This is a genomic window from Nocardioides sp. QY071 (genome assembly GCF_029961765.1).
GTDB lineage: Bacteria > Actinomycetota > Actinomycetes > Propionibacteriales > Nocardioidaceae > Nocardioides.
In genome coordinates, this window is record NZ_CP124681.1 from 452,972 (window position 1) to 508,789 (window position 55,818).

Here is a 55,818-nt window from a genome sequence, read left to right on the forward strand (position 1 = left end):
CGCTCAGCTACGTGACGATGCCGCCCGAGTACGACGACAGCCCCACGGCGATCGCCGCGGGGCTGTCGGGGTTGCTCGCCCCTCGTTGAGTTGCCGGAAACTCACCGTTGAGTTGCCGGGTTCTCAGCGTCGAGGTGCCACCCATCGGTCACTCAACGGTGAGGAACCGGCGACTCAACCGCGAGGAACCGGCAAGTCAACGGTGAGGATGGGGCAAGTCAACGAAACTCAGTGGCCGGTGGTCTTGAACCGCTCGAACGACGCGGCGATCTCGGCCTCGGCCTCGGTGCGGCCGACCCAGTCGGCGCCCTCGACGGACTTGCCGGGCTCGAGGTCCTTGTAGACCTCGAAGAAGTGCTGGATCTCGAGCCGGTCGAAGTTCGGCACGTGGTTGATGTCGCGCAGGTGCTCCATGCGCGGGTCGCCGGCCGGGACACAGAGGACCTTGTCGTCGCCGCCGGCCTCGTCGGTCATCCGGAACATGCCGATCGCGCGGCACTTGATCAGGCAGCCCGGGAAGGTCGGCTCCTGGAGCAGCACCAGCGCGTCGAGCGGGTCGCCGTCCTGGCCGAGGGTGTCCTCGATGTAGCCGTAGTCGGCGGGGTACATCGTCGAGGTGAAGAGGAACCGGTCCAGGCGCATGCGCCCGGTCTCGTGGTCGACCTCGTACTTGTTGCGGCTCCCCTTGGGGATCTCCACGAGGACGTCGAACTCCAGCACAGTCTTCCTCCACACTCTCGGCCCGGATCGGGGCTGACGATCGGGTCTGGCGCGGACGTGCTCGCGGGAGCTGTGAACCTGCCCGGCGCCGTTGTTCGGAGCATTGTCCCGCACAATGTCCCGGAACGCGCAGTCGGGGAGCACTCCCGGAAGGAGAACCGTGGCCGAGAAGGACCGCGAGCCGGGCACCCGGCGAGGTCGTCGTGTGCTCTCCGGAGTCCTCGTCGTGGCGCTGCTCGCGGGAGCCGGGGTCGCCTGGCGGACCGGGGCCGCCGAGCGGTGGTGGGACGACCTGCGCGGGGACGGCGGTACGCCGGCCGACCCGGCCGCGGTCGCGCCCCCACCCGAGGTCGACGTGCCGCCGGTCGTCGTACCCGATGCGCTGGCGCCGGCTGCCGACGGCACGGCCGCACTCGACGCCCGCGCGGTGAAGCAGGCGCTCGCGCCGCTCGACTCGGCCGACCTGGGCCGCCACGTGATCGCCGCGGTCGGCCCGCTGGAGGGCACCGGCTACGCGTACGAGGCCGCCGAGGGCGCCGGCGTCGCGATCCCGGCCTCGACGACCAAGCTGGTCACCTCGACGGCCGCACTGTTCCTGCTCGGTCCCGAGCACACCTTCGCGACCACCACCGTCCTCGACACCAGCGGTACGACGCCCCGCCTGGTCCTCGTGGGCGGCGGTGACCCGCTGCTGGCCCGTGAGCCCAACCCGGCGCCGACGGGGGCGACCTACGACCCTCGGCGGGCCGACGTACGCACCCTCGCCAAGCGGACCGCCCGCAACCTGAAGGCGTCCGGCGTCACCAGCGTCGAGCTCGGCTTCGACGACTCGCTGTTCGCCGGCCCGGCGGTCCACCCGACCTGGAAGCCGGACTACATCCCCGAGGAGATCAACCCGGTCAGCGCACTGTGGGTCGACGAGGGCCGGGCGCTCCCGGGGCAGGGGCCGGTCGCCGACCCCGCGCTGGAGGCGACCACCGCGTTCGCGCAGGCGCTGGCCCGTCGCGGCATCACCGTCACCGGCAGTCCCATCCGGACCTCCGCGCCCGCCGGCGCGACCGAGGTCGGCCGGGTCACCAGCCCCACGGTCGCCCAGATCGTGCAGCGCCTGGTCGAGGTCAGCGACAACGCCGCCGCCGAGGTGCTGCTGCGCCAGGCGGGCATCGCCGACAGCGGCGACGGGTCCTTCACCGGCGGCCAGCAGGCCGTCGCGCGGGTGCTCACCGCCAACGGCATCGACCTGCGCGGCTCGGTCCTGTACGACGGCAGCGGGCTGTCCCGTGCCAACCGGCTCGCGCCCGGCGTCCTCGTCGACGTGCTCCGCCTCGCCGCGTCCGCCGATCACCCCCAGCTGCGCCCGCTGCTGGCCGCCCTCCCGGTCGCCGGCTATACCGGCTCGCTCACCGACCGCATGGACCTCGGCCCCGCCGCCGGTCGCGGCCGGGTCCGGGCCAAGACCGGGACCCTCACCGGCGTCACCTCGCTCGCCGGCATCGCCATCGACGCCCAGGGTCACCTCCTGGCCTTCGCGCTCATGGCCGACAAGGTCAAGAAGGACAAGGGCCTGCTCGCCCGCACCACCATGGACACCGCCGCCGCCGGACTCGGCGCCTGCCTGTGCTGATCCGGGCCGGCTTGGGGGACACGCCCTAGGCTTCCACGCATGACCGCACCCGCCGTACCACTGCCCCCGATGATCGACTGGGGCCTGGCCGTGGCGCTGGGGTCCAGGCTGGCCGGCGACGGTCCGGTGGTGAGCCGGGCGGAGGCCGACGAGGCGGTCGCCGAGCTGCGGGCGGGTGCGCACCGCTCGACCGGGCTGGTCCGGGAGTTCACCGGGTTGGACGCGCCGCAGGGCACGGCGCCGATCCTGGTCGTCGACCGGCCGGGCTGGGTGCAGGCCAACGCCGAGGGCTTCGAGGTCGCCACCCGGCCGATGATCGAGAAGATCGCGGCCAGCAAGCCGCCGAGCGGGATCGGGCTCAAGGTCGGTGCGAAGGTCACCGGCGCCGAGGTCGGCGGGCTGCTCGGGTTCCTGGCCGGAAAGGTGCTCGGCCAGTTCGACCCGTTCCACGAGCCCCACGGCCGGCTGCTGCTGGTGGCCCCCAACATCGTCCACGTCGAGCGCGAGCTCGACGTCGATCCCCAGGACTTCCGGCTCTGGGTCTGCCTCCACGAGGAGACCCACCGGGTGCAGTTCACCGCCGTGCCCTGGATGCGAGAGCACCTGTTCTCGGAGATCCGCGCCATCAGCGACACCGTCGAGCCCGCCAGCTTCCTCGAGGGCGGCCTCGAGCGGATCACCGAGGCGATCAAGGCCGGCCGCAACGGCGGCAGCATCGTCGAGATGTTCAGCACCCCCGAGCAGCTCGAGGTCATCGACCGGGTGACCGGCATGATGTCGCTGCTCGAGGGCCACGCCGACGTCGTCATGGACGACGTGGGCCCGACCGTCATCCCGAGCGTCGCCCAGATCCGCAAGAAGTTCACCAAGCGCCGGCAGGGCGTCGGCGCCCTCGACCGGGTGCTGCGCAGGCTGCTCGGCCTCGAGGCCAAGATGGCGCAGTACCGCGACGGTGCCCACTTCGTGCGCTCCGTGGTCGACCGGGTCGGCATGGAGGAGTTCAACGCCGTCTGGGCCGGCCCCGAGAACCTCCCCAGCAAGGCCGAGCTGAGTGACCCGGACGGCTGGGTCAAGCGCGTCCTGGCCTGAGCCCGTTCGCTGACATGGGCCTCCACCCGGCGATCGCCGCCGTGCGCCAAGGCGTACGACGCGCGCTGGCCGACCTCGACCCCGGCGCCACCGTCCTGGTGGCCTGCTCGGGCGGCGCCGACTCGCTCGCCCTGCTCGCGGCCACGGTCTTCGAGGGCCACAAGTGCGGACTCCGGGTCGTCGGTACGACGGTCGACCACGGCCTGCAGGACGGATCAGGGGAGCACGCGGCCCGCGTCGTCGCGCAGATGGCCGGCCTCGGCGCCGACGAGACCGCGACCGCGCGGGTCCAGGTCGACCCCGCCGGGCTCGGGGTCGAGGCTGCCGCCCGGCGGGCCAGGTACGCCGTCCTCGACCAGCTCCACGAGCACTTCGGCGCCGAGCTCGTCCTGCTCGGCCACACCCGCGACGACCAGGCCGAGACGGTCCTGCTCGGGCTCGCCCGGGGCTCGGGCGGGCGGAGCCTGGCCGGGATGCGTCGCGCGTTCGACCACTACCGCCGCCCGCTCCTCGACGTCGCCCGCGCCGACACCGTCGCCGCCTGCCTGGCCGACGGCATCGAGTTCTGGGACGACCCCCACAACAGCGACCCCGGCTTCGCACGGGTCCGGGTCCGGCAGCGGGTGCTGCCGGTGCTCGAGGACGAGCTCGGCCCCGGTGTCGCCGCCACGCTGGCCCGCACCGCCGACCAGGTCCGCGCCGACGTCGAGGCGCTCGACGCCCTCGCCGCGACGGCGTACGACGACCTGGCCGGTCCCGACGGCCTCTCCCTCGCCGGCGTCCGGGACCTGCTCCCCGCCCTCTCCGGCCGGGTGCTGCGCCTCGCCGCGCTCGCAGCCGGGGCGGTCGACGCCGAGCTGTTCCACGTCCACGTCACGGCACTCCAGCGCCTCGTCGCCGGGACGACGAACGGCGAGGTCCAGCTGCCCGGCCACGTGACGGCGTACCGCGATCGCTCCCACCTCCGCTTCGGGCCGACCCCTGTGGCAGGCTGACGCCATGCATGCGAGCGACGTCGCGGACGACCTGGTCGAGGTGCTCTTCACCGAGGAGCAGATCCAGGCCCGGGTGGCCGAGATGGCGGCCGAGATCGAGCGCGACTACGAGGGCAAGGACCTCGTCCTCGTCGGCGTGCTGCGTGGCGCGGTGATGATCATGGCCGACCTCGCCCGCGCCCTGAACAAGCACGTCGAGATGGACTGGATGGCCGTGTCGTCGTACGGCTCCGGCACCAAGTCCTCCGGTGTCGTGCGGATCCTCAAGGACCTCGACGCCGACGTCGCCGGGCGCCACGTGCTCATCGTCGACGAGATCATCGACACCGGCCTGACGCTGTCGTGGCTGACCTCCAACCTCGGCTCGCGAGGCCCGGCCAGCGTCGAGATCGCCACCCTGCTGCGCAAGCCCGAGGCGCTGCAGATGCCGGTGAAGCCCAGGTACGTCGGCTGGGACATCCCCAACGAGTTCGTCGTCGGCTACGGCCTCGACTACCGCGAGCGCTACCGCAACATGCGCGACATCGGCACCCTCGCGCCCTCCGTCTACTCCTGATTCGGCCGCTCACCGCGCTGCCCAACCAGGGACCAGACAGAATGGGACCCGTCGGCGGCGTGTACCGTCGTCTGATCCTTGTCGACGGAGTTGGGGAGCGAGTAAGTCTGTGAAGCGCGTTTTCAGGGGGCCCTGGCTCTGGATCGTGGTGGCGGTCCTCGCCGTCGTCCTCGCTCTCGAGTTCCTCGCACCCGGAGGCGGGTACGACGAGGTCCCCACCTCGCAGATGGCGACCTACATCGCCAAGGGCCAGGTGGAGGAGATCACCTTCGTCGACGGCGACCAGTCGATCGAGGCGACTCTCGACAAGGGCACCCGCAAGCAGGGGGACAAGGTCCTCTCCTACTACGTCGACGGCGCCCAGGAGGGCCTGATCGACGCGGTCAGGGAACAGAAGGCCGCGGGCGAGCTCGACAAGTACAACTTCAAGAACCCGCAGCCCAGCCTGCTCGGCTCGATCCTCGCGACGCTGCTGCCGTTCGCGCTGATCATCCTGCTGTTCATCTTCCTCATGAACAACGTCCAGGGCGGTGGCCGGGGCGTCATGCAGTTCGGCAAGTCCAAGGCCAAGATGATCAGCAAGGACATGCCGAAGACCACCTTCGCCGACGTCGCCGGCTGCGACGAGGCGATCGAGGAGCTCGGCGAGATCAAGGAGTTCCTCCAGGAGCCGGCGAAGTTCCAGGCCGTCGGCGCCAAGATCCCCAAGGGCGTGCTGCTCTACGGCCCGCCCGGAACCGGCAAGACCCTGCTCGCACGCGCCGTCGCCGGCGAGGCGGGCGTCCCGTTCTACTCGATCTCCGGCTCGGACTTCGTCGAGATGTTCGTCGGTGTCGGCGCCTCCCGCGTCCGCGACCTGTTCGAGCAGGCCAAGGAGAACGCGCCCGCGATCGTGTTCATCGACGAGATCGACGCCGTCGGTCGCCACCGCGGCGCCGGCATGGGCGGCGGTCACGACGAGCGCGAGCAGACCCTCAACCAGCTCCTCGTGGAGATGGACGGCTTCGACGTGCGCGGCGGCGTCATCCTGATCGCGGCCACCAACCGGCCCGACGTCCTTGACCCGGCGCTGCTGCGCCCGGGCCGCTTCGACCGCCAGATCCAGGTCGACGCACCCGACCTGGCCGGCCGCAAGCGGATCCTCGAGGTCCACTCGCGGGGCAAGCCGCTCGGTCCCGACGTCGACCTGATGTCGGTCGCGCGCCGGACCCCCGGCTTCTCGGGTGCCGACCTCGCCAACGTGCTCAACGAGGCCGCGCTGCTGACCGCTCGCAACAACCAGAAGGTCATCACCGCGCCCATCCTCGACGAGGCGATCGACCGCGTCATCGCGGGTCCCCAGCGCAACTCACGGCTGATGTCGGAGAAGGAGAAGCTGATCACCGCCTACCACGAGGGCGGTCACGCCCTCGTCGCGGCGGCGCTGCCGGGCACCGACCCGGTCCACAAGATCACGATCCTGCCCCGCGGCCGGGCGCTGGGCTACACCATGGTGCTGCCCGACGAGGACAAGTACTCCCAGACCCGCTCGGAGATGCTCGACAAGCTCGCCTACATGCTGGGCGGCCGGGCCGCGGAGGAGCTGATCTTCCACGACCCGACGACCGGCGCCGGCAACGACATCGAGAAGGCGACCGCCTTGGCTCGTGCGATGGTCACCCAGTACGGCATGACCGACCGCCTCGGTGCGATCAAGCTCGGCGACTCCAACTCCGAGCCCTTCCTGGGCCGTGACATGGGGCACCAGCGCAACTACTCCGAGGACGTCGCCGCGATCATCGACGAGGAGACCAAGAACTTCCTCGCCACGGCGCACCAGGAGGCCTTCGACATCCTGGTGGAGAACCGCGACGTGCTCGACGCGCTCGTGCTCGCGCTGCTCGACAAGGAGACCCTCGACAAGGAGCAGGTCGCGGAGGTCTTCACCGCACTGCGGCTGCGTCCGGCGCGTCCGGCCTGGACCGGTTCCCCGACCCGGATCCCGTCGACCATCCCGCCGGTGGAGATCCCCGAGGAGATCCGGCGCCGTGCCGAGCAGAACGGCTCGGTCCCCGAGCCGGCCAACGGTGACGGCGGCCAGATCCTGACCCCGCCCGGACCCGGCGGCGACGTCTACGGCGGTACGCCGACCGCACCTCCGACCGACCCGCAGCCGCCGGCGCCCTCCGCATGAGCGAGGGCACGGGCGCGTTCGACCACGAGCGCGCCGAGGCCGCCGTACGCGAGCTCCTCGCCGCCATCGGCGAGGACCCCGACCGCGAGGGGCTCAAGGACACCCCGGCCCGCGTGGCCCGGGCGTACGCCGAGCTCACCGCCGGCCTGCGGATGACGGCGGAGGAGGTGCTGACCACCACCTTCGACCTCGGGCACGACGAGATGGTGCTGGTCCGCGACATCGAGCTGTGGTCGATGTGCGAGCACCACCTGGTGCCGTTCACCGGCGTGGCCCATGTCGGCTACATCCCCGCCGAGACAGGCAAGATCACCGGCCTGTCCAAGCTGGCCCGCCTGGTCGACGTCTACGCCAAGCGCCCGCAGGTCCAGGAGCGGCTGACCACCCAGGTCGCCGACTCCCTGATGGAGCTCCTCGACGCCCGCGGCGTGATCGTGGTGATCGAGGCCGAGCACCTGTGCATGACGATGCGCGGCGTGCGCAAGGCCGGTGCGCGCACCATCACCTCCGCGGTCCGCGGCACCATGCTCAAGGACCCCGCCACGCGGGCCGAGGCGATGGCGCTCATCCACAGCCCGCGGGGCTGAGGGTTGACGCGCTGCATGAATCCCCGGCCGGCCGGGGATTCATGCAGCAGACATCAGGCCAGGTACGCCGCCAGCGCCTCGTCGGCGTCGGTGCTCACGAACCCCGTGCCGGCGAGCTTGTCCAGCGCCAGCGTGCTGTGCAGCGGCCGGGGCGAGAGGGCCTTGCCCGCGGCGTACTCCTCGGTCGTCACCGTGCTGACCCGGGCCGGGTCCTGGCCGGTGAGCTCGAAGACCTTGCGGGCGTAGTCGGCCCACGAGCGCGGCTCGCCGCCGTTGGTGACGTTGTAGGTGCCGTACGGCGCCCCGGTGGCCACCAGGTGCGCCGTGGCGCGGGCCAGCTCGGAGGTGAAGGTCAGTCGGCCGACCTGGTCGTCGACGACCGCCGGGTCGACGCCGTCGGCCGCCAGCTTCGCCATGGTGCGCACGAAGTTGTGGCCCTCGCCGATGACCCACGAGGTGCGCAGGATGTAGTGGCGCGGGGCGCCCGCGACGGCAAGGTCCCCGGCCGCCTTGGTCTGGCCGTAGACGCCGAGCGGCGCGAACGGCTCGTCCTCGCGGTGCCCGCCCTCGACAGGGGAGCCGTCGAAGACGTAGTCGGTCGAGTAGTGGACGAGAGTGATCCCGCGGGCGGCGGCGATCCGGGCCAGGGCGGCGGGCGCGGCGGCGTTGGCGGCCCAGGCGACGGGCCGGCCCTCGGGCGTCTCGGCCTTGTCGACCGCGGTGTAGGCGGCCGCGTTGAGGATCAGGTCGTACTCCTCCCACGGCCAGGCGGCCAGGGCCGCCTCGTCGGTGAGGTCCAGCTCGTCGAGGTCGACCAGAGTGGCGCCGGGGTGGAGCGGCGCGAGGGCCTGCCCGAGCTGGCCCCGGCAGCCGGTGATCAGCGTCTTCCGGGGAGCCATCGGCACCACGTCGCCGAGCACCGGGTTGGCCAGGTCCTTGGCCGAGATCTCGACCTCGTCGGCGTCGAGGGGGATCGGCCACGGGATGGCGACCGTGGCGTCGGCGAGGTTGAGCGCGGGGTAGGCGTGACCGGGCTTCCAGTGGTCGTTGACCAGGTAGGAGTAGACGGTGCCGTCCTCGAGCGCCTGGTAGGAGTTCCCGACGCCGCGCGGCACGAAGACCGCCGTCTTCTCGTCGACCTCGGTCCAGTACGTCGCCCCGAAGGTCTCGCCCTCGCGCATGTCGACCCATGCGGCGAACACCTTGCCGGTGGCGACGGAGACGTACTTGTCCCACGGCTCGGTGTGGATGCCGCGGGTCGCGCCGCGGGCGGCGTTGAGGCTCATGTTGTTCTGCACCGGACCGAAGTCGGGCAGGCCGAGCGCGACCATCTTCTCGCGCTGCCAGTTCTCCTTGAACCAGCCGCGGTCGTCGCCGTGCACCGGCAGGTGGACGACGAGCAGGCCGGGGATCGGCGTCGTCTCGATGCGAAGCTCCGCCATGGTCACTGGCCCTTCGCGGCGTAGGCCGCCTCGGTGGCGTCCTTCTTCGGGCGCCACCAGGCCTCGTTCTGCTGGTACCACTCGACGGTGGCCGCCAGGCCGGCCTCGAAGTCGGCGTACTGCGGCGACCAGCCGAGCTCGCTGCGCAGCTTGCCGGAGTCGATCGCGTAGCGCAGGTCGTGCCCAGCGCGGTCGGTGACGTGCTCGAAGTCGTCGGCGTCACGGCCCATCAGGGTCAGGATCAGCCGGACCACCTCGAGGTTCGACTTCTCGCCGTCGGCGCCGATCAGGTAGGTCTCGCCGATCCGGCCCTGCTCGAGGATCCGGAGCACGGCCGAGGAGTGGTCCTCGGTGTGGATCCAGTCGCGCACGTTCTCGCCCGAGCCGTAGAGCTTCGGGCGCCGGCCGTCGACCACCTCGGTGATCTGGCGCGGGATGAACTTCTCGATGTGCTGCCACGGGCCGTAGTTGTTGGAGCAGTTCGAGATCGTGGCCTGCACGCCGAAGCTGCGCACCCACGCACGCACCAGGTGGTCGGAGCCCGCCTTGGAGGCGGAGTAGGGCGACGACGGGGTGTACGGCGTGTCCTCGGTGAACCTCTTCGGGTCGTCGAGCTCCAGGTCGCCGTACACCTCGTCGGTGGAGACGTGGTGGAACCGGACGCCGGCCTTGCGGACCGCCTCGAGCAGCGTGAACGTGCCGATCAGGTTGGTCTGGATGAACGGCGACGGGTCGTTGAGCGAGTTGTCGTTGTGGGACTCCGCGGCGTAGTGGACGACCGCGTCGTGCTGGTTGACCAGCGGCTCGACGAGGCCGGCGTCGACGATGTCGCCGACGACCAGCTGGACCCGGTCCTCGGGCAGACCGGCCAGCGACTCGCGGCTCGCGGCGTAGGTCAGCTTGTCGAGCACCGTCACGGAGGCGTCGGTGTGGCGGACGAGGTGGTGGACGAAGTTCGACCCGATGAACCCGGCTCCGCCGGTGACGAGGATGCGCACGTCGGACAGTGTATGAAGGAGAATGCGCCGTCGAGACATCGAGACGGGGCCATCGAGGCGTCGAGGAGTGGGAGACGAGATGCGCGGGATCATCCTGGCGGGCGGCACGGGGAGTCGGTTGCACCCGATCACCCACGCCATCAGCAAGCAGCTGATGCCCATCTATGACAAGCCGATGATCTACTACCCGCTCTCCACGCTGATGCTGTCGGGCATCCACGAGGTGCTGGTGATCACCACGCCTCACGAGGCCGACCAGTTCCGCCGCCTGCTCGGCGACGGGTCGCAGTTCGGCATCGAGATCACCTACGCCGTGCAGCCCTCGCCCGACGGTCTCGCGCAGGCCTTCCTCATCGGCGAGGAGCACCTCGCCGGTGGCGGCGCCGGTCTCGTGCTCGGCGACAACATCTTCTACGGCGCCGGCCTCGGCTCGCGCCTGCGTCGCTTCCAGGACCTCGACGGCGCTGCCGTGTTCGGCTACCGCGTGGCCGACCCGAAGGCGTACGGCGTCGTCGAGTTCGATGCCGAGGGCAAGGCGCTCTCCCTCGAGGAGAAGCCCGAGAAGCCGCGCAGCCACTACGCCGTCCCCGGCCTGTACTTCTACGGCTCCGACGTCGTCGAGAAGGCCAAGTCGCTCAAGCCCTCCCCCCGCGGCGAGCTGGAGATCACCGACCTCAACCGGATGTACCTCGACGAGGGCCGCCTCCAGGTCGAGGTGCTCCCGCGCGGCTCCGCGTGGCTCGACACCGGCACCTTCGACGACCTCAACGACGCCAGCAACTTCGTGCGCGCCCTCGAGGCCCGGCAGGGCACCAAGGTCGGCGCCCCGGAGGAGATCGCCTGGCGGCTCGGGATCATCGACGACGCCCGGCTCGAGGAGCTGGCCAAGCCGCTGCTCAAGAGCGGCTACGGCCGCTACCTGCTCGACCTGCTCGCCGAGGCCGCCGACGCCGGCCCGAACCACCTGCTGTGAATCTGCCGGTCCCCCGAATCGTTCGATCGAACGGTTCGGGGGACTTCCGGCGCCCGAAATCCCCCGAACCGTTCGATCGAACGATTCGGGGGAGGACTCGGATTCAGCCCCGCCGCAGCCGGCCCAGCAACCCCTTGCGGGCGGGCGGCTCGGCGGCGGGGAGCCGGAGCAACAGCCCGTCCTGGGCGGAGTAGTCGAGCACGACCGAGCCGACCTGCGTGCCGGCGGGGAGGTCGCTGAAGGCCCGCTTGATGCCGGTACGGCCGTCGAGCTCGCACATCCCCAGCACCAGGTGGGCGCCGGTCGGCAGCGCGCCGCCCATCGCGGCGGTGGCCGGGTCGAAGCGGGCGGTGAACGTGCCGGCGGGCTCGAGGGTGCCGTCCTCCTGCTCGACCAGGGCGACTCGCGAGGTCGAGGGGAGCAGCCAGTTGACCCGGGTGGGGGCGTGCCGGATCGCCACGTCCACGAAGGCGTCCGACACGTCCGCGCTCGGCGTGAGGCCGTGCTCGGCGAGCAGGCCCGCCAACGGCTCGGGAAGGTCGCGGACCACCTCGCCGGCCGCCGTACGACGGGCGAAGGGCTGTCCGGGAACGCGGCTCCAGGCCACCGTGCCGGTGACCGTGACGGCTCCGTCGCCGGCGTCCTCGACCGCGGTGACGGTGAAGTCGGGCTTGCGGTCGATGCCGTCACGCAGGAAGTCGGCGGCCGCGTCGGCGTGGCCGGCCCGGAAGAGCGTGATCGCGACCCGGCTGCGCTCCGGCAGCAGCGCGTCGAGCTCGGCGGGCACGTAGGTCGCGAGCATCCGGGCGGCCTCGGCACGGGCCTCGGCGACGCTCTCGTCGTCGGCGTCGGTCGCGCGCTGGCCGAGCTGGGAGACCAGCCGGACGTGCACGTTCTGGGCCAGCAGCTCGTTGCGGATCGCGGGCTGCTCGACACCGGACACGAGCCGGAACAGCTTGTCGAGGTAGGGCCAGTACTCCGGGTCGCCGCTGTAGTCGAGCTTGGTGCCGTCGCTGGACGTCGAGTTGTTCTCGGCGGTCTTGCGCCAGTGGTAGAAGGGCGTCGAGCTCAGCAGGGCGACCGCCGGCTCGTGCCGGATCACGTCGACGTGGAAGAACAGGTCCTCCCACAGGTGTCGCGGCGCCTCCGGGAAGCGGACCTCGTGGTCGACCAGGAACGCGCGCCGGTACAGCTTGTGCGGCGTCATCGGCAGCAGCCCGCGCAGCGGCTCGGCGCTCGCGTCGGGCGCGTCGTGGGTGTAGTGCGTGAGCCCCCAGCGGGCGATCTGGGTGCGGACCTCCTTGCCGTTGACCACGTCCGCGCCGGCTCTGTCACCGAGCGCGACCGCGGCCCGGAGCGCGTCCGGGTACAGCTCGTCGTCGTGGTCGAGGAACAGGACGTAGCGGCCCCGCGCCTCGCGGACGCCGATGTTGCGCGGCCGGCTCGGCCAGCCCGAGGCCTCCAGCGCGAACGCCCGGTAGTTGGCGCGCCCCGCCGCGATCTGCTCGATCCGGGCTGCGGTGTCGTCGGGGGAGCCGTCGTCGAGCAGCAGCACCTCGAGCCGGTTCTGGGGCAGGGTCTGTGCGTCCAGGGACGCGATGGCCCGGTCCAGCCCTGGGCCGGAGCGGTAGGTCGGGATCACGACGGACACCGCAGGAGCCTCGGCCATGTTCGGAGTCTAGGGTTTCCGCCATGACCGGACCGTCGACGCCCCTGGTGATGGGGGTCGTCAACGTCACGCCCGACTCGTTCTCCGACGGCGGGCGGTACGACGACCCCGAGCGCGCCGTCGCGCACGGCAGGCAGCTGCTCGCCGAGGGCGCCGACATCCTCGACGTCGGTGGTGAGTCCACCCGACCGGGCGCGACCCGGCCGCTGCTCGAGGAGGAGCTGGACCGCGTCGTACCCGTCATCGAGGCGCTCGCCGCCGACGGCGCCGTCGTGTCGGTCGACACGATGCGCGCCGAGGTCGCGGAGCGGGCGCTCGAGGCCGGTGCGCGGATCGTCAACGACGTGTCGGGCGGCCTCGCCGACCCCACGATCCTCGAGGTCGTCGCGCGCACCGGCGCCACCTACGTCGCGATGCACTGGCGCGCCCACAGCGACCGGATGCAGCAGTTCACCGAGTACGACGGTGGGGTGGTCGCGGCCGTCCGCGCCGAGCTGGGGGAGCGGGTCGCCGCGATCCGGGCCGCCGGCGTGCGGGACGACCAGATCGTGCTCGACCCCGGGCTCGGGTTCGCCAAGCTGGCCGAGCACAACTGGGAGCTGGTGCGCCACCTGGACGCGCTGGCGGACCTCGGCTTCCCGCTGCTGGTCGGCGGCAGCCGCAAGACCTTCCTCGGGCGCCTGCTCGAGGACGCCGCCGGCCGGCCGCGCCCGGTCGGGGAGCGGGAGGCGGCCGGCGTGGCGCTGAGCGCCCTGCTCGCCGCGGGGCTGGGCGGTGCGCCGGTGTGGTGCCTGCGGGTCCACGATGTGCGTGCCCACCGCGACGCCTTGGCGGTTGCGGCACAGTGGACCCCAGCCGCGGATCGGGCCGTGGCGCCGGAGAGGGATCGAGATGACTGACGAGCTGAGCATCCTCGGCATCGAGTGCTTCGCCCACCACGGCGTCTTCGACCACGAACGACGCGACGGCCAGGTGTTCAGGATCGACCTGACCCTCGCGGTCGACACCGCCCCCGCGGCGGCCTCGGACGACTTGCGTGACACCGTGGACTACGGAAGCCTCGTCGACCAGGTCGTGGCCGCCGTGACGAGGGACCCGGTCGACCTGATCGAGACCCTCGCGCAGCGGATCGCGGACACCTGCCTGTTGGACCCTCGTGTTGAATGGGTGCGTGTGACCGTCCACAAGCCGGATGCGCCGATCAAGGCGACGTTCGCCGACGTACAGCTCACCATCACCCGCCGCCGTGAGGCAGCAGGGGTGGGAGACCGAACCGGGAAGGCAGAGGGCCAAGCATGACCGAGACCCCCAATCCGAACATCGTCGACGCGGACACGTTGACCGGCGAGATGCGACCGATCCGTCGGGTGGTGATCGCACTCGGATCCAACCTCGGCGAGCGGTTCGCGACGCTGCAGGGTGCGCTCGGTGTGCTCGCGGACACCCCGGAGGTCTGGATCACCGGCGTGTCGCCGGTCTACGAGACGGCCCCCGTGGACTGCCCGCCCGACACGAAGGACTTCCTCAACGCCGTCGTGCTCGCCGACACCACCCTGTCGGCCCACCGCCTGCTGGACCGCGCCCTCGCCATCGAGGACGCCTTCGACCGCGAGCGCAGCGATGTCCCCAACGCCCCGCGCACCCTCGACGTCGACCTGATCGTCGTCGGCGACCGCCGCAGCGACACCGACGCCCTTCGCCTCCCGCACCCCCGGGCCCACGAGCGCGCCTTCGTGCTCAAGCCGTGGCACGACCTCGAGCCCGACGCCCAGCTGCTCGACCACGGCCCGGTCGCCGAGCTGCTCGAGAAGGCCGGCACCGACGGCCTCAAGCTGCGCGACGACCTGGTGCTCGAGACGGAGTAGCACCCTGAGCCGAGACCCGGTCCAGGAGCCCGAGCAGGAGCCCTCGGGACCGTCCGGGCCGTCACCGGACGGCCTGCGACCCACCGGCCTGCCCACCGTCCTCGGCTGGGCGGTGGCCGGCGCGGTCGTCGGCTGGGCGGTCCACCCGGTGTGCGACCGGATCGGCGTCGTACCCCCGCTGGTCTCGGCGGCGCAGCCGCTCGCGCTGCTGCTGCTCGCCGTGATCCTCGGGTACGTCGCCTGGGTGACCCACCGCGCCGTCCACGTGCGCCGCGAGCGGCTGGAGCCCCACCAGGCCGTCAACCGGTTCGTCCTCGCCCGTGCCAGTGCCCTCGTCGCCGCCCTGGTCACCGGCGGGTACGTCGGCTACGCGCTCTCCTGGATCGGTGACCCGGCCGAGCTGGCCGACGAGCGGATGGTGCGCTCCTTCGTCGCCGCCGGGTGTGCCATCGCCGCGGTGGTCGCGGGCCTGTTGCTGGAAAGGGCCTGTCGGGTCCACGACGACGCTTAGCCCGGATCCGGGCTCGGGGACGACCGACTGTGACGGTTGGGACGGTTGTGACAAGCGTGTCTGCCGCGTCTCGAGCGCCCGGAGGCCTACCGTGCAAGACATGACTTCCCCTGTCATGTCCGGCAACCGCCGTCGTCAGCGCTCCACGCGGGTCCTGGTCGCTGTGCTCCTCCTCGTGCTCGCGACGCTCGCCGTCGCCGGCACGGCCGTGACCGGCTCCTGGCTCCTCGTCACGATCGCCGCCGCCGCCGCCCTCGTCCTGGGCGCCGCGGCCACCAAGATCACCCACAGCGAGCTCCTGGACTCCCGTCAGGAGGCCGCCCGCGACCGGGCCACCCAGGCGCGTGCGTACGCCGACCTGACCGAGGTCCGCACCGCGGAGAACGTCGAGTTCGCCGCCGACATGACGGGCAAGGTCGCCAAGCGCGACGCCACCATCGCCCGCCTCGAGAAGCGCCTCGGCGACGCCGCCGCCGAGCTGGCCGACGCCCGCCGCGACCTCGTCGAGGCCGGCGAGCGTGCCGAGGAGGCCCAGCGCACCGCCGACCGGCTCACCAAGAGCCTCGCCGACGCCGAGGAGCGCGCCGGCCAGGCCGTCGTCCGGGTCGCCGAGCTCGAGGCCGAGCTCGACGTCCTCACCTCGCAGATCCACGCCCTCGAGGCGCAGGCCCGCACCCGGGCCCGCCGCCCCGCCTGACCCCACACCCCTAGGTAGCATCGGGCGACCCACCCGTCGACCCGGAAGGACGCTGCTGCCGTGGCACTCGACCGCGCCCGCGCCCAGCAGGGCCTGATCCGGCTCGCCAAGGCAGGACCCGGGCGGCTGCGCGGTCCCGTCGGCCGCGCCACCCGCCGCTTCCGTGGCGAGTTCTCCGGCCCCCTGGTCACCGTCGTGCTGCCGGTCAGCGACGACGACACGACCCGGATCGGCACCTGCCTGGACTCGCTGAAGGTCCAGACCCACCGCAACCTCGAAGTCCTCGTCGTGCGCTTCGGGCGCCACGAGCGGGTCACCGCGACCGTGCGCGAGCACGCCGCCGCGGACTGGCGGATCAAGACCCGGATCAAGGTCGAGAGGTCCCTCGCCGCGGCCCGCAACGCCGGCGTCGCCGCCGCGGCCGGCGAGCTGGTCGTCGTCGTGACCAACGCCGGCGACGACTTCGTCCACACCGGCATCGAGCGGCTGGTCGAGGCCCACGCGCGCTCCGGCTCGCCGGTGGTGGTCGGCGCGATGCGCGAGCCCGACATCGCCGGCTGGATCCCCGACTCGGCGTACGACGCCGCCCACCACACCCCCGTCCGCGGTACGACGCTCGCGGCCACCCCGGTCGCCGTCACCGACCTCGGCCTCGGCAACAAGCTCTTCACGCGCGCGGCCTGGCGGCAGACCGGCCTGCGCTTCTCCGAGGACTTCCCCGACGGCGCCGACGTCGCGCTCGGGCTGCTGGAGCGGGCGTCCGCCTTCGACCTGCTGGCCGACTTCACCTACATCCCGACCGACCGCCGCGACGGCGTCCAGGTCGGCACCGTGCCCGACGTGCTCAGCGGCCTGGCCGGCTGGATCGACCGCAACGACCACACCTGGCACCGGGTCGAGGCGCTCGGGCTGCCCGAGGTCCGCGAGTGGTTCCTGTGGGGCGTGCTCGACACGGCCGTGCAACCGCTGATCGCCGACGTGGAGCGGGCCGACGAGCACCAGTGGCAGACGCTGCGCGACCACGTCGCGATGCTCCTCGACGCCGCCGACGAGCACGTCTGGGCCCGGCTCAACGCCGAGGCGCGGGTCAAGCTGTGGCTGCTGCGCAACAACCACCGCAAGGCTCTCGAGGACTTCCTCGGCGCCCGGCTGTTCACCCGCGGCAACCGGCCCACCGAGGTCCGCGACGGCAAGGTCTGGGCGCTGCTGCCGCACCACGACGACGCCGAGCTGGCCATCCCGCCCGAGCTGTTCGAGATGACCGCCGACGAGACCCGGTTCCGCGCGATGCTGCGCGAGGCGCGCTGGGTCGACGCCACCACGCTCGAGCTGACCGTGTTCGCGGCCGTCGACTTCGTGCACATGAGCACGACGCCTGCGATCACCTGTGCGCTCGTCGAGAGCGCCACCGGGCAACGGGTCCCGCTGCAGATCCGCCAGTTCCGCGACGCCCGCGCCAACCAGGCGCTGCGCCGCCACCAGGACTTCTCGTGGGGCGCCTTCGACGCCGTCGTCCCCGTCGCCGACGTGGTCGCCGCGACCACGGACGGCACCGGCACCTGGGTCCTCGAGGTCGACATCGACGTCGACGGCGTACGACGCACCGGTGCCGTCCCGCTCATCGACGAGCAGGCCTCGGCCGGATTCATCGGCCGCGACCACCTCGCACCCCGCCCGGTCGCCGGGTCGGTCGTCGCCTTCAACCCGCGCTCCGACGTGGTCGGCCTGCGCATCCGTCCCGACAGCGGCCCGCGGCTGCGCTCCCTCACCGTCCAGGGCCGCACGGTCGAGGGCACCCTCGTCCCCGCCGCCACCGAGATCACCGGCCTACGTGTCACCCAGGGCACCCAGCAGGTCCGCGCCGAGCTCACCACCACGCCGAGCGGCGAGAGGGCGTTCCGGCTCCAGCTCCCCGCCGCCTGGTCCGGCCAGCGGCGCTGGCAGGTCCAGGCGCTCACGGCCGAGGGCCGCGAGATCCCGCTCGGCTGGGCCGCCGGCGCGCCCCAGTGGCTCGGCGTCGGCGAGGGCGAGCTGGTCGGCTCCCGCACCCCGTCCGGCGACACCGAGCTCTACGAGACCGCCGGCACCCTCGTCGTCGACGACCTCCTCGTCGAGGGCCTCCGGCTCGACGTCACCGCCCGCTGGCTCGGCGCCGCACCCGGCCAGGACGCCCGGATCGTCCTCCTCACCCAGGTCGGTGGCACCGAGGTCCTCGCCACCGACCTGCCGCCGGCCGCCGCCGACGGCACGGTCCGCGTGAGCCTCACCCTCACCGCCGACCGCTGGGGCCTCGGCGAGCGCCCGCTCGCACCCGCTTGGTTCTGGCTCGCCGTCACCATCGGCGGCACCACCACGCGCAGCCTGCTCGGAGAGGCCGGCATCGACCGCCTCCACCACTTCATGGTCGGCACTGGTCACCGCAGCTACTCCGCCCGCGTCGTGCAGGAGGGCCGCGTCGCCGGCATCGAGCTGCTCCCGCCGGTGCCGGTCGACGAGCGCGTCCCCTACGGCCAGACCCAGCTGCAGGAGTGGTACGCCGACGGCGACATCCCGCTCGAGCCGGACGCCGTCTACTTCCAGTCCTACGTCGGCGCCACCGCCACCGACAGCCAGCTCGCGCTCCACCACGAGCTGCGGCGCACCCGCCCCGACCTCACGCTCTACTGGGGCGTCGCGTCCGCCGCCTCGTGGGTGCCGGAGGGCGCCGTGCCCGTCGTGATGACCACCCGCGAGTGGTACCGCGTGCTGGCCGCCGCCGGACAGCTGTGCATGAACATCGACCCGGAGCGCTGGTTCCGCAAGCGCCCCGGCCAGCGGCTGCTGCAGACCTTCCACGGCTACCCGTCGAAGTCGATGGGCATCCGGATGTGGGACGCCAAGCACTACCCGCCGCGGCGCATCGAGCTCGAGCTGGCCCGCACCTCGCAGCAGTGGGACCTGATCCTCACGCCCGACCCCGACATGGACCAGTTCTACCGCCGCGAGTACGCCTACGACGGGGCGATCCACAGCGAGGGCTATCCCCGTGACGACGTCCTCGTCGGCGACCGCGCGGCCGTCGTACGCGAGGACGTGCGGCGCCGCCTCGGCATCGAGCCCCACCAGAAGGCGATCCTCTACGCCCCCACGTGGCGCGACGACCAGGCCACCAACTGGCGCGCGGCCGACGCCGTCCACCACCTCGACGTCGCCTCCGCGGCCCGCGAGCTGGGCCCCGACTACGTCCTGCTGCTGCGCGGCCACCGGTTCCACAACCCCTCCGGCGACGGCGCCGGGGCCACGCGCTTCCTCGACGTCACCGAGTACCCCGAGATCAACGACCTGATCCTCGCCGCCGACGCCGCCGTGCTCGACTACTCGTCGCTGCGCTTCGACTTCGCCCTCACCGACCGGCCGATGGTCTTCCTGGTCCCCGACCTCGACACCTACGTCGGCGGTGTGCGCGGCTTCCTCTACGACTACGGCCCGACCGCCCCCGGCCCCCACGTCGACACCGCCGAGCAGGTCGTCGACCTGCTGCGCGACCTCGACGGACTACGGCGGCGGTACGCCGGCGAGGTGGCCGCCTTCCACGAGCGGTTCAGCCGTTTCATGGACGGGCACGCCGCCGAGCGGGTGGCGGCGGCCTTCTTCGGGACCGAGATCTAGGATCACCCGATGCGCTCTGTCGACCTGCCCGACGCCCTCCCGGACGGCTCGCGGTTCCTCCACATCGGGCTTCCGAAGACGGGGACGACCGCGCTGCAGGGCGCACTCGACCGAGCCCGTCCAGAGCTCGAGGCGCTCGGCGCCCACAACGTCAACCATGGCCGGCACGAGATGCGGGTCGGGCAGGTCGCCGCGGGCGGGCTCGCCGAGTTCTGGCAGGGCGCCTGGGAGAAGCGTTGGCAGGCACTGGCCACGGAGTTCCGCGAGTCCGACGCCCGCTGCACGTTCTGGTCGAGCGAGTCGTTGAGCCATGCCCGGGGCGAGCGGGTCGCCTATCTCGCCGACCAGCTCGGGTCCGACACCCATGTCGTCGTCACGTTGCGGCCGTTGGCGCCGCTGATGGTGTCCCAGTGGCAGCAGTGGCTGCGCCGGCGCGGAACCCAGTCGCTGGACGAATGGGCGGTCAACCAGTTCGACGCGGTCACCCCCGACGGCGAGGTGACCATCGACTACCTCAGGTTCATGCCGTCGCTGCACCGGTTCAGCCTGCGTCGCATCGTCGAGGAGTGGGGCCCGGTCTTCGGCGAGGAGCGGATCGTGCTCGTCGTACCCGACCCGACCGACAGGCTGCGCAACTTCCGCGTCTTCGAGCGCCTGATGGGGGTTCCGGACATCCTGCAGCCAGTGCCCGAGGGCAACGCCTCGTTGCCCTACCCGGAGGCCGAGATGTTGCGGCACTTCAACCGCGCCTGGACCGACCACGGCGGCGACCACCCCACGTGGATGGAGGTGATCGGCGTGCTCGCGCGGATCCCGCTGCGCGACTACACCAACACTCTCGAGGCGCACCCCATCCGCGCCCCGCGGTGGGTCGCCGAGCGCGCCAACGAGTACGCCGCGGCGTGGAACTCCGCCGTCGAGGACTCCGGAGTCACCGTGGTCGGCGATCTGGCCGACCTGCTCGTCGACCCGGCCGACTACCCGGAGCGGGTCGACGTGCCGACCACCGTCGACGTCGAGAGCGCGGGCCGGCTGATGGACGTCGCGTTCACTGCCGCCCTCCAGCACGCGGCGAGGACCCCGTCCGGCGCATCCCAGACGCCCGACCTGTCGTCGTACGGCGGCCGGGAGCTGGTCCGCGAGCTCGGCCGCCGCGCCCGGCGACGGGTGGGCAGGGGATGAGCCTGCTCCACGTGCCCGACGCCCACGCCGGGATGAACGCCTTCGCCGTGCCCACCTGGTGGGCCTCGCTGGAGGACGAGCGGGTCACCCGCGACGACGACGAGCGGCCCGACGTCACCGTGGTCGAGGTCGACCTCGACGCCGACCGCACCCTGCTGGTCGTCGGCGCCGTCGCCGAGCTGCTGTCCGAGCCGACCCCCGAGGGCCTGGCCGCCTGGGTGGCCGAGGTCCGGGCGGTCCACACCGCCGAGGCGCCGGTGCACCTCGCGGTGTCCCTCGACGAGGTCACCTCGCTCGACGAGCTGCTCACCCTCGCCGCCGGTCGCCGCTGGCCGCGCTTCGACGTCGCCGCAGCGGCCGCCCACACCGATGCCGACCCGATCCCGCCGCAGAGCGTGCCGGGCGGCCAGGACACCGCTCGCGCGTACGCCGACGCGATCGTCGCGCAGGTCGAGGTGCTGCTGCCGCCCGCTTGGCAGACCGCCGTCGACGGCACCGCCGACGCGACCGCCTGCATCAGCCGGGCGCTCGACACCGATCCCGACCTCGGTCCCGCCGAGGCCCGGGCGATGCGCGACGCCTGCCGGGCCGCTCTCGCGGCGCTGGAGGCCGACGGGGTCACTGTCAGCGGGCCCCGCGACGCGCTGCTGTGGCCGGTCCCCGCCGAGCGCGGCCTGGTCCCGCTCGACGTGGCCGCCGACGCCGCGCTCGAGGTGATGCTCGGCCAGGTCGAGCGGCCGGCCGACCTCGCGCCGGACCGGGCGGTCGTCGTACCCCTGGCGGAGCTGCCGGCCCGCGCCCTCCTCACCCGACTGCGGGGGACCCGATGACCGCGCCGATCACCCCGCTGCCCGACGGCACCACGCTGGTCCACATCGGGCCCTACAAGACCGGCACCACCGCGATGCAGGGCGCGCTGTGGGAGGCCCGCGAGGCCCTCGCGACCCATGGCGTCGCCTACCCGGGCGAGCTCGCCCACGAGATGAACGCCGCCATGGCGGTCGCCCTCGGCCGGGTCGACCCCGGCAAGGACATCGACGCGTTCCGCGAGCGGTGGTACGCCATGGTCGCCGCCCTCCAGGCCGACCGGCCGCGGATCGGCGTGCTCAGCAGCGAGGTCTACTGCGAGGCCACCGACGACGGCGCCCGCACCGTCCTCGACGTGCTCGGCCCGCAGACCCATGTCGTGATCACCGTGCGCCCGATCGTGCGCCTGCTCGGCTCGCAGTGGCAGCAGTACGGCCAGAACGTCCCCGTGCCGTCGTACGGCGAGTGGCTGCGCGCGATCCTCGACCAGGCCGAAGACCCCGACGGAGGCACCGTCACCCCGTCCTTCTGGCAGCGGCACCGCCACGACCGGCTGGTCGAGCGCTGGGTCGGGCTCGTCGGCGGCGACCGGGTGAGCGTGATCGTGGTCGACGACCGCGACCACCGCGGGCTCCCGGCGGCCTTCGAGAGCCTGCTCGGGCTCCCCGACGGACTGCTGCGCCCGCCGGCCGACAAGACCAACCGGTCGCTGACCTTCGCCGAGGCGACGCTGATGCAGGAGCTGGTCGACCGCACCGCCCGGGCGCCGTGGACCAGCGCCGACCACGGCCGGTTCATCCGCTTCGGCGCCGCCCGCGGCCTGCAGGCCGCACCGCCCGACCCCGCCGCCGAGAGGCTGCTGACCCCCGGCTGGGCGATCGACCGGGCGCTCGAGGTCGGCGCCGGCATGGCGGAGCGGATCGCGGCGTCCGGTGCGCGGGTCATCGGCGACCTCGGCCTGCTCTCCGACCGCGCGCTCGCGCCCGCCGAGGGCGAGAACGCCCCTGTCACCGCGATCGACCCCGGCGCCGCCGCGGCCCTCGCCGTCGGCATCATCAGCAAGCTGACCGGCGTCCACCCCCGCCCCGAGCACCGCGACCTCGCGGGCCCGGTCGAGCAGGCGGTGTGGTCGCGGCACCGGGCCGTCGCCGAGCACTGCGACACCGAGCGCGACCAGGACGGCGCCCGTCGTACGGCGGCCCGCGAGCTCGCCCGCCGCGCCCGCCGCCGGCTCGGTGAGCGCTGATGGACTCCCTTCCCGACGGTTCCAGGCTGCTCCACATCGGCATGCCGAAGACCGGCACCACCGCACTCCAGCACTCGCTGTGGGCCGCGCGTGCCGCGCTCGAGCAGCACGGCGCCCACAACGTCTCGCGCCGGGCCCACGAGCGGAAGGTGGCCATCACCGCGGCCGGCAACGTCCGGTCCTACTGGGGCGCCGAGCACGAGCGCTGGCAGCAGCTCGCCCACGAGTTCCGCACGTCCACGGCCCGGCGCACGTTCTGGTCGAGCGAGTCCCTGTCGCTGGCCCAGCCCGACCGCATCCGCGGGCTGCGCGAGGAGCTCGGGCCGTCGTACGTCGTCTGCACGATCCGCGCGCTCGCACCTCAGCTCGCTTCGCGCTGGCAGCAGGGCCTGCGCCGCGCCCACACCCAGCCGCTCGACGACTGGCTGCGCACCACCTTCGCCGAGGAGCCGCTCGGCGGCGTGGGTGCCGGCTTCGTCCCGGGCCAGCCGTTGCGGCGGCTCAATCCCCGCCGCGTGCTGCAGGACTGGGGTGCGGCGTTCGGCGAGGAGAACCTGGTCTTCGTCGTGCTCGACCCGACCGACCACGCGTGGCTGCTGCGCGCCTTCGAGAGCCTGCTCGGGGTCCCCCAGCTGCTCGAGCCGTCGCCGTCGCGCAACCTGTCCCTGCCGATGCCCGAGGCCGAGATGCTCCGGCACTTCGCCACCGCCTACCGCGAGCACGGCGGAGACCTCGACGCGTGGATGGCCACCGCAGGCGACACCCGCAGGATCAAGCTGCGTTCGGTCGTGGAGGCCGCGCCTCGGCACCAGACCGTGCGGGTGCCCCGGTGGGCGGCCGAGCGCGCCAACGAGTACGTCGCCGAGTGGGTCGAGGCGCTGGAGTCGTCCGGCGCCCGGGTGCTGGGCGACGTGCGCCACCTGTCCAGCGACCCCGCCTCCCACCCCGTCGAGGTCGAGGTCCCCGAGGTCGTGGACGTCGCGTCGGCCGGCCGGATGATGGAGGCGTACTTCCGCGTCGCCCTCACGCTCGCGCCCCAGTCTCCCGCCGCGACGCCTGCCCGCTCGCTCGACGCCGTCAGCGGCCGCGCCATCGTCGCCGAGCTCCGGCGCCGAATCCTCCGCCGCTCCTGACCCGTGGGAGACTGCCAGCCATGACGAGGAATGTCGCCGTCCTGCTCGCCGGTGGTGTCGGGAGCCGGGTCGGACTCGACATCCCCAAGCAGCTGATCAAGGTCGCGGGCAAGACCCTGCTCGAGCACACCCTGCTCGCACTGCACGACCACGCCGACGTCGACGAGGTCGTCGTGATGATGACGCCCGGCCACACCGACGCGGTGCGCGACATCACCCGCGGCGGCGCCTACCCCAAGGTCACCGCGATCCTCGAGGGCGGCGAGACCCGCAACGACACCACCCAGCGTGCGATCGACCACCTGGCCGGGACCGGCGACGTCGCCGAGACCCGGATCCTGCTCCACGACGCGGTCCGCCCGCTCGTCACGCCGCGGATCATCGGCGAGTGCTTCACCGCGCTGGAGCGCTACCCGGCCGTCGACGTCGCCATCCCGTCGGCCGACACGATCATCGAGGTCGCCACCGACGACACCATCCGCAGCATCCCGCCGCGCGCGTCGCTGCGCCGCGGCCAGACGCCCCAGGCCTTCCGGCTCGACGTCCTCGCCCGGGCCTACGAGATCGCCGCCGGCGACCCCGACTTCACCGCCACCGACGACTGCAGCGTCGTGCTGAAGTACCTGCCCGACGAGCCGATCATCGTGGTCCACGGCGACGACCGGAACATGAAGGTCACCGAGCCGATCGACGTCTACATCGCCGACAAGCTCTTCCAGCTCACCGGCATCGACCTGCCCCGCGCGAAGGACGACGCCGGCTACCGCGCCGCGCTCGAGGGCAGGACGATGGTCGTCTTCGGCGGCAGCTACGGCATCGGTGCCGACATCGCCGAGCTCGCGCAGTCCTACGGCGCCACCGTGCTCACCTTCAGCCGGTCGACCACCAACACCGACGTGGGCCGTCGTGCCGACGTCGCCGCCGCGGCGAAGGAGGCGATCGCCAAGGCCGGCACCATCGACTTCGTCGTCAACACCGCCGGCGTGCTGCCCCGCGGCGAGCTCCTCGAGACCACCGAGGAGACGGTCTACGCCGCCACCGAGATCAACTACCTCGGGCCGATCTTCATCGCTCAGGAGTTCTACCCCCACCTCGCCGCCTCCCAGGGCTCCCTGCTCCTGTTCACGTCGAGCTCCTACACCCGCGGTCGCAGCGGCTACAGCCTCTACTCCTCGGCGAAGGCCGCCACGGTCAACCTGACCCAGGCGCTCGCCGACGAGTGGGCCGACGCGGGCGTGCGGGTCAACTGCATCAACCCCGAGCGGACCGCCACCCCGATGCGCACCAAGGCCTTCGGCCAGGAGGCCCCCGGCACCCTGCTCGACTCCCAGACGGTCGCGCGCACCTCGGTCGACGTGCTCATCTCCGACCAGTCGGGGCACGTCTACGACGTCCGCAAGGACGACCCCTTCAGCCTCGGCGACTGAGCCTTCCCCGCAGCCCCCCGGTCGGTACGGCGGCGGTGGGCTCCGGCGCCGCCGGTGGCGGTGCAGCAGGCGAGTGTGCGACCAGCCGCTCGGCCGCCAGCGCCAGCCCCGCGCCGAACCATGCGGCCACGCCCGCGTCGATCGCCGCAGGCGGCTCGGGGGTGGCGTCGACGCCGCTGGGCCGGGTCGCGGAGATCGAGTCGAGGTCGCCGTACACCGGAACGCCGAGATCGCGGATGGCCGCGGCCATCGCGGCCCCGATCGCGTTGGCGCGCTCGACCGCCCAGTCCGGCGTGACGAGTGGCGCCTCCCCGGGCCCGGGCGCGCGCTCCTTGAGGTGATCCTTGAGGTGGCGGAACAGTCGGACGTAGTGATCGGGCTGCAGGCCGAGGTCGGCGTAGCTGCCGTTGAAGCGGCGCAGCACCTCGGCCTCGTCGGCGGTGAGCGACCGGTTCTCCCGTGCGTCCTGGCCGGCGAGGGTCTCGCGTGACAGGCCGAGGAGCTGCTCGAAGGTGTGGGGGAGGAAGGTGTGGTCGCGGGGGTCGAGGACGACGACGATCACCCGCTCGGCGCCGACGTGACCGGACCACCTGCGCGCGAGCGCATCATGGCGGTGCCGGTTCCAGAACTCCCGCGGCTCCGGATCGGAGACGTCGTCGGCGAGCACCATCCGCAGCCAGGCGTCGTACGTGTGGCGACTCTGTCGCTGCAGGCCCTGCTGGTACTGCGACGACAGGATCCGGGCGAGCGGACGCAGGGTGACCACTACCCACAGGTCCTCGGCGCCGACCTCGCCGACGATCCGCGCGACCTGCTCGTCTGTGGCGTCCGAGAGGAACTCGCTGCTGAACACCCGGCGCTCGGGGCCGGGAGCGGTGAGCCCCTCCACCACGGACCGCCACGCCTTCTCGGCCCGGGCCGGGTCGCGGCCGGCGACCATCCGGTCGGTGACGTAGCGGGCCGCCCGCGCGTCGTGCTGGCTGCGCGACAGGTAGCGGACCCCCTGCTCCGCCGCGGCCTTCCGGGCCAGGTGGAACGCGCTTTGCAGTGCCGTCGTGCCGGTCTTGTGAGGCCCGACGTGCAGCACGCGCGCGCCGGCGGGCAGCGGGGAGGGCGACGACATGCCCCGAGGATAGGAGACGCTCGACTTCTGTGACGCAAGCCACCGGACCGACCCGTTCCGGGGCAATCTGAGTAGGCGTACCGTTGAGGCGTCCCGGAACCCCGGGACGACACCATTGAGCACAACGTCCGGTACCCACACCGGCTCGCACCGCAGGGCGCGAGTGGTCGGAGGGACGGGAACGAAAGGTTCACGATGTCCCCCAAGCTCTCCGTGGGTGTGATCGGCGCGGGTCGCGTCGGCGCCGTCCTTGCCGCGGGTCTTCGCGCGGCCGGCCACCCCGTCGTCGCCGCCGCCGGTGAGTCCGATGCCTCGCGTCGTCGTGCCGCCGACCTGCTGCCCGGCGTCCCGATGCGCAAGCCGAGCGACGTCGCCCGCGAGGCCGACCTGCTGCTGCTCACCGTGCCCGACGACATGCTGCCCAACGTGGTGACGGTGCTCGCCGACAGCGGCGCCCTGCACGCCGGCCAGGTCGTCGCCCACACGTCGGGTCGCCACGGCCTCGCCGTGCTCGCGCCGGCCGCCGCGGTCGGGGCCCGCGTCATCGCGCTGCACCCGGCGATGACCTTCACCGGCACCGCCGTCGACCTCGAGCGTCTTCACGGCTGCGTCTTCGGCCTCACCGCCGGCCCGGCCGAGCGCGAGCTCGCCGAGGCCCTCGTCGCCGACCTCGGCGGGCGCCCGACCTGGGTCCCCGAGGAGATGCGCACGCTCTACCACGCGGGCCTGGCCCACGGGGCCAACCACCTGGTCACCCTGGTGAGCGAGGCGATGGGCCTGCTCAGCGCCGCCGGCGTCGACGACCCGGCCGGCACCCTGCGCCCCCTGCTCGACGCCGCCCTCGACAACGCGCTCGCCCACGGCGACGCCGCCCTCACCGGCCCGATCGTCCGCGGCGACGTCCAGACGGTCGCGGCCCACCTGAGGGACATCTCGGCCAACGCGCCCGACACCGTGCCGTCGTACGTCGCGATGGCGTGGGCCACTCTCGACCGTGCCGTCACCGACGGCCGGCTGCTGCCGATCCGCGCCCAGGCGATCGCCACGGTCCTCAGCGCGTACGGCGACCGGCGGGTGCTGCACGCACCGCGGGTGGACAGCCTGTGACCACCGCGACCGTCCCGGCTGTTGCCCGCAGCCGGTCCGAGCTGCGCGACCTGCGGGGCACCGGCCCGGTGGTGTTCGTGCCGACCATGGGCGCGCTCCATGAGGGCCACGCGTCGCTGCTGCGGATCGCGCGCGAGCGTGCCGGGGACGACGGCACCGTCGTGCTGTCGATCTTCGTCAACCCCCTGCAGTTCGGGCCGACCGAGGACCTCGACCGCTACCCGCGCACCTTCGACGCAGACCTCGCCCTCGCCGCGACCGAGGGGGTCGACGTCGTGTTCGCGCCGACGGTCGCGCAGATGTACCCCGACGGCGTCCCGCACGAGGGCGTCGCCACCGAGGCCGTCACCGTCCAGCCCGGCCCGCTCGGCGACCTGTTCGAGGGCGCCAGCCGCCCCGGCCACTTCCGCGGCGTGCTCACCGTCGTCGCCAAGCTGTTCGGCCTGGTGCGTCCCGACGTCGCGATCTTCGGCGAGAAGGACTACCAGCAGCTCGCGCTGATCCGCCGGATGACCACCGACCTGTGCCTCGGCATCGAGATCGTCGGCGCCGAGACCGACCGCGAGCCCGACGGCCTGGCCCGCTCGAGCCGCAACCGCTACCTCGACGACGAGGAGCGCCAGCAGGCCGCGACGCTGAGCCGGGCCCTGCGCGCGGCGCAGCAGCGGGCGTCGTACGGCGTCCCGGCCGCGCGCTGGGCCGCGATGGGCGTCATCAAGGCCGAGCCCGGCGTCGAGCTCGACTACCTCGCGCTGACCACCACGGGCCTCGGCGAGCTGCCCGACTACCCCGAGCCCGGCACCGAGGGCCGGATCCTCGTCGCCGCCCGGGTCGGCACCACCCGGCTCATCGACAACCTGCCGCTGCAGTTCTGACACCCAGGGGGATTCCCATGCTGCGCACCATGATGAAGAGCAAGATCCACCGTGCGACCGTCACGCAGGCCGACCTCCACTACGTCGGCTCGGTCACCGTCGACGAGGACCTGCTCGAGGCGGCCGACCTGCTGGCCGGCGAGCTGGTCCACATCGTCGACATCACCAACGGCGCCCGCCTCGAGACCTACACCATCGCCGGCGAGCGCGGCAGCGGCGTGATCGGCATCAACGGTGCCGCCGCCCGCCTGGTCCACCCCGGCGACCTGGTCATCCTGATCGGCTACGGCCAGATGACGACCGAGGAGGCCAAGGAGCACCAGCCGCACGTCGTCTTCGTCGACGCCGACAACAAGATCATGGCGACGGGCTTCGACCCCGCCGAGACCTTCGGCGACCCGGGGTTGTCCCGGGGCGACGTGACCGCCGGTCGCTGAGTAGCCTGCGGGGATGCTAGTGGCGTGTCTCGAAGATGACTTGCTGGTCCACGTGCCCAGGGTGCGTGCATCGCAAGGCGGCGGAGCGATGGCATACCGGGTTGTCTACCGAGCGACGCCAACGCAGCGAGGTGCGTGCACTGGGTGCGTGGAGTGGTGAGTGATCTTCGAGGCACGCCACTACAGACGTTGCGCCTGCCCGGGTGCCTGACCGCCCCGAGCCCCGGCTGGACGACGCGCGCCGACGTCGTCATCGTCGGCTCCGGCATCGCCGGCCTCACCGCCGCCCTGCGGCTGCGCGGCCGGGTGGACAAGATCCTGGTCGTCACCAAGGACGTCCTGAACGCCGGGTCGACCCAGTGGGCGCAGGGCGGCATCGCCGCCGCCCTCGGTCCCGGTGACACCCCCGAGCAGCACGAGCTCGACACCCTCGTCGCCGGTGCCGGTGCCTGCGACCGGGAAGCCGTGCGGGTGCTCGTCAACGAGGGCCCCGAGGCGGTCCGCGAGCTGATCGCGCTCGGCACCAACTTCGACCACACCGCCGACGGCGAGCTGTCGCTGACCCGCGAGGGCGGCCACCACCGCGACCGGATCGCGCACGCCGGCGGCGACGCCACGGGCGCCGAGATCCAGCGGGCCTTGATCGCCGCGATCGAGGCGGCCCCCGACATCGAGGTCATCCAGCACGCGCTGGCGGTCGATCTGCTGCTCGGCGAGGACGAGACAGGTACGACGGGCGTGGCGGGTCTGACCCTCCACGTCATCGGCGAGGGCGAGCGCGACGGCGTCGGCGCCGTCCACTGCCGCGCGGTCGTGCTCGCCAGTGGCGGCCTCGGCCAGGTGTTCACCCAGACCACCAACCCGGTCGTGTCGACCGGCGACGGGATGGCGCTCGCGCTGCGGGCCGGCGCGACCCTGCGCGACCTGGAGTTCGTGCAGTTCCACCCGACGGTGATGTACCTCGGCCCCGACTCCCGCGGCCAGCAGCCGCTGATCTCCGAGGCCGTCCGCGGCGAGGGCGCCTTCCTCGTCGACGACGAGGGCAACCGGATCATGCAGGGCGTCCACGAGCTCGCCGACCTGGCGCCCCGCGACGTCGTCGCCAAGGCGATCATGAAGCGGATGCTCGAGACCGGCCGGCCCCACATGTGGCTCGACGCCCGCCACCTCGGCGCGGAGTTCTGGGAGCACCGCTTCCCGACCATCCTCGCCACCGCGCGCTCCTACGGGATCGACCCGGTCACCCAGCTGATCCCCGTCGCCCCCGCCTGTCACTACGCCTCCGGCGGCGTCCGCACCGACCTCCACGGCCGCACCGACGTAGCCGGGCTCTACGCCACCGGCGAGGTCGCCTGCTCCGGTGTCCACGGCGCCAACCGGCTCGCGTCCAACTCGCTGCTCGAGGGCCTGGTGTTCTCGCGGCGGATCGCCGAGGTGCTGCCCGGGGACCTGGCCCCCTGGCGCGAGCCGGCCGCGGACCGTCGTACCGCAGGGCTGGTCGCGGGTGACGTCCGTGGCGAGCTCCAGGAGACGATGAGCTCCCGGGTCGGCGTGCTGCGCACCGCGCCCGGCCTGAGCGAGGCGGCCACCGTGCTCGACAAGCTGGCCGGCCGCACGGCCGAGACCGTCGACCAGGCTTCGTGGGAGGCCACCAACCTGGTCACCATCAGCGCCGCGCTCGCCGAGGCCGCCGCGCTGCGTGAGGAGACGCGCGGCTCCCACTGGCGCGAGGACTTCCCCGAGCGCGACGACGCCCGCTGGGCCGGCCACTTCGACGTGACCATGGACGACGGCGCCACCACGGTCACCTTCGTCCCCGCGCCCGCGACCGACGGAGACCTTCCCGCATGATCGCCCGCACCCCCTTCGACGAGCTGCCGGCCACGCTGGTCGCCGAGATCCGGGCCGCCGGGCTCGACCCGAAGGCGGTCTACGACCATGTCGTGGTCGCCTTCGAGGAGGACCTGCCCGGTGGCGTCGACGACGTCACCAGCGACGCGATGCCCGACATGGGCCGGGCGGTCGCCGACTTCGCCGCCCGCGAGCCGGGCGTCGTCGCCGGTCTCGCGATCGCCGAGCTCGCCTTCGGCTACGCCCTCGGCGACACCGTCGAGGTCACCGACCGGGTCCCCGACGGCACCCGCGTGAGGCCTGGCGACGTCGTGCTCACCGTCTCCGGACCGGTCCGCGGCGTGCTCACCGCCGAGCGCACCGCCCTCAACTTCGCCTCGCACCTGTCCGGGATCGCGACCGCGACCTCGCTGTGGGTCGACGCGCTCGCCGGCACCCGCGCCCGGGTGCTCGACACCCGCAAGACGCTGCCGGGCTGGCGCGCGTTGCAGAAGTACGCCGTGCGGTGCGGTGGCGGGGTCAACCACCGGTTCAGCCTGGTCGACCGGGCGATGGTCAAGGACAACCACGCCGTCGCCGCGGGCGGTGTCGTGGCGGCCTACGACGCCGTCGTCGCCAAGCACCCGGGCCTGCGGGTCGAGGTCGAGGTGATGGACCTCGACGAGCTGCGCGCGGTCCTGGCAGCCGGCTGCACCGAGGTGCTGCTGGACAACATGTCGACCGCCGACATGGCCGAGGCGGTCCGGATCAACCAGGCCGCCGGCGGCAAGGCGACGCTCGAGGCCTCGGGCGGGCTCACCTTGGAGCGGGCCCGCGAGGTCGCCGAGACCGGCGTCGACTTCATCTCCGTGGGCGCGCTGACCCACTCCGTCACCGTCTTCGACCTCGGTCTGGACTTCCGGACGAGCTGACATGCCCCTGCTCGCCGCCGACATCGGCAACGCCCACACCGTCCTCGGACTCGTGTCCGACGGCGCGGTGCACGCCGACTGGCGGGTGTCGACGGCCGAGAACCGCACCGCCGACGAATGGGGCGTGCTGCTGCGCGGCCTGCTCGGCACTCGCGAGGACGAGGTCAGCGGAATCGCGGTGTGCGCGACGGTCCCGGCGGTCCTCAATGCATGGCGCGAGATGCTGCCGTCGCATTTTCCGGACATTCCGTGCGTCATCGTCGAGCCCGGTATTCGCACCGGTGTGCCCATTCTCGTCGACAATCCTCGAGAAGTCGGCACCGACCGCATCGTCAATGCGCTCGCCGCCGCCGCCGATTTCGAGTGCCCGGCGATCGTCGTCGATTTCGGGGGCACCGCAACGACCTACGACGTCGTCGACGAGCAGGGCCGCTACGTCGGCGGTGCGATCACTCCCGGTATCGAGATCTCCCTCGACGCGCTCAGCCGCGGCGGTGCCCAGCTGCGGATGGTCGAGCTGGTCCGCCCCCGCGGCGTGATCGGCAAGAACACCGTGGAGGCGCTCCAGTCCGGGATGGTGTTCGGCGTCGCCAGCCAGGTCGAGGGCATGGTCGAGCGGCTGACCGCGGCGCTCGGTGCCACGGCCGGCGACGTGTCGGTCATCTCCACCGGCTATCTGGCCCCCCTCGTCACCGACGAGTGCCGGTGCTTCACCCACCGGGCGCCGTGGCTGACCCTGCGCGGACTGGAAAAGGTATTCCTGCGCAATCGGCGTTGATGCATTCCTTCCCCAACTTGTGCAAGGATCGAATATCGCGTCGAGCTCGGCGCAGTCATCCTTTTCCTTTTCCTTTTCGAGGGAGCTCCGCGCATGGCACAGAAGGTCAACATCGTCCTGGTCGATGACATCGACGGAAGTGACGCCACCCAGACGGTCAGCTTCGGGCTCGACGGCGCCAATTACGAGATCGACCTCAACGACAAGAACGCCTCCAAGTTGCGCGACGCCCTGGCGGCCTACGTCGGCCACGGCCGCAAGGTCGCTCGCGCCGGTGGCGCGAAGCGCGGCGGCCGGGCCGCGGCCGCCGGCGGCACCTCCGCCAAGGAGATCCGTGAGTGGGCTCGCGACAACGGGTTCACGGTGCCCGAGCGGGGGCGGATCCCGGCCGACGTGCGCGAGGCCTACGAGTCCGCACACTGAGCCCGCGGCGGGTCAGCGCAGGCCGGGGGGCAGCACCGGCTCGGGCGGCGGGTGCTCCCAGCTCGTCTTGCCGCGCTCGAGCTCGTCGTTGAGACCGGTCAGGTCGGCCTGGCTGCCCTCGTCGACGCCTTCGATCCAGCCGGCGGCGATGGCGAGCAGCTTGCCGGCGTCCACGAGCTCCCGGGCGGAGCCGGTGGCGACCTTGTCGAAGTCGGTCAGGATCTCCGCGACGATCTCCTGAGGACCCTTCAAGCCGTAGCCCAGGGGCCAGCCGCGGGCCCAGATGTCGGCAGGCGCGAGACCGTAGGTGTCGTCGGCCGCCCTGGCGAAGATGGAGGCGATGATCGGCACCTGGTTGATCCCGATGTCCTTGAGCGCTCCGGTGTGCACCTGGATTCGCTCAGCGGTGGCGACTCCCGGGTCGATGCCGGCGCCGGCATGGATGTGGAGGTAGTCCACCTTGACGGTGTCGATGCCCTCCTTGAGCCGTCGGGCGCAGTGGTAGAGCACCTCCTCCTGGTGGAAGGTGGCGCGGCGCAGGGTCAGGATCGCCTCTTCGAAGTTCTTGGCGACCTGCTCGGCCGTCGACGCCGAGAGCGGGGGAGGCGGAGTGGTCTCCGTGGTGTTCTCCGGGATCACGGCCTGCAGGAACCCGGCGACCGCCGAGGCGCCCTTGAGGACGGTGCCCGCGGGGGCCGGCACGAAGGTGCCGGCGAGATCGGTGAAGGCCTTGAAGATCTTCAGGCTGAAGTTGAAGTCGAAGGAGGGCGGCTCGTAGTGGAAGGCCGCCTCGGCCGCCTCGCACAGCTTCATGATGTCGACCCCGGCCTCCTCCCACAGCTTGGCCTCGCCGCCCAGGATCAGGGTCAGGCCGTAGGCGATCTGGCCCTGGTTCTGCATCACGGTGCCGGCCCGGACGGGGCCGTACTTGCTGCGGAAGGCGTAGACCATGTTGGAGTCGACGTCGGCGCCGACGTACTCGGAGAACAGGTCGAAGGCCGTGGTCCGGCTCGGGTCGGTGAAGGTCGGGCGCCACTCCTCGGCGCTCGGGCTGCCGAAGCCGCTGGTGGGGGTGAGCTCCTGGACCGCGGCGTTGGCCTTCCCGGCCTCGGTGGCGAACCGGCCGTGGTCGGGGAGGGTGTCCCACCCCTCGAGGGCGGACTCGATCCGCTGGATCCACGGCTGGTAGCAGGAGGTCCACGGGTCGACCTGGCAGATGTAGCCGGGCAGGTTGTTGATCTCCTCCTCGCGCACCAGCGTGGTGCCCGGCGGGAAGCTGGTGGAGGTGAGGGCGGCCCCGTCCTCACGGTCCCACTGACCGTGAGCGTTCATCGACACCCCGGGGACGAAGAACTGGACGATGCCGGTCGGGCCACTGACCGGAGGCAGCGTGTTTCCCGAGAGAGCGGGATAGGGGATCATCGACCCCTGGTTGAAGCCGGTGGCGGCATCGCCTTCCCAGCCCACTCCCTTCTCCTCGAACATCATCTTGATGGCGTTGTGGGCGATCCTCTTCTTGAAGTCGGTGATCGCCTGACTCGAATACGTGGTCACAGTCGTCCTCCTGCCCGATGGCCCCCCAAGGTCAATGTGCGACACGTGCCCGGCCTCGTCCCGGCGAAACGGGATCGGGACGATCGGGGCGGATCGGTCGGCGAGACCGTCCGTTCGCTGACAGCGGACGGATCCGGACGGCTGGATCGGAACGCGTAGGGTGTGAGCGGGGTTGTAGACCCTGAGAACAACCCCGTGCGACGTGTGAGGAGCGTGCAATGTTCGAGCGGTTCACAGACCGTGCCCGCCGGGTGGTCGTGCTGGCCCAGGAGGAGGCCCGCATGCTCTCCCACAACTACATCGGGACCGAGCACATCCTGCTCGGCCTCATCCACGAGGGTGAGGGTGTCGCCGCCAAGGCTCTCGAGTCGCTGGACATCTCCCTGGAGGCCGTGCGCGCCCAGGTCGAGGAGATCATCGGCCAGGGCCAGCAGGCGCCGTCGGGCCACATCCCGTTCACCCCGCGAGCCAAGAAGGTCCTCGAGCTGTCCCTGCGCGAGGCGCTGCAGCTCGGTCACTCCTACATCGGGACCGAGCACATCCTGCTCGGCCTGATCCGCGAGGGCGAGGGCGTGGCCGCCCAGGTCCTGCAGAAGCTCGGCGCCGACCTCAACCGGGTCCGCCAGCAGGTCATCCAGCTGCTCTCGGGCTTCCAGGGCAAGGAGGGCACCGCCGCCGCGGCCAGCACCGGGTCCGCCAGCAGCGGCGACGCCCCGTCGTCCTCGCTGGTGCTCGACCAGTTCGGCCGCAACCTGACCCAGGACGCCCGTGAGGGCAAGCTCGATCCGATCATCGGCCGTGCTCAACAGATCGAGCGCGTCATGCAGGTGCTCTCGCGGCGTACCAAGAACAACCCGGTGCTCATCGGTGAGCCCGGCGTCGGCAAGACCTCGATCGTCGAGGGACTGGCCCAGGACATCGTCAAGGGCAACGTCCCCGAGACGCTCAAGGACAAGCAGATCTACACCCTCGACCTGGGTGCGCTGGTCGCCGGGTCCCGCTACCGCGGTGACTTCGAGGAGCGCCTCAAGAAGGTGCTCAAGGAGATCCGCACCCGCGGCGACATCGTGCTGTTCATCGACGAGATCCACACCCTCGTCGGTGCCGGTGCGGCCGAGGGCGCCATCGACGCGGCCTCGATCCTGAAGCCGATGCTGGCCCGCGGCGAGCTGCAGACGATCGGTGCGACCACCCTCGACGAGTACCGCAAGTACCTCGAGAAGGACGCCGCCCTCGAGCGCCGCTTCCAGCCGATCCAGGTGCCCGAGCCGTCGATCGCCGACACGATCGAGATGCTCAAGGGCATCCGCGACCGCTACGAGGCGCACCACCGGGTGACCATCACCGACGAGGCGCTGGTCTCCGCGGCCACCCTCGCCGACCGCTACATCTCCGACCGCTTCCTGCCCGACAAGGCGATCGACCTGATCGACGAGGCCGGCTCGCGCCTGCGGATCCGCCGGATGACGGCGCCGGCCGACCTGCGCGAGTACGACGAGCAGATCGCTGAGGTCCGCCAGCGCAAGGAGGCCGCGATCGACGGCCAGGACTTCGAGGCCGCCGCGCGGCTGCGCGACGAGGAGAAGCAGCTCATCCTGAAGAAGTCCGAGCGCGAGAAGCAGTGGCGCGCGGGCGACATGGACGAGGTCGCCGAGGTCGACGAGGAGCTGATCGCCGAGGTGCTCGCCGTGGCGACCGGCATCCCGATCGTGAAGCTCTCCGAGGAGGAGTCCACGCGACTGCTCAAGATGGAGGACGAGCTCCACAAGCGGGTCATCGGCCAGGAGGAGGCCGTCAAGGCGCTGTCCCGGGCGATCCGTCGTACCCGTGCCGGCCTGAAGGACCCGAAGCGTCCCGGTGGCTCGTTCATCTTCGCCGGCCCGTCGGGTGTCGGAAAGACGTGGCTGTCCAAGACGCTCGCCGAGTTCCTGTTCGGCGACGAGGACGCGCTGATCCAGCTCGACATGTCGGAGTTCGGCGAGAAGCACACCGTCTCGCGCCTCTTCGGCTCGCCCCCGGGCTACGTCGGCTACGAGGAGGGCGGCCAGCTCACCGAGAAGGTGCGCCGCAAGCCGTTCTCCGTCGTCCTGTTCGACGAGGTCGAGAAGGCCCACCCCGACATCTTCAACAGCCTGCTGCAGATCCTCGAGGAAGGTCGCCTGACCGACTCGCAGGGCCGGGTCGTGGACTTCAAGAACTGCGTCATCATCATGACCACCAACCTCGGCACGCGCGACATCGCCAAGGGCATCAACCTGGGCTTCAACCAGGCCGGTGACGCGGCGGGCTCCTACGAGCGGATGAAGGGCAAGGTCTCCGAGGAGCTCAAGCAGCACTTCCGCCCCGAGTTCCTCAACCGCGTCGACGAGATCATCGTGTTCCCGCCGCTGTCGCAGGAGCAGATCGTCGCGATGGTCGACAACATGATCGCGGCGGTCGAGGTCCGGATGCGCGACCGCGACATGCGCCTGGAGCTGACCCAGAAGGCGAAGAACCTGCTCGCCGAGCGGGGCTTCGACCCGGTGCTGGGCGCCCGGCCGCTGCGCCGCACGATCCAGCGCGAGATCGAGGACGTGCTCGCCGAGAAGATGCTCTACGGCGAGGTCGGCCCCGGCCAGATCGTGCTCGTGGACGTCGACGGCGAGGGTCCGGCCGCGACCTTCACCTTCGAGGGCCAGAAGGTCGGGGAGCTGCCCGACATGCCGCCGCTCGAGACCGTCGCCGAGACCATCGCCGAGCCCGGCGACCTGGGTGACCTCGGTGAGGGCGACCTCCCGGCTGCCGGGAACGACTGACCCGGCACGAACTGGCGTCTGAAACACCTCGACCCGGCAGAAGTTCTGCCGGGTCGAGGTGTTTCTCGGGCCTGGGCGCTGGGTCCAGGCCTACCTCACGACCTTGATCCTGGCGACCGCGGCCGGCGAGGTGTAGCCCGCGGCATCGGTGGCGGTGACGTGGATGGTGTGCTTGCCGAGCCTCAGCTTCGCCTTGAACGGGCTCGCGCAGGGCTTGGGCTGCTTGCCGTCGACGGAGCAGATGAACGTGGAGCCGGGCTCGGTCGAGGTCAGCGTCAGCTTGAGCTTCGCCTTGGCACCGCTCGTCCTGAGGACCTTCTTGTACTTGCCGAACCCGGCCGTGGGCGCCGCGCAGTCGCCCTGCGACGTCGCCCTGGTCGGGCACTGGTCCTGGGTGACGTCGCCGAACCCGTCCCCGTCCGCGTCGGGCTCGACCTGGACGGAGACGTTGATCCGGAGGTTCGCAGCGGTATTCGTCACGTACGTCGAGCCGAGCGCGGGGTCGGGGCCCACGCCCGAGATGTATCTCATCGTGTCGCCCGCGGTCCCGGCGATACTGCACGGTGCGACCGCCGAGCCCGAGGGAACGCGCAGGCCGAGCCTGTCGCCCGCGGCCACGGAGATGCGGGCCGGGAAGGTGTTGAGCACGGACGGGGTCAGTGCCCTCGGGACGCTCGATCCGGCGATCGTGTACGTGTTGTCCGGGCCCTCGGGTCCGACCTTGAGCTGGACGATGCCGCCCGGGCCGGCGCCGGCCATGACCGACCAGGACGTGATCACACCTTTGCCCGGCACCGTGTAGGAAGGACTGCTCCCGGCGACCGAGTCCTGCCAGAAGACGGTGTCGGGGGCGCATCCCCCCGTGTCGGCGGGCGTGGCGGCGGTGCCGCCCACGGTGAGCGTCGGAGTGGCCGCCTGGCCGACCGATGCGTAGAGCACCGCGGCCAGGGGGAGGATGACGAGGGCTCGATGCGTCCGCATCCGGTCAACGTAGGGACGGTGCCTTACTCGGTCATCCCCAGATTTGGGGATGAACGCGGTCGGCTCGAGGCGCGGTCAGTGCGCGCCGGCGAGGTTGAGCAGCACCACGCCGAGCACGATCAGCGCGAGCGCGGCCGCCTTCATCAGGTCGAGCCGCTCGTCGAGGAAGAGCACGCCGACCACGGCCATGCCGGCGGTGCCGAGACCTGCCCACACGGCGTACGCGATCGAGACGGGTAGGTGCTTCACGACCAGCGCGAGCAGCCAGATCGACGTGGCGTACCCGGCCAGCACGAGCGCGGTCCACAGCGGGTCTCGGAAGCTCTGGGTGCGGGGGAGTGCGGCGCTCGCCGCGACCTCGACCCCGATGGCGGCCATCAGGAGCGCCCAGGCGATCGCCATGGCGCACCTTCCTCTCTGCCCGTCCTCACGGGCCGCGTGTAGCAACTGCTACATACTGTAGCACCTGCTACATTCTTCGGGTGGAAACGGCGACGGCCCGAGAGGGTGACCGGCGACGACAGCTGGCCGAGGCGGCGACCGACCACGTCCTCGAGCACGGCCTGATCGGGCTCAGCCTGCGCCCCCTGGCGGCCGCGTTGGGGACCAGCGACCGGATGCTGCTCTACCACTTCTCCGGCAAGGACGACCTGGTCGCGACCGTGCTGCACACGTCGAACGAGCGGTCGATAGGGCTGGTCCGCTCCCTGCCCGCTGCGCCGTCGGTGCGTGAGGCGGTGGTGGCGCTGTGGGCCGCCTCGACGCAGGGGCAGCTCGAGCGCTGCCAGCGGCTGTACGTCGAGGCCGCGGCGCTCGGCCTGTTCGGCCAGGAGCCGTACGCCAGCGTGGTCGGGGACTCCAACCAGGCCTGGCTGCGCGCCCTCGCCGACCTGCTGGTGGCGGCGGGCTGCAGCCCCGCCCTCGCGCCGCGGGCCGCCAACCTGCTCGACGCCGCGATGATGGGCCTCCAGCTCGACCTGCCGCTCGACCGCGGCACCGCCGCCCTCGACCGGTCGGTCACCGACCTCGCCGACGCGGTGGCCGCTATCGCGGCATCGGGAGGCTGAGAAGGGCTCAGGGCAGCCGGTAGCGGCCGTCCGCGTCGACCGCGGCCAGGCCATCGGCGACGAGGGACGCCAGCGCGCGCTCGCGCTGGTCGGTGCTCTCCCAGGCGAGTTCCAGGCGTGCCTTCGGTACGGCTCCGGGCGCATCGCGCAGCACCGCGAGCAGCCGGCCGCGGCACTGACGGTCGGTGCCGGCGTACGTCTGCACCTTGCGCGGCGGCCCGTCGTACGCCGGGGCGCCGGCCCGCTGCCACGCACACAGCTCGGTGACCGGGCAGCCGTCGCAGCGCGGCCGGTCGGCGGTGCAGACCAGGGCGCCCAGCTCCATCACCGCCACCGACCAGGTCGCCGCCGTCGGTGCGTCCTCCGGCAGCAACGAGGCGCCCAGGTCGCGCTCGGCGCGGGTCACCGAGCGCGGCGGGAACTCGGTCCCGCTCACGGTGCGGGCCAGGACCCGTCGCACGTTCGTGTCGAGGACGACCTGGCGCTGCCCGTACGCGAACGCCGCCACGGCCGCCGCCGTGTAGTCGCCGATCCCGGGCAGCGCCAACAGGTCGTCGTACGACGCCGGGACCTCGCCGCCGTGCTGCTCGGTGATCGCGACCGCCGCGGCGTGCAGCCGCAGTGCCCGGCGCGGGTAGCCCAGCCGGCCCCACGCCCGCACCGCCTCGCCGGACGACTCGGCCGCCAGGTCAGCCGGCGTGGGCCAGCGGGCCAGCCAGGCCTCGTGCACGGGCAGGACGCGGACGACCGGCGTCTGCTGGAGCATGAACTCGCTGACCAGCACCGACCACGGGGTCGCCTCGGGGCGGCGCCACGGCAGGTCGCGGGCGTTCTCGTCGTACCAGTGCAGGACCGTCTCGACCAGCGGGCTCGTCGTCATCGCGGGGTGGTCGTCTCCGGGGGATCGTCGGGTGGCCAGTGTTCTGGGTGCGTGCATGGCAAGGCGGCGGAGCGAAGTCGTACTGAGGTCGTCCAACGAGCGACGCCAACGCTGCCAGGTGCGTGCACAGGGCGCTGGAGGCGAGTCCTCGGAGACGACCGCCCCTATTGTGACGTGGCCCCGATCGCCGGTGACGTCGGCGGGTCAGCCGGGATCGTGGGGCGCGGCTGACTACCGTCGTCCCATGCCCACGTCTCGCCAGCTCCCGCCCGGGGTGTACTGGCGGCGCCGGGTCTTCGTGCTCGGCATCGCCTTCGCGCTGGTGTTCGTGATCGCGCGCCTGCTCACCGCCGGCAGCGACGGCAGCTCGGGCGAGCAGCCGGCCGCGGAGCAGGCCGGGGGCCAGGTCCGGACGACCGGGTCCGACGAGGCGGGCAAGGGCGGCAAGGACGGCGGCAAGGCCGACGGTGCGGCCGACGGCGCGCAGGCTGGTGGGGGCGCGACGACGCCGGCCACCGTGCCCACGACGCCCACCCTCGCCGTACCCGACGGCGAGTGCTCGGCCGCGGACGTCCTCGTCACGCCCTCGATCGCGCCCGGTGCCGTCGCGGGCCGGGACGTCGTCATCTCGCTGTCGCTGCAGACCCGCGAGTCGGAGGCCTGCACCTGGCAGGTCGGCCCCGACTCCCTCGTCGTGAAGGTCGCCCGAGGCTCCGAGGACGTGTGGACCACCCGGCAGTGCAAGCAGGCGATCCCCGCCCAGTCGGTCGTCGTACGCAAGGCCGTCCCGAGCACCATCCAGCTCACCTGGGCCGAGGCCCGCGAGTCCACCGACGGCTGCACCCGCCGCGCCGGCTGGGCCGAGCCCGGTGACTTCACCGTCGCCGCCGCGGCCCTCGGTGGCGAGCCTGCGGAGGCCGACTTCGTCCTCAACGCTCCCGTCGCCGAGACCATCCAGGTCACCCCGCAGGACAAGCAGACCAAGAAGGCGAAGAAGTCGAAGACGCCGGTCAACTGACCCGGCGCGATCCCCGACGGGCGACCGCGGCCGTTTGGCCATCGCGGCCCGGGGCAGGAGCGCCCCCATGCGCACACGACTCGGGATCGTCACCACGCTGCTGCTCGTCCCCGCCCTCGCTGCCTGCGGTGGTTCGCCGGACGCCGCGAGCACGAAGGACTTCTGCACCACCTGGTCGGCCGACTCCGGCAACGACCTGGCCGGCGTGCACGCCCGGGCCAAGGCGCTCGAGGAGGTCGGCACCCCGGGTGACATCGACGACGACGCCCGCGACGGGTTCGAGGTGTTCGTCGAGCAGCTCGGCAGCATCGATCAGGAGCAGCTCGAGCAGCTCGACCAGGCCGTGGCCGACACGGCCGGCCTCGCCGAGGTCTACGGCATCGACGAGGACGACGCCGCCGACGTCGTTGCGTTCTTCGACTACGTCAACAAGACCTGCGCTGCCGCGGATGCTGAGTCGCCGTCGGCCGGCGCTGGAGCCGGCGCCCCGGCCCGGTGAGCCTCTCCGGCGCGGGCGCTGGCTACACGTAGCGCTCGAGGATCGTCGACTCGGCGAGCCGGCTCAGTCCCTCGCGGACGCTGCGTGCGCGGAGCTCGCCGACGCCCTCGACGGCCTGGAGGTCGTCGATTCCTGCGGACAGCAGCTTCTGCAGCGTGCCGAAGTGGTCGACCAGGCCCTCGATGACGTTGGCGGGCAGCCGCGGCACCTTGGTGAGCAGGCGGTAGCCGCGCGGCGCGACCGCGCCGTCGAGGTGCTCGCCGGTGCCGATGCCGAGGACCTTCGCCACCGCCGACGGGTCGACCAGGTCGGTCGAGGACAGCTGCTCGAGCTTGCCGAGCAGGTCGCCGGGCTCGCGGCTGCGGCGCCGGGACGGGGCGTAGTCACGGATCACCAGCTCGCGCTCGGTGTCGACGCCCGTCACCAGCTCCTCGAGCTGGAGGGCCAGCAGCCGGCCGTCGGTACCGAGCTCGAGCACGTAGTCCTCGATCTCCCGGGCGATCCGGCTGACCATCTCCAGGCGCTGGGCGACGACCGCGACGTCGCGCACCGTCACCAGGTCCTCGATCTCCAGCGCCGACAGGGTGCTGGAGACCTCGTCGAGGCGCAACTTGTAGCGCTCGAGGGTCGCCAGCGCCTGGTTGGCGCGGGACAGGATCTGGCCGGAGTCCTCGAGGACGTGACGGGTCTCGCCGACGTACGCCGCGATGATCTGCATCGACTGCGACACCGAGATCACCGGGTGCCCGGTCTGCTTGGCGACCCGGTCGGCGGTCCGGTGTCGGGTACCGGTCTCCTCCGACGGGATGCTCTGGTCCGGCATCAGGTGCACGGCAGCCCGGATGATCCGGTTGACAGCGCCGTCGACGATGATCGCGCCGTCCATCTTGGCCAGCTCGCGCAGGCCGGTGGCGGTGAACGGTACGTCGAGCTCGAAGCCGCCCGTGCACAGGCTGTCGACCAGCCGGTCCTGCCCGAGCACTATCAGTGCTCCGGTGCGGCCGCGCAGGATCCGCTCGAGTCCGTCGCGCAGCGGAGTGCCGGGGGCGATGGACGCGAGGGCCTCGCGGAGTCGGGGATCGGCCGACGTGACCACTGGTGCTCCCTGCTGATGTGCTGCTCGGACAGGTCTCACCCTATCCGCGCAGGGTGCGCCTCACGCCTCGATATCCGCGCACGGGGTGTCCTCGGATCCGTGGATGCCGGATCGCGCTCCCCCGAGCCGTCCTCGATCGCGGCCAGGTGGGGGTGCGACGAGATCGATCAGCAGCCGATGGGTCCGGGCGTCGGCTGCCACGACGAGGCCGCGACCGGGCTGGGGAAGCATGTCCCGACCCTAGGGTGCGGGTGAGGCGGGGTGGTCGGGGCTATTCGACCACCTCCAGCGCGTGCTTGGTCCGCCGGTCGAGGTGCAGCGCGACCAGGGCGGAGGCGACGTCGGCGACCTCGACCACTCGCATGCCGTCGACGGTCCGTTCACGACCGCCGCCGCGACGGGCGCCCTGGGCCGCGCCGGGGTCGGCGGGGACCACGGCCATGGCGAAGCCGAGCCGGGCGGCCTCGGCGAGCCGCTGGGGGAGGTCGCGCACCCGACGCAGCTCGCCGGAGAGCCCGATCTCGCCGAGGGCGACGACGCCGGCGGGCGGGGCGCTAACGAAGTGGGCGGAGGCGATCGCCACCGCGAGGGCGAGGTCTGCCCCGGGGTCGCTGATCCGGGCACCGCCGACGGTCGAGGCGAACACGTCGTGCTGGTGGAGCCGGATGCCGCAGTGCTGCTGGAGCACGGCCAGGATCATCGCCAGCCGGGAGCTGTCGATGCCGGAGGTGGTGCGCCGCGGACGCTCGGCGGGGGAGAGGGTCACCAGACCCTGCACCTCGGCCAGGAGCGGACGGCGCCCCTCCATCGAGACGGCGACGCAGGTGCCGGGGACCCGGCCGTGGTGGCGCTCGACGAAGATGCCGGTGGGGTCCTCGACGGTGCGGATGCCGTCGGGGCCGAGGTCGAAGCAGCCGACCTCGTCGACCGGTCCGAACCGGTTCTTGACCGCGCGCAGCATCCGGAACCGCGAGTTGCGGTCGCCCTCGAAGTGGAGCACGACGTCGACGAGGTGCTCCAGCACGCGCGGACCGGCGATCGCGCCGTCCTTGGTGACGTGGCCGATCATCACCACGGTGATGTCGCGGCTCTTGGCCATCCGCACCAGCGCCTGCGCCACCTCCTTGACCTGGGTGACGCCCCCCGGCACGCCGTCGACGCCGGAGGCGCTGATCGTCTGCACCGAGTCGATGACCACCGTGCTCGGCCGCACCTGCTCGATGTGGGTGAGCACCGCACCGAGGTCGGTCTCGGCGGCGAGGTAGAGCTGGTCGTGGATGCCGCCTGTGCGGTCGGCGCGCAGCCGGACCTGGGCGGCCGACTCCTCGCCGGTCACGTAGAGCGTGCGCTGCTGGGTGCCGGCGGTGCGGGCGGCCACCTCGAGCAGCAGGGTCGACTTGCCGACGCCGGGCTCGCCGGCGAGCAGCACCGCGGCGCCGGGCACCAGCCCGCCGCCGAGCACCCGGTCGAGCTCGGGCACGCCGGAGCGGTGGTGGACGGCCCGCTCGGCCGACACCTGGCCGATCGGGACGGCGGCGTTCGTGACGGGGGCGGCCGACGTACGCCGGGAGGGACCGGCGCTCGCCACCGCCACCTCGGACACCGAGCCCCACGCCTGGCACTCGCCGCAACGGCCCACCCAGCGCGCCGTGGACCAGCCGCACTCGCCGCAGCGGTAAGTCGAACGTGTTTTCGAACCAGCCATGGCACGACAGTAGAACAGACCGCCGACGGAACCGTCCTGGCACGCGGCGGTTGTGGAAAGCGGCGGAGAACGGCGTGGGAGAATCGCGCGGTGGACACCCCTCGCCCGCCGGCCACCCTCGCCGACGTCGCCGAGCGGGCCGGCGTCTCCCGGCAGACGGTGTCCAACGCGATCAACAACCCCGACCTGCTGCGGCCCGACACCCTGGCGCGGGTGCAGGACGCCATCGAGCACCTCGACTACACGCCCAACCAGGCCGCCCGCCACCTGCGCACCCGCTCCTCGCACCTCGTCGGGCTGCGCCTGAGCCCGGCGCAGGAGTTCACCGCCAACATGGCGATGGACCGGTTCGTGCACGCGCTGGTCGAGGCGTCGCGCGAGGCGGGCTACCACGTGCTGCTGTTCTCCGGCGGCCGCGCGGCGGAGGGCGAGCTGCCCGACCCCCTCGGCGGGTACGACGACCTGCTCCGCTCGACCGCCGTCGACGCCTTCGTCGTCACCGACACCTACCTCGGCAACCCGCAGACCATCGGCCTGGCGGAGCGCCGCGCGCCGTTCGTGGCGTTCGGGCGCCCGTGGGACGACCCGGGCGCGGCCCATCCGTGGGTCGACGTCGACGGCGCCGCGGGCGTCGCGGCGGCGACCGAGCACCTGCGCGCGCAGGGCCACGAGCGCATCGCATGGCTGGGCTGGCAGCCCGGTTCGCGCATCGGTGAGGACCGGCGGGCCGGCTGGCATCGCGCGATGACCGCGCTCGAGCTGCCCACTGCCGGGCTCGAGGCCGCGGTCGAGGACGGCGTGCTCGCGGGCGGGCGCGCGGCGGCCTCGCTGCTCGAGTCGAGCGCTCCGACCGCGTTCGTCTGTGCCTCCGACACGCTCGCGGTCGGTGTCCTCGGGGCGCTGTCCGACCGTGGCCTCAAGCCCGGTCGAGACGTCGGCGTGGTCGGGTTCGACGACTCCCAGGTCGCCCAGGTGATGGGCCTGACCTCGGTCCGCCAGCCGCTCGAGGAGGTCGCGGTCCACCTCGTCGCCGCGCTCCGGGCACTGCTCGCGCCCGGTCGCGCCGCCGAGAGCGGCGTACTCCTCCAGCCGTCCTTGGAGGTCAGAAGCTCTTCGACCAGAGATTGACCGCGTAGTCGACCTCGAGCCCCTGGTGCTCGGCGAGGACCTGGTCGGCGATCTCGCGTGCGAACTCGATGCGTACGACGGCCTCCAGGTCCGCCCGCGAGGCGAACCGCCACCCCATGTCGACCCGGTCCAGCGTCCACCCGCGCACGCTCCAGAACCGCTCGGTCTCCTCGGGCGGGTCCAGGTGCGGGTAGCCGCGGCGGAACCAGCCGCCGAACGTGGACCGGGAGCCGTCGTTGTCGATGACCAGCGCGACCCCGCCCCGCCGTACGACGCGGTCGAGCTCGACCAGCCCGGGCTCGCAGCCGCGACCGAAGAAGTACGCCCACCGGGCGTGCACGACGTCGACCGACGCGTCGGGGAGCGGGACCTGCTGGGCCGTGCCCTGCCGGACCTCGGCGTTGGCGACCTGGCGCGTCCGCAGCCGTCGGGCAGCCAGCTTCGTCAGGCCGGCGTGCGGCTCGACGCCGATCACGTGCGCCGCTGTCTCGGCGAAGGAGGGCAGGTGGAAGCCGGTGCCGCAGCCGAGGTCGAGCACGGTGCGGCCGGTCCAGTCCGCACGCGCGGACATGGCCGACCAGAGCCGGCCGTCGGGATCGGCGGCGCGGTTCTCGATCTCGTACGTCGCGGTGTGGTGCCAGATGTTGGGGCTCGGGATGGCCCCGGCGACGTGGTTCAGATCCTCACGATTCCCGCGGGCGTCAGCACCTGGGCGGCGAGGATGCCGGGCGTGCCGTGCGGGGCGACCCACTCGACCTTGACGTCCTCGAGCGGCGCCTCGACGGTCTCCCCGAGCCACTCGCTGACCCGCTGCGGGTCGCCGGCGATCTCGATGCCCGCGAGCGAGACGGTGCCGTCGGCGCCGGTCGAGGGGTGGAGGTCGGCGGGGAGGTCCCACTGCAGGAAGAACGGCAGCTGCGGATCGGCGATGAGGCCGTTGATGCCGATCTGCTTCCAGCGCAGCTCGGTGCCGTCGGGGCGGTGCCGCGAGCCGGGGACGGCGGGGCGGCCGAGGCGCTCCTCGACGATGGTGATGTCGGGGACGGCGACGGCCCAGCCGAGCCAGCCGCCACCGAGCGCGGAGCGGGCCTTGACGGCCTGGCCGAAGGGGGCCTTGTCGGAGGCCGGGTGGTCGAGCGCCTCGACCACCTCGAGGTAGGTGCCGTCGGTGAGCGGCAGGATCATGTTGCGCGTGCCGAAGCGGGGGTGGACACCGCCGTCGACGAACTCACGCCCGATCGCCGCACCCAGGCGGGCTGCCGTGCTCGCGAGTCCGTCGGGGCCGGCCGCGTAGGAGAGATGATCCAGGCGCATGCCAGACATTCTGAGCATGCCCGGAGAGGTCCGACGAATCGGGGTCGCTGTCTCTTGATGTCGAGAGGTGGCCGGCGCCTCCCGGAGGCCACTTGTAACTAAGGGTTACAGCGCCGAATTTGGTGCAGCAGCACCGAGGTAGTGGCAACAGCGCCCGGGCAGATGGGGCGGACGAGCCGACTGCGATCTGGGCTGTCCCGCGCGGCATCGGCTCGCGGCGGCGCGCGGCTACCCGGGCGCTGTTGCTACTACCCGGGCGTTGTGGTGCTGGAATTCGTGCTGTAACCCTTAGTTACAAGCGGCTGGATCAGCGAGGGTCCGCGGGATGCAGCGCGAGGGCCGATCGCGAGCGCAGATGGGCCTCGCAGTGGCGCACCAGCTCGACGTAGGCCTCCTGCCCCATGAGCGCCACGAGCTCGGCCTCGTTGGTGACGTAGACCGGCTCGACGCCGACGTGGGCCTCGGTGTTGCCGGAGCAGTACCAGTCCAGGTCGTGCCCGCCCGGCCCCCAGCCGCGGCGGTCGTACTCGGTGATGGTGACCTCGACGTACGACGACCCGTCCATCCGCTCGATCTCGCGGAAGGTACGCCGGATGGGCAGCTGCCAGCACACGTCAGGCTTGGTCTCCAGCGGGTTGCGGCCGAGCTCGAGAGCGAGCCCGTGCAGCGCGCAGCCCGCGCCGCCGGCGAAGCCGGGGCGGTTCGAGAACACGCACGAGCGCTGGCCGTCGACCTCGTGCATGCGGGTCTTCCGCTCGCCGTCCTCGTCCTTCTCGACCCAGTCCTTGCGCTTGACCGGTCGGCCCGGGTGGGACTGCCAGTGCGCCGGGGTCAGCTGCTCGACGAAGCCCGCGACCCGCTTCTCGTCGGCCTTGTCGGCGAAGTGCGCGCCGAGGGTGCAGCAGCCGACGTCGGGCGAGTCGGCGTAGATGCCGGCGCAGCCGCTGCCGAAGATGCAGGTGAAGGACGACGTGAGCCAGGTGAGGTCGCACTTGAGGACCTCGGACTCGTCGGCCGGATTGGTGAACTCCACCCACGCACGGGGGAAGTCGAGCGGGACCTCAGGCACTCACCCCACAGTAGTGGCCGTGTGGTCGTGGGCGCGCTCCTGACTAGTACCGTGGACACATGCGTCTGGGTGTGCTCGACATCGGCTCGAACACCGGCCACCTCCTGGTGGTCGACGCCCACGGAGGTGCGGCGCCGCTGCCGGCGTACTCCTACAAGGAGCCGCTGCGGCTGGCCGAGCACCTCGACGACCAGGGCGACGTGTCGCCGACCGGGATCGCCGCGCTGACCGCGTTCACCGCGCAGGCGCTGGTGGTGGCCGAGGAGAAGGGCTGCGAGGAGATGCTCTCCTTCGCGACCTCCGCGGTCCGCGACGCCGGCAACTCCGAGCAGGTGCTGTCCCACGTCGAGGCCGAGACGGGGGTGCGGATCGCCGTGCTGCCGGGCGAGGACGAGGCGCGGCTGACCTTCCTCGCCGTACGACGCTGGTTCGGCTGGTCGGCCGGCCGGCTCGCGGTGTTCGACATCGGCGGCGGCTCGCTGGAGATCGCGGCCGGCTCCGACGAGCGCCCCGACGTCGCGTGGTCCCTGCCGTTGGGAGCCGCCCGGCTGGCACGCGCGGAGTTCGCGGCCCAGCCCGACGAGGAGCAGCTGCGCCAGATCCGGCGCCGGATCCGGGCCGACATCGCCCGCGACGCCGGCCACCTCCTGCGTGCCGGTACGACGCACCGCGCCTCCGCGACCTCGAAGACCTTCCGCTCCCTGGCCCGGATCTGCGGCGCCGCGCCGTCGGCCGACGGCCCGCTCGTGCCGCGGACCCTGCCGCTGGCGGAGCTGCGCCAGTGGATCCCCAAGCTGGTCGCGATGACGCCCGAGGAGCTGGCCGCGCTGCCCGGCGTCTCCCCGAGCCGCACCCACCAGATCGTGCCGGGGGCGCTGGTCGCCGAGGCCTGCATGGACATCTTCGACCTGTCGGAGCTGGAGATCTGCCCGTGGGCCCTGCGCGAGGGCGTGATCCTCGAGCGGATCGACAAGCTCAGCGTCAACGACCCGTCATGAGCGAGCGGGGCCGTCCCCGGATCGGGCTCTCCACGAGCTCGGTCTACCCGGAGTCGACGGCTCACGCGTTCACCTACGCCGCCGCCGTCGGCTACGAGGCGGTCGAGGTGATGGTCGGCATCGACGCTCTGTCGCAGCAGGTCGACGCCGTACGCCAGCTCTCCGAGCACCACGACATCCCGATCAGCGCCATCCACGCGCCCTGCCTGCTGTTCACGCAGCGGGTCTGGGGCGTCGAGCCGTGGGGCAAGCTCGAGCGCTCGGCGGCGATGGCGAAGGAGGTGGGCGCCGAGGTCGTCGTCGTGCACCCGCCGTTTCGTTGGCAGAAGGAGTACGCCCGCGACTTCGTCAACGGGATCGCCGCCCTGGAGGAGTCCTCGGGCATCGCGTTCGCCGTCGAGAACATGTACCCGTGGCGGGCATCGCGCCGCCGCCTCGAGATGTACCTCCCCGGCTGGGATCCCTCCGCGGAGCCCTACGCCAACACCACGATCGACCTGTCCCACGCGGCGATCGCGCAGTCCGACCCGGTCGCGATGGCCGAGCGGCTCGGCCCGCGGCTGCGCCACATCCATCTCACCGACGGCACCGACTCGGCCAAGGACGAGCACCTCGTGCCCGGGCGCGGCGACATGGGCGCCGACGCCTTCCTGCGCCACCTCGCGGCCACCGGGTTCGCCGGAGAGGTGGTGCTCGAGATCAACACCCGGCGCTGCACGACCCGCGAGGAGCGCGAGGCCGACCTGCGCGAGTCTCTCGAGTTCGCGATCGAGCACCTGACCGCCGTACCCGCCGACGCCGGGGAAGGTCCGTGACCGCGACGACGCGGGGCCGCCGGCGCGGCAACCCGGACACCCGCGCCGTCATCCTCTCGGCGGCTCGCGCCCGGTTCGCGGAGTCCGGGTTCACCGGTACGACGATCCGCGGGGTCGCGGGCGACGCGGGCGTGGACCCGGCGCTGGTGCACCACTACTTCGGCTCGAAGGACGACCTGTTCGTGGCCGCGCTCGAGCTGCCCGTCGACCCGCGCGCGGTGCTCGCCGAGCAGGTGGTCGGCCCGGTCGAGGGCGCCGGCGAGCGGCTGCTGCGCGCGCTGATCGGCGTGTGGGACGACGCCGCGACCCGGCCGGCCCTGCTGGCGATGGTGCGGCGGCTGATCGAGCCCGGCGGCGACGCCCTGTTCCGCGGCGGGTTCGTGCCGGTGGTGCTGGTGCCGCTCGGCCAGGCGCTCGGGATCGACGCGCCCGAGCGACGGATGCAGCTGGTGGCGAGCCAGGTCATCGGGGTGATCGTGCTGCGGTACGTCGTGCGTGCCGACGCGATCGTCGCGATGGACGTCGACGCCCTGGTGGCGGCGTACGCCCCGGTGCTGGACGGCTTCCTCGCCGGACCCCTCCCCTGACCCTTGCGCGTGCCGTCGCGGAGGCGCATTATTCAACACATGATGAATTCCGTCGTCGAGATCGCCGGCCTCCATGTGGTGCGCGGCGGGACGACGGTGATCGACGGTCTCGACCTGTCCGTCGGCGCCGGCGTCACCGGCCTGCTCGGCCCGTCCGGCTGCGGGAAGTCCACGCTGCTGCGCTCGATCGTCGGCGTCCAGCGGGTGGCCGCGGGTGACGTCACCGTGCTCGGCGAGGCGGCGGGCAGCGCACCGCTGCGCGACCGGATCGGCTACCAGACCCAGTCCTCCAGCGTGTACGACGACCTGACCGTCATCGAGAACCTCCGCTTCTTCGCCCGCGTGCTGGGCCTGCCGACCGCCGCGGCCGAGGATGCCCTGGCGTCGGTCGACCTGAGCAGCCACCGCGACGCCGTCGTCGGCCGGCTCAGCGGCGGCCAGCGCTCGCGCGTCGGGCTGGCCGTGGCGCTGCTCGGCAGCCCCGCGCTGCTCGTGCTCGACGAGCCGACCGTCGGCCTCGACCCCGTGCTGCGGCGCGACCTGTGGGCGCTCTTCCACCGCATCGCCGAGGCCGGTACGGCGGTCCTGGTGTCCAGCCACGTGATGGACGAGGCGGAGCGCTGCGACACGCTGCTGCTGATGCGCGAGGGCCGGATCATCGCCCACGGCACGCCCACCGAGATCAAGGAGTCGCAGGGCGCGGACGACATCGAGTCGGCGTTCCTCGCCCTCGTCGAGCACGGGGATGCGGCATGACGCCCCGGGTGACCCTGGCGATCGCCGTACGGGTCCTCACCCAGCTGCGCCGCGACCACCGCACCCTCGCGATGCTGCTCGTGCTCCCGTGCCTGCTGCAGGCCCTGCTGTGGTGGATCTTCCAGGACCAGCCGTTCGTCTTCGACCGGATCGGGCCCGCCCTGTTGGCGATCTTCCCGTTCTTCGTGATGTTCCTCGTCACCAGCATCACCACGCTGCGCGAGCGGTCGGGCGGCACCTTGGAGCGGCTCTTCACGATGCCGATGGGCCGCCTCGACTTCCTGGTCGGCTACGCGCTCGCCTTCGGCGCGATCGCCGCCGTGCAGGCGGCGCTGGCCGCGGGCGTGGCGATCGGGCTGCTCGACCTCGACCTGCGCGGCCCCGACGCACTGCTCGTCCTCGTGGGCGTGGTCGACGCCGTCCTCGGCACGGCGCTGGGCCTGTTCGTCTCCGCCTTCGCCCGCACCGAGTTCCAGGCCGTCCAGTTCCTGCCGGCGATCGTGGTGCCGCAGATCCTGCTCTGCGGGCTGATCGTGCCCCGCGACCGGCTGCCGCAGGTGCTCGAGAGGGTCGCCGACGTGATGCCGCTGACCTGGGCGGTCGACGCGATGGAGCACCTCGCGACCACGACCCGCACCGGCGAGGTGTGGCGTGACGTCGGGATCGTGGTGGCGTTCGCGGTCGCCGCCCTCGCCCTCGGTGCGGCGACGCTCCGGCGTCGTACCGACTGACCGGGCTGACCAGACACCCCCTATTTTTTAGGGTATGCAGCCGCTCCGGGACTCCCTGACGCTGCTGTCCCGCAGCGCGCTGGGCCGACGGGTCGTGCACGCCTACGTCGCCGGCGAGCGGGTCGACGACGCGGTGCGAGCCGTCGGTGGGCTCCGGGCCGCGGGCTTCGCGGCCGGCGTCGAGCGACTCGGGGAGCCGAGCGGCTCCGTGGTCGCCGAACACCTCACGTTGATCGACCGGCTCTCCGACGCCGGCCTCGCGGCCGGCACCGACATCACCGTCGGCACGTGCTCGCTCGACGAGGCCCGCAGGATCTGCCGGACCGCTGCCGCTGCCGGCGCGACCGTGACGATCGGGGCGGATGTCACCGACGTGGACGCACGGCTGGCGCTGGTCGCGGCCCTGCGCGCGGAGCTCCCCGGCGTGGGCGTGGAGCTGCACGCGGCTCTCCCACGCACCGAGGAGGACTGCCGGGCGCTGGCCGGGCCGGGCAGCCGGGTCCGGCTCGAACACGGCACGGGCGAGGACGCGGCGGAGGCCGACAAGGCCTATGTGCGCTGCCTGAAGGTGCTGCTCGGCGGCGCCGGGCATCCGGTGATCGCGACACACGACCCGCGGCTGATCGAGATCGCGGTCGCCCTCGCGAGTCGCTACGGTCGCGCGCCCGCGACCTACGAGCTCCAGCTCCGGTACGGCGTCAGGTCGGCCGAGCAGCAGCGGCTGGCCGGTACCGGCGAGCAGGTGCGGGTGCTGGTTCCGTACGGCGCCGCGTGGCACGGCTACCTGGTGGGACGACTGGCGGAGCGTCCCGCCGACCTGAGACTCTTCCTCACGTCGTTGGTCTCCAGAGGATGAGTGAGCAGGGCGTGGGCGAGAAGCGGACCGCAGTCATCGGTGCCGGTGTGATGGGGGAGACCCTGCTGTCCGGCCTGATCCGGGCCGGCCGGAGCGCCGAGGCGCTCGTGGTCGTCGAGAAGCGGCCCGAGCGTGCCGCCGAGCTCGCGGAGAGGTACGGCGTCCGCGTGGTCGACGACGTCACCGAGGCCGCCACGGCTGACACCGTGCTGCTGGTCGTCAAGCCGCAGGACATGGCCGACGTGCTCACCGAGCTCGCCCCCGCCCTGCGCCCCGGCCAGCTCCTCGTCTCCCTCGCCGCCGGCATCACCACCGGCTTCGTCGAGGCCCATGTGCCCGACGGCGTCGCGGTCGTCCGGGTCATGCCCAACACCCCCGCGCTCGTCGACCAGGGCATGGCCGCGATCTCGCCCGGCACCCACTGCGACGAGAGCCACCTCGCCGAGGCCGAGGAGCTGATGGCGTCGGTCGGCCGCGTGGTCCAGGTGCCGGAGAAGCAGCAGGACGCCGTGACCGCGATCAGCGGCTCCGGGCCGGCGTACGTCTTCTTCATGGTCGAGTCGATGATCGAGGCCGGCGTCCACCTCGGCCTGCCGCGCACCATCGCCCAGGAGCTGGTCATCCAGACCCTGGTCGGCTCGGCGACCATGCTGCGCGAGACCGGCGAGCATCCGGCCGTGCTGCGCGAGCAGGTCACCTCGCCGGGCGGTACGACGGCCGCGGCCCTGCGCGAGCTCGAGGTGCACCGGGTGCGCGCGGCCTTCCTCGCCGCTCTCGAGGCAGCGCGCGACCGCTCGCGCGAGCTCGGCTCCTAGGGTTCCGGGCCCGGCCCCTCGACGCCACACCACTATGAGGCGCGGCGGTGGTCGGCGGGGGAGATGCCGCGGACCCGCTTGAAGGCGGTGCTCAGCGCGAACGGGGTGCTGTAGCCGACCTGGCGTGCGACGGCCTCGAGGGTGGCGCCGGGCTCGTGGAGGAGGTCGGCGGCCAGGGCGATCCGCCAGCCCGTCAGGTAGGCCATCGGGGGTTCGCCGACGAGGGCTGTGAAGCGACGGGCGAGGGCGGCACGGGAGATGCCGGTGCGCTGGGCGAGGTCGGCGACGGTCCAGGGGTGCTCGGGGTTGTTGTGGAGCAGGCGGAGCGCCCGGCCGACCACGGGGTCGCCGTTGGCCCGGTACCAGCTCGGCGCGCGGGCGTCCGGACGGGCGAACCACGCGCGCAGCGCGGAGATCAGCAGCAGGTCGAGCATCCGGTCGAGGACGGACTCCTGGCCCGGGGCGTCCTTGACGATCTCGGCCGCCAGCAGGTCGATGATCGGGCAGTCCCACTCGTCGCCGCGGAGCACGAGCGAGCGGGGTAGCGCGTCGAGAAGGCGACGGCTGACCTCGCCGGCGAGCTGGTAGGTGCCGATCAGCATGACCGTCCCGCCGTCGGGGCTGTTGCCCCAGCTGCGCACGCCGAGGGCCAGCTTCTCGGCCAGCTCCTCGCCGTACAGCGTCGTGCAGCGCTGGCCGGGGTGGATGATCGTCTGCACGGGCGTGCTGGGCGCGTCGGCCATCGTGTAGGGGTCGGGCCCGCGGGCGACGAGTACGTCGCGCGGCCCCAGCCACGTCGGCTGCTGCCCCTCGGGAGCGAGCCACGCCGAGCCGCGCACCACGGTGAGCACGGTGAGCGGCGCCTCGTCCTCGATCCGGATCGACCAGGGTGGCTCGAGCACCGCCCGCAGCAGGAACGCGTCCTGCGCGCGGGGCCCGCTGAGCAGAGCGCCGAGTGCGTCCATGGAGAGAGCCTAGGGAAGGCTAGTGTCCTGTCCGGATGATTCGCCGCCATATTCGGCGGCCCTGGCACGCACCTCGCGGCGTTGCCGACGCTTGCGAGACGACCCGGTATGGCTGCGCGACGGCGCCTTGCGATGCACGCACCAGGACCACCGACTATGTCAGCGCTTCAACCGGACAGGACACTAGGACGATCGCGTATGCAGTCGAGCGTCTCGGCGATGTCACGACTCGCTGCGAGCCGGTGGGATGGAGCCATGTCCACCCTCCGCATCATCAGCCTGCTGGCCGCCACGGTCTCGATGGGCCTGACCGCCGGCGCCTTCGCCCTCTACGCCCACACCGTCATGCCCGGCCTCGCGCGCACCGACGACCGCACATTCGTCTGGTCCTTCCAGGAGATGGACCGGGCGATCATGAATCCCTGGTTCATCGGCGGCTGCTTCATGGGAGCGCTCCTGCTGACCGCCACCGCGGCCGCCAGCGCCTTCCGGACCGACGCCTTCGTCTGGGTCGCGACCGCCCTCGCCCTCTACCTCGTCGCGTTCGTGCTGACGCTGGCGATCAACGTGCCCCTCAACGACGCCCTCAAGGCCGCCGGCGACCCCTTGCGGATCGACGTGGCGGCCGCCCGGCAGGCGTTCGACGAAGCCCGCTGGGTCGCGTCGAACGTGATCCGCACCGTCCTGGCCACCGGCGCCTTCGGCCTGCTGGCATGGGCGCTGGTGGTCACGGAGCGATGAGCCGGTCCGCGCCGTTCAGGCGACCTCGGCCAGGCTGCGCACGGTCCGTACCCGCACGCCCGTGCGGCGGGCGTCGTGGCGGCCGTAGCGGTCGAGCAGCCGGGCCTGCAGCCCGGCCTGCTGGGCGCCGACGACGTCGTGGCGCAGCGAGTCTCCGACCATGAGGGTCGTGGCGGGCTCGGCGCCGAGGGACGCGCAGGCGGTCAGGTAGGAGCGCGGGTCGGGCTTGGCGGCCGGCAGCGCGGAGGACGCGAACACGGGTACGTCGGCGCGGAGCAGCCCGGTGCGGCGCAGCTTCTCGGTCTGGATGGGCAGCTGGCCGTTGGTGAGGATGCCGACCGGCAGGCCCGCGGCCCGGGCACGCCCGATTGCCGCGGCCGCGTCGTCGAAGGCCCGCCAGGCGGCCCGGTAGCAGCCGAGGAAGCCGGCGTAGACGTCGTCGGCGAGAGTGTCGTCGGCCAGGTCCCAGCCCGGCAGGAAGTCGCGGATCCGGGCCCGCCGGTGCTCGACGTAGCTCACCTCGCCGCGCTGGGCGCGCTCGTAGTGGCGCGCCTCGAGCACGAACCAGCGCTCGACGTGATGCTCCAGCTCGTCCGGCGTC

55 protein-coding genes (2 of these 55 only partly in view) are annotated in these 55,818 nt (G+C 72.3%); 39 read left to right on the forward strand and 16 right to left on the reverse strand.

Going from position 1 to position 55,818, the window contains the following annotated elements:
• Positions 1 to 89 carry the final stretch of a TetR/AcrR family transcriptional regulator gene (locus QI633_RS02135; protein WP_282427944.1) on the forward strand. Its footprint begins 475 nt before the window's first position, so 89 of the gene's 564 nt are visible here — the last part of the coding sequence; its start codon lies off the left edge, out of view; the stop codon is at positions 87 to 89.
• Positions 90 to 228: 139 nt separating this feature from the next.
• Here the strand turns inward: QI633_RS02135 and QI633_RS02140 are convergent, their stop codons facing one another.
• The gene (locus tag QI633_RS02140) at positions 229 to 717 is read right to left on the reverse strand and encodes an inorganic diphosphatase (RefSeq protein ID WP_141801263.1); all 489 of its coding nucleotides are present in this window, start codon (positions 715 to 717) and stop codon (positions 229 to 231) included.
• Positions 718 to 880: 163 nt separating this feature from the next.
• Between QI633_RS02140 and dacB the strand changes: the two genes are divergently transcribed.
• From dacB to folE, 6 genes are all read left to right on the forward strand, one after another.
• Positions 881 to 2,344: a D-alanyl-D-alanine carboxypeptidase/D-alanyl-D-alanine-endopeptidase gene (dacB, locus tag QI633_RS02145; RefSeq protein WP_282427945.1), complete on the forward strand. Its 1,464-nt coding sequence runs from the start codon at positions 881 to 883 to the stop codon at positions 2,342 to 2,344.
• A gap of 39 nt (positions 2,345 to 2,383) precedes the next feature.
• Positions 2,384 to 3,433, forward strand: coding sequence for a zinc-dependent metalloprotease (locus QI633_RS02150; RefSeq protein ID WP_260806544.1), 1,050 nt, complete (start codon positions 2,384 to 2,386; stop codon positions 3,431 to 3,433).
• Positions 3,434 to 3,447: 14 nt separating this feature from the next.
• Positions 3,448 to 4,428 (forward strand): tRNA lysidine(34) synthetase TilS, encoded by a 981-nt coding sequence (tilS, locus tag QI633_RS02155; protein WP_141800600.1) that lies wholly within the window; start codon positions 3,448 to 3,450, stop codon positions 4,426 to 4,428.
• A 4-nt stretch (positions 4,429 to 4,432) separates the two neighbouring features.
• Positions 4,433 to 4,984, forward strand: coding sequence for a hypoxanthine phosphoribosyltransferase (gene hpt, locus QI633_RS02160; RefSeq protein WP_282427946.1), 552 nt, complete (start codon positions 4,433 to 4,435; stop codon positions 4,982 to 4,984).
• A gap of 109 nt (positions 4,985 to 5,093) precedes the next feature.
• A complete protein-coding gene (gene ftsH / locus QI633_RS02165) occupies positions 5,094 to 7,157 on the forward strand; it encodes an ATP-dependent zinc metalloprotease FtsH (RefSeq protein WP_282427947.1) in 2,064 nt (687 codons plus the stop codon).
• A complete protein-coding gene (gene folE, locus QI633_RS02170) occupies positions 7,154 to 7,744 on the forward strand; it encodes a GTP cyclohydrolase I FolE (RefSeq protein WP_141800597.1) in 591 nt (196 codons plus the stop codon). Before ftsH ends, folE begins: the two co-directional genes overlap by 4 nt.
• A 53-nt stretch (positions 7,745 to 7,797) precedes the next feature.
• On the opposite strand, the gene QI633_RS02175 is transcribed toward folE, so the two are convergent.
• Positions 7,798 to 9,186: a bifunctional dTDP-4-dehydrorhamnose 3,5-epimerase family protein/NAD(P)-dependent oxidoreductase gene (locus QI633_RS02175; RefSeq protein ID WP_141800596.1), complete on the reverse strand. Its 1,389-nt coding sequence runs from the start codon at positions 9,184 to 9,186 to the stop codon at positions 7,798 to 7,800.
• Between the two features lie 2 nt (positions 9,187 to 9,188).
• On the reverse strand, positions 9,189 to 10,184 hold the full coding sequence (gene rfbB / locus QI633_RS02180) for a dTDP-glucose 4,6-dehydratase (protein ID WP_260806543.1): 996 nt from the start codon (positions 10,182 to 10,184) through the stop codon (positions 9,189 to 9,191).
• Positions 10,185 to 10,263: 79 nt separating this feature from the next.
• Here rfbB and rfbA point away from each other — a divergent pair, with 79 nt between their 5' ends.
• Positions 10,264 to 11,157, forward strand: a complete 894-nt coding sequence (gene rfbA / locus QI633_RS02185; protein ID WP_282427948.1) for a glucose-1-phosphate thymidylyltransferase RfbA — start codon at positions 10,264 to 10,266, stop codon at positions 11,155 to 11,157.
• Between the two features lie 103 nt (positions 11,158 to 11,260).
• On the opposite strand, the gene QI633_RS02190 is transcribed toward rfbA, so the two are convergent.
• Positions 11,261 to 12,826 carry a glycosyltransferase gene (locus QI633_RS02190; RefSeq protein WP_282427949.1) on the reverse strand — a complete coding sequence of 522 codons (1,566 nt, stop codon included), beginning with the start codon at positions 12,824 to 12,826 and terminating at the stop codon, positions 11,261 to 11,263.
• Between the two features lie 23 nt (positions 12,827 to 12,849).
• On the opposite strand from QI633_RS02190, the gene folP reads away from it, so the two are divergent.
• The 11 genes from folP (at position 12,850) to QI633_RS02245 (ending at position 25,342) form a co-directional block, all read left to right on the forward strand.
• On the forward strand, positions 12,850 to 13,725 hold the full coding sequence (gene folP, locus QI633_RS02195) for a dihydropteroate synthase (protein ID WP_260806542.1): 876 nt from the start codon (positions 12,850 to 12,852) through the stop codon (positions 13,723 to 13,725).
• Positions 13,718 to 14,125 carry a dihydroneopterin aldolase gene (gene folB / locus QI633_RS02200; protein ID WP_282427950.1) on the forward strand — a complete coding sequence of 136 codons (408 nt, stop codon included), beginning with the start codon at positions 13,718 to 13,720 and terminating at the stop codon, positions 14,123 to 14,125. The genes folP and folB overlap by 8 nt, the downstream gene beginning before the upstream one ends.
• Entirely contained in the window at positions 14,122 to 14,691 is a 570-nt protein-coding gene (folK, locus tag QI633_RS02205; protein ID WP_141800591.1) for a 2-amino-4-hydroxy-6-hydroxymethyldihydropteridine diphosphokinase, read from the forward strand. Before folB ends, folK begins: the two co-directional genes overlap by 4 nt.
• A 112-nt stretch (positions 14,692 to 14,803) precedes the next feature.
• Entirely contained in the window at positions 14,804 to 15,202 is a 399-nt protein-coding gene (locus QI633_RS02210; RefSeq protein WP_282427951.1) for a DUF3180 domain-containing protein, read from the forward strand.
• A gap of 100 nt (positions 15,203 to 15,302) precedes the next feature.
• Positions 15,303 to 15,899 (forward strand): hypothetical protein, encoded by a 597-nt coding sequence (locus tag QI633_RS02215; RefSeq protein ID WP_282427952.1) that lies wholly within the window; start codon positions 15,303 to 15,305, stop codon positions 15,897 to 15,899.
• Positions 15,900 to 15,959: 60 nt separating this feature from the next.
• Entirely contained in the window at positions 15,960 to 19,547 is a 3,588-nt protein-coding gene (locus tag QI633_RS02220) for a CDP-glycerol glycerophosphotransferase family protein (RefSeq protein ID WP_282427953.1), read from the forward strand.
• 9 nt (positions 19,548 to 19,556) lie between these two features.
• Complete coding sequence (locus QI633_RS02225; protein ID WP_141800587.1) at positions 19,557 to 20,729, forward strand: hypothetical protein; 1,173 nt, start codon at positions 19,557 to 19,559, stop codon at positions 20,727 to 20,729.
• A complete protein-coding gene (locus QI633_RS02230; protein ID WP_141800586.1) occupies positions 20,726 to 21,559 on the forward strand; it encodes a hypothetical protein in 834 nt (277 codons plus the stop codon). The genes QI633_RS02225 and QI633_RS02230 overlap by 4 nt, the downstream gene beginning before the upstream one ends.
• Positions 21,556 to 22,782, forward strand: coding sequence for a hypothetical protein (locus tag QI633_RS02235; protein WP_282427954.1), 1,227 nt, complete (start codon positions 21,556 to 21,558; stop codon positions 22,780 to 22,782). Before QI633_RS02230 ends, QI633_RS02235 begins: the two co-directional genes overlap by 4 nt.
• The gene (locus tag QI633_RS02240) at positions 22,782 to 23,915 is read left to right on the forward strand and encodes a hypothetical protein (RefSeq protein WP_282427955.1); all 1,134 of its coding nucleotides are present in this window, start codon (positions 22,782 to 22,784) and stop codon (positions 23,913 to 23,915) included. Before QI633_RS02235 ends, QI633_RS02240 begins: the two co-directional genes overlap by 1 nt.
• Before the next feature lie 20 nt (positions 23,916 to 23,935).
• Complete coding sequence (locus QI633_RS02245) at positions 23,936 to 25,342, forward strand: bifunctional cytidylyltransferase/SDR family oxidoreductase (RefSeq protein ID WP_282427956.1); 1,407 nt, start codon at positions 23,936 to 23,938, stop codon at positions 25,340 to 25,342.
• Here QI633_RS02245 and QI633_RS02250 read toward each other — a convergent pair.
• A complete protein-coding gene (locus tag QI633_RS02250; protein WP_282427957.1) occupies positions 25,326 to 26,465 on the reverse strand; it encodes a hypothetical protein in 1,140 nt (379 codons plus the stop codon). The two genes, QI633_RS02245 and QI633_RS02250, sit on opposite strands and share 17 nt — an antisense overlap.
• A gap of 195 nt (positions 26,466 to 26,660) precedes the next feature.
• On the opposite strand from QI633_RS02250, the gene QI633_RS02255 reads away from it, so the two are divergent.
• From QI633_RS02255 to QI633_RS02285, 7 genes are all read left to right on the forward strand, one after another.
• A complete protein-coding gene (locus tag QI633_RS02255; RefSeq protein WP_282427958.1) occupies positions 26,661 to 27,572 on the forward strand; it encodes a Rossmann-like and DUF2520 domain-containing protein in 912 nt (303 codons plus the stop codon).
• Positions 27,569 to 28,447, forward strand: coding sequence for a pantoate--beta-alanine ligase (gene panC / locus QI633_RS02260; RefSeq protein WP_282427959.1), 879 nt, complete (start codon positions 27,569 to 27,571; stop codon positions 28,445 to 28,447). Before QI633_RS02255 ends, panC begins: the two co-directional genes overlap by 4 nt.
• Before the next feature lie 17 nt (positions 28,448 to 28,464).
• Positions 28,465 to 28,884 (forward strand): aspartate 1-decarboxylase, encoded by a 420-nt coding sequence (panD, locus tag QI633_RS02265; protein ID WP_139624442.1) that lies wholly within the window; start codon positions 28,465 to 28,467, stop codon positions 28,882 to 28,884.
• Positions 28,885 to 29,040: 156 nt separating this feature from the next.
• Positions 29,041 to 30,735 carry an L-aspartate oxidase gene (locus tag QI633_RS02270; RefSeq protein ID WP_260806540.1) on the forward strand — a complete coding sequence of 565 codons (1,695 nt, stop codon included), beginning with the start codon at positions 29,041 to 29,043 and terminating at the stop codon, positions 30,733 to 30,735.
• On the forward strand, positions 30,732 to 31,646 hold the full coding sequence (gene nadC / locus QI633_RS02275; RefSeq protein ID WP_282427960.1) for a carboxylating nicotinate-nucleotide diphosphorylase: 915 nt from the start codon (positions 30,732 to 30,734) through the stop codon (positions 31,644 to 31,646). Before QI633_RS02270 ends, nadC begins: the two co-directional genes overlap by 4 nt.
• Before the next feature lies 1 nt (position 31,647).
• Positions 31,648 to 32,424, forward strand: coding sequence for a type III pantothenate kinase (locus QI633_RS02280; protein WP_141800578.1), 777 nt, complete (start codon positions 31,648 to 31,650; stop codon positions 32,422 to 32,424).
• Positions 32,425 to 32,517: 93 nt separating this feature from the next.
• Entirely contained in the window at positions 32,518 to 32,847 is a 330-nt protein-coding gene (locus QI633_RS02285) for an Lsr2 family protein (protein WP_141800577.1), read from the forward strand.
• A 12-nt stretch (positions 32,848 to 32,859) separates the two neighbouring features.
• Here QI633_RS02285 and QI633_RS02290 read toward each other — a convergent pair whose 3' ends face one another.
• Positions 32,860 to 34,401: a hypothetical protein gene (locus tag QI633_RS02290; protein WP_141800576.1), complete on the reverse strand. Its 1,542-nt coding sequence runs from the start codon at positions 34,399 to 34,401 to the stop codon at positions 32,860 to 32,862.
• Between the two features lie 218 nt (positions 34,402 to 34,619).
• Between QI633_RS02290 and QI633_RS02295 the strand changes: the two genes are divergently transcribed.
• Positions 34,620 to 37,196: an ATP-dependent Clp protease ATP-binding subunit gene (locus QI633_RS02295; RefSeq protein ID WP_141800575.1), complete on the forward strand. Its 2,577-nt coding sequence runs from the start codon at positions 34,620 to 34,622 to the stop codon at positions 37,194 to 37,196.
• A gap of 90 nt (positions 37,197 to 37,286) precedes the next feature.
• Here QI633_RS02295 and QI633_RS02300 read toward each other — a convergent pair whose 3' ends face one another.
• Together QI633_RS02300 and QI633_RS02305 are read right to left on the reverse strand one after the other, a co-directional pair.
• Positions 37,287 to 38,177, reverse strand: coding sequence for a hypothetical protein (locus QI633_RS02300; RefSeq protein WP_282427961.1), 891 nt, complete (start codon positions 38,175 to 38,177; stop codon positions 37,287 to 37,289).
• Between the two features lie 75 nt (positions 38,178 to 38,252).
• On the reverse strand, positions 38,253 to 38,579 hold the full coding sequence (locus tag QI633_RS02305; protein ID WP_141800573.1) for a multidrug efflux SMR transporter: 327 nt from the start codon (positions 38,577 to 38,579) through the stop codon (positions 38,253 to 38,255).
• A gap of 80 nt (positions 38,580 to 38,659) precedes the next feature.
• Between QI633_RS02305 and QI633_RS02310 the strand changes: the two genes are divergently transcribed.
• The gene (locus QI633_RS02310) at positions 38,660 to 39,244 is read left to right on the forward strand and encodes a TetR/AcrR family transcriptional regulator (protein ID WP_260806539.1); all 585 of its coding nucleotides are present in this window, start codon (positions 38,660 to 38,662) and stop codon (positions 39,242 to 39,244) included.
• 7 nt (positions 39,245 to 39,251) lie between these two features.
• On the opposite strand, the gene QI633_RS02315 is transcribed toward QI633_RS02310, so the two are convergent.
• On the reverse strand, positions 39,252 to 40,124 hold the full coding sequence (locus QI633_RS02315; RefSeq protein ID WP_282427962.1) for an A/G-specific adenine glycosylase: 873 nt from the start codon (positions 40,122 to 40,124) through the stop codon (positions 39,252 to 39,254).
• Between the two features lie 244 nt (positions 40,125 to 40,368).
• Between QI633_RS02315 and QI633_RS02320 the strand changes: the two genes are divergently transcribed.
• Both QI633_RS02320 and QI633_RS02325 read left to right on the forward strand, forming a co-directional pair.
• On the forward strand, positions 40,369 to 41,142 hold the full coding sequence (locus QI633_RS02320; RefSeq protein ID WP_141800571.1) for a hypothetical protein: 774 nt from the start codon (positions 40,369 to 40,371) through the stop codon (positions 41,140 to 41,142).
• Positions 41,143 to 41,209: 67 nt separating this feature from the next.
• Positions 41,210 to 41,641, forward strand: a complete 432-nt coding sequence (locus QI633_RS02325; RefSeq protein ID WP_282427963.1) for a hypothetical protein — start codon at positions 41,210 to 41,212, stop codon at positions 41,639 to 41,641.
• Between the two features lie 22 nt (positions 41,642 to 41,663).
• On the opposite strand, the gene disA is transcribed toward QI633_RS02325, so the two are convergent.
• Positions 41,664 to 42,737: a DNA integrity scanning diadenylate cyclase DisA gene (gene disA / locus QI633_RS02330; protein ID WP_141800569.1), complete on the reverse strand. Its 1,074-nt coding sequence runs from the start codon at positions 42,735 to 42,737 to the stop codon at positions 41,664 to 41,666.
• Between the two features lie 271 nt (positions 42,738 to 43,008).
• On the reverse strand, positions 43,009 to 44,442 hold the full coding sequence (gene radA / locus QI633_RS02335; RefSeq protein WP_282427964.1) for a DNA repair protein RadA: 1,434 nt from the start codon (positions 44,440 to 44,442) through the stop codon (positions 43,009 to 43,011).
• Positions 44,443 to 44,532: 90 nt separating this feature from the next.
• Here radA and QI633_RS02340 point away from each other — a divergent pair, with 90 nt between their 5' ends.
• Positions 44,533 to 45,570, forward strand: coding sequence for a LacI family DNA-binding transcriptional regulator (locus tag QI633_RS02340; RefSeq protein WP_141800567.1), 1,038 nt, complete (start codon positions 44,533 to 44,535; stop codon positions 45,568 to 45,570).
• On the opposite strand, the gene QI633_RS02345 is transcribed toward QI633_RS02340, so the two are convergent.
• The 3 genes from QI633_RS02345 to QI633_RS02355 form a co-directional block, all read right to left on the reverse strand.
• The gene (locus QI633_RS02345) at positions 45,545 to 46,141 is read right to left on the reverse strand and encodes a class I SAM-dependent methyltransferase (protein ID WP_260806538.1); all 597 of its coding nucleotides are present in this window, start codon (positions 46,139 to 46,141) and stop codon (positions 45,545 to 45,547) included. The two genes, QI633_RS02340 and QI633_RS02345, sit on opposite strands and share 26 nt — an antisense overlap.
• 104 nt (positions 46,142 to 46,245) lie before the next feature.
• Positions 46,246 to 46,884 (reverse strand): VOC family protein, encoded by a 639-nt coding sequence (locus QI633_RS02350; RefSeq protein ID WP_141800566.1) that lies wholly within the window; start codon positions 46,882 to 46,884, stop codon positions 46,246 to 46,248.
• Positions 46,885 to 47,191: 307 nt separating this feature from the next.
• On the reverse strand, positions 47,192 to 47,953 hold the full coding sequence (locus tag QI633_RS02355; protein WP_282427965.1) for a hypothetical protein: 762 nt from the start codon (positions 47,951 to 47,953) through the stop codon (positions 47,192 to 47,194).
• A 59-nt stretch (positions 47,954 to 48,012) separates the two neighbouring features.
• On the opposite strand from QI633_RS02355, the gene QI633_RS02360 reads away from it, so the two are divergent.
• The 7 genes from QI633_RS02360 to proC are packed head-to-tail and all read left to right on the forward strand — an operon-like array spanning position 48,013 to position 53,511.
• Entirely contained in the window at positions 48,013 to 48,951 is a 939-nt protein-coding gene (locus QI633_RS02360; protein WP_141800564.1) for a Ppx/GppA phosphatase family protein, read from the forward strand.
• Complete coding sequence (locus QI633_RS02365; RefSeq protein ID WP_141800563.1) at positions 48,948 to 49,766, forward strand: sugar phosphate isomerase/epimerase; 819 nt, start codon at positions 48,948 to 48,950, stop codon at positions 49,764 to 49,766. The genes QI633_RS02360 and QI633_RS02365 overlap by 4 nt, the downstream gene beginning before the upstream one ends.
• A complete protein-coding gene (locus QI633_RS02370; RefSeq protein ID WP_282427966.1) occupies positions 49,763 to 50,353 on the forward strand; it encodes a TetR family transcriptional regulator in 591 nt (196 codons plus the stop codon). Before QI633_RS02365 ends, QI633_RS02370 begins: the two co-directional genes overlap by 4 nt.
• A gap of 39 nt (positions 50,354 to 50,392) precedes the next feature.
• A complete protein-coding gene (locus QI633_RS02375; protein WP_282427967.1) occupies positions 50,393 to 51,109 on the forward strand; it encodes an ABC transporter ATP-binding protein in 717 nt (238 codons plus the stop codon).
• Complete coding sequence (locus QI633_RS02380; RefSeq protein ID WP_282427968.1) at positions 51,106 to 51,840, forward strand: ABC transporter permease; 735 nt, start codon at positions 51,106 to 51,108, stop codon at positions 51,838 to 51,840. The genes QI633_RS02375 and QI633_RS02380 overlap by 4 nt, the downstream gene beginning before the upstream one ends.
• A 34-nt stretch (positions 51,841 to 51,874) precedes the next feature.
• The gene (locus tag QI633_RS02385; protein WP_282427969.1) at positions 51,875 to 52,696 is read left to right on the forward strand and encodes a proline dehydrogenase family protein; all 822 of its coding nucleotides are present in this window, start codon (positions 51,875 to 51,877) and stop codon (positions 52,694 to 52,696) included.
• A complete protein-coding gene (gene proC, locus QI633_RS02390; RefSeq protein WP_282427970.1) occupies positions 52,693 to 53,511 on the forward strand; it encodes a pyrroline-5-carboxylate reductase in 819 nt (272 codons plus the stop codon). The genes QI633_RS02385 and proC overlap by 4 nt, the downstream gene beginning before the upstream one ends.
• Positions 53,512 to 53,543: 32 nt before the next feature.
• Here the strand turns inward: proC and QI633_RS02395 are convergent, their stop codons facing one another.
• On the reverse strand, positions 53,544 to 54,476 hold the full coding sequence (locus QI633_RS02395) for an AraC family transcriptional regulator (RefSeq protein ID WP_282427971.1): 933 nt from the start codon (positions 54,474 to 54,476) through the stop codon (positions 53,544 to 53,546).
• 255 nt (positions 54,477 to 54,731) lie between these two features.
• On the opposite strand from QI633_RS02395, the gene QI633_RS02400 reads away from it, so the two are divergent.
• Positions 54,732 to 55,217 carry a DUF1772 domain-containing protein gene (locus tag QI633_RS02400; RefSeq protein ID WP_282427972.1) on the forward strand — a complete coding sequence of 162 codons (486 nt, stop codon included), beginning with the start codon at positions 54,732 to 54,734 and terminating at the stop codon, positions 55,215 to 55,217.
• Between the two features lie 15 nt (positions 55,218 to 55,232).
• Here QI633_RS02400 and QI633_RS02405 read toward each other — a convergent pair whose 3' ends face one another.
• A protein-coding gene (locus tag QI633_RS02405) for an HAD family hydrolase (RefSeq protein ID WP_282427973.1) crosses the window boundary here: on the reverse strand, positions 55,233 to 55,818 show its 3' portion. 107 nt of this gene lie beyond the right edge of the window; the window shows 586 of its 693 coding nt (coding positions 108–693); its start codon lies off the right edge, out of view; it ends in the stop codon at positions 55,233 to 55,235.

Coding starts and splice junctions, on each gene's coding strand:
- QI633_RS02225 (WP_141800587.1), top strand. CDS start 19,557: ATGCGCTCTGTCGACCTGCCCGACGCCCTCCCGGACGGCTCGCGGTTC.
- QI633_RS02385 (WP_282427969.1), top strand. CDS start 51,875: ATGCAGCCGCTCCGGGACTCCCTGACGCTGCTGTCCCGCAGCGCGCTG.
- radA (WP_282427964.1), bottom strand. CDS start 44,442: ATGGCTGGTTCGAAAACACGTTCGACTTACCGCTGCGGCGAGTGCGGC.
- folK (WP_141800591.1), top strand. CDS start 14,122: ATGACCGAGACCCCCAATCCGAACATCGTCGACGCGGACACGTTGACC.
- panD (WP_139624442.1), top strand. CDS start 28,465: ATGCTGCGCACCATGATGAAGAGCAAGATCCACCGTGCGACCGTCACG.
- QI633_RS02235 (WP_282427954.1), top strand. CDS start 21,556: ATGACCGCGCCGATCACCCCGCTGCCCGACGGCACCACGCTGGTCCAC.
- QI633_RS02400 (WP_282427972.1), top strand. CDS start 54,732: ATGTCCACCCTCCGCATCATCAGCCTGCTGGCCGCCACGGTCTCGATG.
- QI633_RS02345 (WP_260806538.1), bottom strand. CDS start 46,141: ATGTCCGCGCGTGCGGACTGGACCGGCCGCACCGTGCTCGACCTCGGC.
- nadC (WP_282427960.1), top strand. CDS start 30,732: ATGATCGCCCGCACCCCCTTCGACGAGCTGCCGGCCACGCTGGTCGCC.
- QI633_RS02350 (WP_141800566.1), bottom strand. CDS start 46,884: ATGCGCCTGGATCATCTCTCCTACGCGGCCGGCCCCGACGGACTCGCG.
- QI633_RS02245 (WP_282427956.1), top strand. CDS start 23,936: ATGACGAGGAATGTCGCCGTCCTGCTCGCCGGTGGTGTCGGGAGCCGG.
- QI633_RS02305 (WP_141800573.1), bottom strand. CDS start 38,579: ATGGCGATCGCCTGGGCGCTCCTGATGGCCGCCATCGGGGTCGAGGTC.
- QI633_RS02230 (WP_141800586.1), top strand. CDS start 20,726: ATGAGCCTGCTCCACGTGCCCGACGCCCACGCCGGGATGAACGCCTTC.
- proC (WP_282427970.1), top strand. CDS start 52,693: ATGAGTGAGCAGGGCGTGGGCGAGAAGCGGACCGCAGTCATCGGTGCC.
- QI633_RS02175 (WP_141800596.1), bottom strand. CDS start 9,186: ATGGCGGAGCTTCGCATCGAGACGACGCCGATCCCCGGCCTGCTCGTC.
- QI633_RS02295 (WP_141800575.1), top strand. CDS start 34,620: ATGTTCGAGCGGTTCACAGACCGTGCCCGCCGGGTGGTCGTGCTGGCC.
- QI633_RS02315 (WP_282427962.1), bottom strand. CDS start 40,124: ATGACGACGAGCCCGCTGGTCGAGACGGTCCTGCACTGGTACGACGAG.
- QI633_RS02395 (WP_282427971.1), bottom strand. CDS start 54,476: ATGGACGCACTCGGCGCTCTGCTCAGCGGGCCCCGCGCGCAGGACGCG.
- folE (WP_141800597.1), top strand. CDS start 7,154: ATGAGCGAGGGCACGGGCGCGTTCGACCACGAGCGCGCCGAGGCCGCC.
- tilS (WP_141800600.1), top strand. CDS start 3,448: ATGGGCCTCCACCCGGCGATCGCCGCCGTGCGCCAAGGCGTACGACGC.
- QI633_RS02190 (WP_282427949.1), bottom strand. CDS start 12,826: ATGGCCGAGGCTCCTGCGGTGTCCGTCGTGATCCCGACCTACCGCTCC.
- QI633_RS02365 (WP_141800563.1), top strand. CDS start 48,948: ATGAGCGAGCGGGGCCGTCCCCGGATCGGGCTCTCCACGAGCTCGGTC.
- QI633_RS02285 (WP_141800577.1), top strand. CDS start 32,518: ATGGCACAGAAGGTCAACATCGTCCTGGTCGATGACATCGACGGAAGT.
- QI633_RS02280 (WP_141800578.1), top strand. CDS start 31,648: ATGCCCCTGCTCGCCGCCGACATCGGCAACGCCCACACCGTCCTCGGA.
- QI633_RS02250 (WP_282427957.1), bottom strand. CDS start 26,465: ATGTCGTCGCCCTCCCCGCTGCCCGCCGGCGCGCGCGTGCTGCACGTC.
- QI633_RS02150 (WP_260806544.1), top strand. CDS start 2,384: ATGACCGCACCCGCCGTACCACTGCCCCCGATGATCGACTGGGGCCTG.
- QI633_RS02215 (WP_282427952.1), top strand. CDS start 15,303: ATGACTTCCCCTGTCATGTCCGGCAACCGCCGTCGTCAGCGCTCCACG.
- QI633_RS02360 (WP_141800564.1), top strand. CDS start 48,013: ATGCGTCTGGGTGTGCTCGACATCGGCTCGAACACCGGCCACCTCCTG.
- folB (WP_282427950.1), top strand. CDS start 13,718: ATGACTGACGAGCTGAGCATCCTCGGCATCGAGTGCTTCGCCCACCAC.
- hpt (WP_282427946.1), top strand. CDS start 4,433: ATGCATGCGAGCGACGTCGCGGACGACCTGGTCGAGGTGCTCTTCACC.
- QI633_RS02255 (WP_282427958.1), top strand. CDS start 26,661: ATGTCCCCCAAGCTCTCCGTGGGTGTGATCGGCGCGGGTCGCGTCGGC.
- QI633_RS02300 (WP_282427961.1), bottom strand. CDS start 38,177: ATGCGGACGCATCGAGCCCTCGTCATCCTCCCCCTGGCCGCGGTGCTC.
- rfbA (WP_282427948.1), top strand. CDS start 10,264: ATGCGCGGGATCATCCTGGCGGGCGGCACGGGGAGTCGGTTGCACCCG.
- QI633_RS02240 (WP_282427955.1), top strand. CDS start 22,782: ATGGACTCCCTTCCCGACGGTTCCAGGCTGCTCCACATCGGCATGCCG.
- QI633_RS02375 (WP_282427967.1), top strand. CDS start 50,393: ATGATGAATTCCGTCGTCGAGATCGCCGGCCTCCATGTGGTGCGCGGC.
- QI633_RS02320 (WP_141800571.1), top strand. CDS start 40,369: ATGCCCACGTCTCGCCAGCTCCCGCCCGGGGTGTACTGGCGGCGCCGG.
- folP (WP_260806542.1), top strand. CDS start 12,850: ATGACCGGACCGTCGACGCCCCTGGTGATGGGGGTCGTCAACGTCACG.
- QI633_RS02325 (WP_282427963.1), top strand. CDS start 41,210: ATGCGCACACGACTCGGGATCGTCACCACGCTGCTGCTCGTCCCCGCC.
- QI633_RS02380 (WP_282427968.1), top strand. CDS start 51,106: ATGACGCCCCGGGTGACCCTGGCGATCGCCGTACGGGTCCTCACCCAG.